Genomic DNA, 57,205 nt, shown 5'->3' on the forward strand with positions numbered 1-57,205 from the left:
CTTTAAAGGGTATTATATTTTATTGGTGGACCAGTTTTCAATTAATATGGTGGTACAGTTTTAAGTTAACACAAACATCATAAAAGTTATTTTATAGGATACTATATTATTCCTTTTAATTCAACTTTTGAATTTTTCCTTCAAGAAATAACAAATTACTTCAAAATAGAAGAGAAATGACAGAAAATGAGCATAGTAGCTAAATTAATTGTACTCTTATTATCGATTTGTTGTATAATCAAGGTGATATGATATCGTGCAAAATTTAGTTCATTGCAATAATCTATTAAAACCGGGAGGCGAAAATGAGAATAGTAAAGACCAATTTTGACAAAATCCAGGACATGATGGTTGAAAATATTGTTAGTAACAAGATTACAGTAGAATCATTCTGGGAAGAACATGTTATTGAAAGCAATCATTATGCTCTAATGAAAGAAGATAAAATGGTTGGTTACTTCACAATTCATGATGAAAGCACAATAACCTCCTTCTACATAATTGAAGAATATTCACATCTTGGACAGGAAATATTTGAAATAATAAAACGATATGAGAAGGTTACCAATGCAATGGTGACAACAGGAGATGAATACTTTTTAGCTCATTGTGTAGATAGTTTCCAAAGAATGGAAAAGCAGGCTTATTTTTCTCTGTTTGGAGAAAATGTACCAACTGATTTCATTAGAAAAAACATTCAATTTGAAAGGGTGCGGTCAACGGATGAAGCATCAATTATCAAACTGGCAGGAGATTTCTTCAGCGAGGATGAAGTGAATAGGGTTATAAACAATGTAGATTATTACAGAGTCTACAAAGTACTCCAGGATGAAGAATTGATTGGTTTTGGAATAGTTGAGACCGGTCGAGTTATCAAATCCATAGCCAGTGTAGGAATGTTTGTTATGGAAGATAAGAGACAACAGGGTTATGCGAAGAATATCTTGAGGCAGCTGAAGGAACTCGTTGAAAAAGAAGGCTATGAAGCCAGATCTGGCTGCTGGTATTACAACCATAATTCCCTGAAGAGTATGAAAAGTGCTGGAGCTTATCCAAAGAGCCGATTACTTAGATTTTATTTCTAATAGAGAATAAATTAACAAATTAAATTGTATTTTTAATGTAATTTTAATCTTGCTTAAATTGTGTTTAAAGGTTGTCTTGCTACAATTAAACCATACTAAACAATAGGAGGTTTGAAATATGGTAACTTTAGAACAAGTAGAAAAACTAAGAGAGTATGCAAACATTTCTTACGAGGAAGCAAAGGTGGCTCTTGAGGAAACAGATGGTGATATCCTGGAAGCTATTGTCAATCTTGAAAAGCGAAATCGGATCAATAGACCAGAAGGAGGAGGCACCTTCAATTCAAACGAAAGACAACAGGAGTCTCATGAGAAAAGCGGTGGAACAACAGGAAACAAAACTTATACCAGACCCGAAAGATCATCATTTGGTCAGATGATAGGAAAATTCTTCAGAAGCCTTGGAGATATAATCAGCAAGGGAAACAGAAATACATTTGAAGTTATGCAGGGTCAAGAAAAGGTAATGTCAATACCAGTGACCGTTATGGCGGTACTTCTACTCTTCACATTCTGGATAACAATACCACTGGTAATCCTTGGAATGTTCTTTGGATACAGGTATAGAATTGTTGGACCTGATCTTGGAAGAGAAGATGTTAACCGTGCAATGGATTCTGTAGCAGATGCAGCTGAGAATTTCAAAAATGAAGTAAAAGGTGATATGAAGGATGGAAAAAATTCTGATAATTGAAGATGAAGAAAAGATAGCTCGTTTCATAGAACTTGAGCTAAAGTATGAGGGTTATGAAGTAGAAAAGGCATTAAATGGAAGGGATGGGTTGGAGCTTGCGACAACCCAGCCCTTTGACCTTATTCTACTTGATATCATGCTGCCTGAATTGAATGGGATTGAAGTCCTGAGAAGAATCAGGAAGGACTCGGATGTACCCATTCTTTTGTTGACTGCCAGAGATGCTGTAGTGGATAAGGTGGCGGGACTGGATGGTGGAGCGGACGACTACATTACAAAACCATTTGCCATTGAGGAGCTTCTGGCAAGAATAAGAGTAGGGCTTAGAAAGAAGACAAATGATAGCACTGCAAAAGCATCAACAGAAGTAAGGGTAGGAAGATTAGCGCTAGATCCTGTAAAGAGGGAAGTCAGAGTAGATAAGAGTTATATCGAATTGACAAAGAAGGAATTCGATTTACTCCATTATCTCATGGAAAATAAGAACATAGTAATCAGCAGGGAAACGATACTCGAGCACATATGGGGATATTATTTTTCAGGGGAAACGAATGCTGTGGATGTTTATATTAGATATCTCCGCTCAAAGATTGAGGAACCCTTTAACTTGAAAATAATTCATACTGTTCGTGGAGTGGGGTATGTGATAAAAGATGAGAAGGACTAAGAACAAAGGGTCAACTACAATAAAAGACAGAATCCAATCATCACTTGTCTTGCGACTGAATGTAAGGATGATGGGGAGATTGCTTGCAGGATTTTTAGCCATAAACATAATTATAATCCTGATAAGTTTTTTTGTTGTTTTTTGGAATGTAGAAAATGGAATAGATAATATCATTGAATTATCTGGTAAGTATGATAATGAGTCTGATCTTTCATTCGGTGATTTGAATTTATCTCAAGAAGAAGAGACTTTGGAAGGGATTCAAATAAATGAGACAGTACTGGAATTCATTGACAGGAATGATACAGGGGGAACCAGAGAATTAGGTATATTAACAGCTGACCTGGAAAAAGATGTCATAGATAGACTGGAGTCATTAAAGTATGTTGCTTCAATCGAAATAAACGAGACAAACAATTATGTTTCATATGAAATAGGCAATGATTTTATGATATTTATTGGTTTGTTTCTTGTAATACTTGGATTTGAAGTGATTATCTTGACTACAGGTTTTGTAAAAGGTTCACGGATGATAAGAAGAACTCTAAAGCCTTTGAACGAGCTTGCTGAAGCTGCTAGAAGTCTGAATAGAGAAGTGACTTCCATGAGCTCAAAATCTCAGGATAGATATCTAAAGGATCTGGCTGGAGCAATAAGCAGTATAGATGCAAATAGGCTTGATGAGCAAATTTCTGTAGATAGTTCCCAGGAGGAGCTAAAAGGATTGGCATCGGCCATAAACCAAATGCTTAACAGAATCAACGACTCATATCAATCTCAGGTTCAGTTTGTATCAGATGCATCCCATGAGCTCAGGACTCCAATCTCGGTGATTCAAGGATATGTTAACTTGCTTGATCGTTGGGGAAAGAATGATGAAAAGACAATGCAGGAATCAATCGATGCTATCAAGGGAGAAACTGAGAATATGAAGGAACTGGTAGAACAGCTCTTGTTCCTTGCTCGTGGAGACAATGAGACAATCCAGTTACATGAGGAAACCTTTGATGTATGCGAAGTAATCCATGAAATTGCTCGAGAAGCTGAAATGATTGATACAAATCATAACTTTAAGATGGACTTGAAATGTCAGGCCTTTATTAGTGCAGACAAGCAGCTTATCAAACAAGCCATAAGAATACTTGTAGATAATAGTATCAAATATACTCCTGAAGGTGAACAGATTATTCTAAGGGTTTCTGGTGACGATAGCTCAGTCAGAATTACGGTTCAGGATAGTGGTATAGGTATTCCGCCTGAAAGCATTCCTCGTATATTTGACAGATTCTATAGATCAGATGAATCAAGGGCTAGAAAAACAGGAGGATCAGGACTTGGATTATCAATTGCCCAGTGGATAATTGAGCGTCATGGAGCCTATTTTGAGGTTTTAAGCAGGTTGGATATTGGTACACGAGTGACTGTTGTTATACCAAGAGTAAAGGATGAGTGATTTAATTAAGAGTGGTGATCCGAATTATTCGGATCACCACTCTTTTTTGAGAACTTTTTATCCTAGAGGACAATCTTCAATATTTAGAACTTTGTTTCTCTGATTATTTCCACCAAATCCATTTGATGATTTCCCGTAGTTTCCATCTACTCTTCCATTGCCTCTTGCCCCATTATCTGCTGAAGAAGAACCTCTTTCAACCTGCCTTTCAAAAGCATCCAGGTGATTCTCTGATGCCGTTTTCAGTCTCTCAAATGTCAGTCTTACATCATCAGGTAGATCCTGGTCCAGGAATTTTTCATACATGCTTATGTTTATGATTTCAGCATCAACACCTATTTCATATGCCTCTTCCAGACTTTCAGGTGTTACAACCAATAAACCCCAATCCATTGAAGGAATCTCTAGCTCATACTTTTCAAATAGAGGTTCCAAAAGACTTACGTGGGTCTCCTCAGCCTTAAGTATGTTTGTAAATGGTCTATTGACTTCAAATTTCTCAATTATGACCTTATACTCCTCAAGGGCAAGGTATTCATCTTCTATTGAAAAATTCAGCATTTCCTCAATTGTGAAGCTGTCTTGAGATAGAGCTCCACCTGCTCCAATATCACTGCTTTGTGCAAAGGCGGTTATTCCTGTGGAACTTGATAGTATTACTCCTAGAGCCATAATGGTTCCAATCGTTCTTTTTATTGATTTTTTCATTTTTAGCATCTCCTTTTTATAAGTTGTTTGTTATCTTGACTTAAGTATAGCTCGTTGTTGTGATGAAATAATGATGGAGATATTAAGGTTCCATGAATTAATTGTTGTTTAGCTATAAGGGTAGAAATTCCGAAGGATAATTGACATATGTTATATACAGAGTATAATTAAATTGTAAAGAATAGTTCATACTGTTGGCAGGAGGTGTAAATGATGCCTAGAGGAAATGGAACAGGTCCGGCAGGAACCGGCAGAGGTTCAGGATTAGGAAATCAATCAGGAACAGGTAGAGGTAGAATGGGAGGACCTTTTAGTGCAGGCCCCCAGGGTTACTGTATTTGTCCAGAATGTGGAACAGAAGCACCTCATGGAAGAGGTGAAGCATGCAATACTATAAAGTGCCCAAAATGTGGTGCCATGATGACCAGGAAGTAGTTGGACAAAAGATATGAGTTCCGGTTACTCCGTCCAATAGAATTGCAATTCAATTAAATATAACACAACATGACAATAAGTAACCGGGATTCCCAGTTGCTTATTGTTTTTGGAAGACCTAGAGGTATTTTATGGTAATAGTAAACTTAACCAAGGAGATGTTAATATGGGTAACAGTGGTACTTTTATTTGGGTTGCTGCTTTTGCAATAAGTGCAATGGTTGTGAATACAATTGGAATATATGCAATTTACAAGAATAAGAGTTGGGTAGAAAGAAACAAGGAATACTTCATGTGCTTTGCTGCAGGTGTTCTAATATCTTCGCCCCTAATAATAGCTTTTCCGCAAGCCATAGAAAAGAATAACAATGCTGGATTTGCAGCGTTGGCTGGGTTTGTTTTTATGTTTTTCAGCAACAAGATAATTAAGTACAAGACCAAGCAGGAGGCACTAGCCTTTGGAATAACGGCAATTGAAGGAATTGGGATACACTCATTCATAGACGGTATTACTTATGCGGTTACCTTTAGTGCCAGTATTTATACAGGTCTTCTTGCGGGGATTGGACTTGTCGTTCATGAATTCGCAGAGGGGGTCATAACTTTTTCGGTACTTGTAAGCGGAGGGGTCAGTGAGAAAAAGGCTATAATTTATGCTTTTCTGGTGGCAGGATTAACTACACCAATCGGTGCCTTTGTAGCGTTTCCATTTGTAAGCGGCTTAAGTAGTGAGATTCTTGGCCTTGCACTTGGTTTTGTTGTCGGAGTCTTAATTTTTATATCAGCATCTCATCTTCTTCCAGAAGCAACGGCTCATGAGAAGCAGCACTCCTACATTGCCTTGATATCCGGAATTTGTATTTCCCTTTTGATCATGTTTACAAAATAGCTTACAATAGGTATGATGGCATGAGGAATAGTCTTCTACATTTGCAAATTTTTTACCGAGAGGTTTTGGCAAAATTTAGTAGTTTTAAGTGAAAACTTGGCCTTGTTGCTTTATTATATATAAAGTAACAGGGCAGTTTTTTAAGCTGTTTTGAGACTACGTCTATTAAAATGGGTAAATGGTTATGGAAAGGGGGTTATTATGATGTATAAGATGTACTGTAGATTTTATCAATCTATCCTCAGACTGGTTTCAAATTTTCTTCCGTGGCGGTTGCCGGAATTGATTCAAGGGAAGGGAAGTATCAAGAAGTTGCATGCTCTTGTCAGGGACAGGCAGGTAGAGAAACTGTTGGTCATAACTGATAAGGGGATTATCAGTATTGGACTGATGGATGAAATGTTACAAGGATTTGATGAAGCAGATGTTGCATATACAATCTATGATGGTACAGTCCCCAATCCTACGATAGATAATATTGAAGAGGCTTTGGTAAGATACAAGGAGAACAATTGCAATGGAATAGTTGCTTTTGGGGGAGGATCCTCAATGGATTGTGCAAAGGGCGTAGCGGCTCGTTTGGCAAGACCGGAAAAGAAAATCCCACAGATGAGAGGTCTGCTAAAAGTTAGAAGAAGAACCCCCTTGTTATTTGCCGTTCCAACCACATCAGGTACGGGAAGTGAGGGAACCATAGCAGCAGTTATAACCGATAGCTCCACACACGAAAAATATGCTATTAACGATATGTCACTTATACCTCACTATGCTGTACTGGATCCAATGTTGACAGTTGGATTGCCTCCACATATAACAGCCACTACAGGGATGGATGCTCTTACACATGCAATTGAGGCCTACATAGGAAGAAGTAACACAAATGAGACAAGGGAATGGAGCAAAGAAGCTGTCAAACTAATATTTGAAAATATCTTTGAAGTCTATGAAAATGGGGATAATCTAGAAGCAAGGGAAAATATGCAGAAAGCTGCATACTTTGCAGGACTTGCATTTACAAGAGCTTATGTTGGATATGTTCATGCAGTGGCACATACACTTGGTGGATTTTATGGAACTCCACATGGATTGGCAAATGCAGTGATATTACCATATGTACTGGATTATTTCGGTGAAAGTGTGTACAAGCCTTTATCAGAGCTGGCTGATTTTGCTGGAATCTCTGAGATTATAGACAGTGAAATGGAAAAAGCTGAAAAGTTCATCCAGAAAATCAAGGAACTAAATAGAGACATGAATATCCCTGACAAGATTGAAGGAATTCGTGAGGAAGATATACAAGTCATGGTAGAAAGAGCCTTCAAGGAGTCGAATCCATTGTATCCAGTCCCAAGATTTCTTGGGAAAGAAGACTTGAGAAATATTTACAATCTTGTAAGAGCGTAAGAAAAAACAGTAGGGACGTTTTTTTTGTTTGGTTTTTGCAGTGGCTGAACACAAAGACAAGGAGGGTATATGGGAGAGAATAGAGTACTGAACAGTACACTGGAATTATTGGAAGAAAAAGGTGTAAAGGAAGCATATGAATATATTTTATACCATAAGAAAAGCATTCCTACTCCTAGCAGCCAGTTTTACAATTTTCTTTACTGCCTGGCTGCACTTAGTGACAAAGAGGATGAAGCGCTTGATTACCTTGAGGAGTCAATTGTTGGAAGGGGTTATTGGTATAGACCTGAGGTATTCCAAGATGAGGATCTGGATAGCATAAGACATACAGATAGATTCAGAAAATGTGAAGATGCATCGAGGATTAGGTACAAGGAGTCATTTGATAGGGTAAACACAATTATAACATGGAATCATAAGTCAAAAGAAAAGATACTCCTGGCATTGCATGGCAATCAACAAAATCTGAATCATAGCAGGGGACATTGGCAGTTCCTGGGAGAAATGGACTACCAGGTTGAATACATACAATCAGAGGAGATTGACTCCTGCGAACTTTTCAGATGGGAAGATGAAGGAACGGGACCAATGCAGCTAAAGGAAAGTATGCAGAAGATGCAATGGGATAGCTACGAAAAAAAAACAATTGGAGGTTTCTCTGCGGGATGTAATGTGATTTTGCGAGCCATTCTTGAGCAGGATATCAGTTGTTCTTCAATTATTCTTCAATCTCCCTGGATACCAGTAGTTGATAATGATATAGGTGGACTGGTTGATAAAATAAAGAGTAAAAATATTCAGGTGTTAATTATCTGCGGTACAAAAGACTTGGATTGTCTGGACAGGAGTAAGATTCTTTTCAATGAATTGATCAATAATGGAAATTCAGTTAAAGGCGTATGGGTGAATGATCTAGGGCATGATTTTCCAGAGGATTTTGAGGAGATTGTAGCGGAATTTTTGAATTTTTAAGTACCAGTAACTTTAGCAAGGAAAGTCAAGAAAATATGCTGCCTAAATGATATCTTTATCATCAGGAGGTTATTTCATGGAACGATGGGAAAAAATTGATGCAGTTCAAAGGATGCAGGATTACATCGAAGAAAATATCAACGAAGTAATCACACTTGCTGATTTGGCGAAGGCTGCAGGATATTCACAATGGCATTCTGCAAGGATTTTCAGGGAACTGACCGGCAAATCTCCTTTTGAGTACATCAGGGTCTTAAGGCTTAGTAAGGCTGCTATTAGGCTTAGGGACAACAAGATCAAGATTGTGGATGTTGCTTTGGATTTCATCTTTGATTCACATGAAGGCTTTACAAGGGCGTTTGCCAGGGAATTTGGAGTGGCACCTAAGTCCTACAGTATGGATCCAAATCCCATAAAGCTGTTTATTCCCCATAGAATTCGTGATTACTACCTTACATTCCAAAAGGGAGAGGATATTGTTATGGAAAAGAAAGGCACAAGTACTGTATTTGTTCAGGTGATTGAGAGACCTGCCAGAAAACTTATCTTAAAAAGGGGAACTTATGCAACCCAGTACTTTGAGTATTGTGAGGAAGTGGGTGATAATGTATGGGGGTTGCTTGTAAGCATTAAAGAAGCGCTGTATGAACCTGCAGGAATGTGGTTGCCGAAGAACATGATCAAGCCAGGGACATCAGAATATGTTCAAGCCGTAGAAGTAGCATCTGATTACAATGGAAAAGTACCTGAAGGATTTGACATGATCGATTTGCCTCCAGCCAAAATGATGGTCTTCCAGGGTGAACCATATGAGGATGAAAACTTTGGTGAAGCAATCGGAGATTTGTGGGAGGTTATTGAAAAATTTAATCCTGCAATATACGGGTTTGAATGGGCAGAAGAGGAAGCTCCACGTTTTCAATTGGAACCACAGGGATACAGAGGATATATTGAGGCGAGGCCAGTTCGACCATTAAATCAATAAGGTAATTTAATATCAGTATTATAATTGACAAAAAAATAACTTAATTATATTATGTGACTATACAGTAAATAAACTGAATAGTCACATAATTATTTGGGGACTTATAAATTCACTTTGCTGGATCAATAATAAGACCATGTTAGGAGGTTTTGATGAGGTACATAATTTTTAGCTTGTTATTTATAGTTATTCACACGGTATCTTATACTGTAGCAGGAATGATTGCACTAAAGGTTAGCAAGGACTTGTATGAGGAACAGAAAAGATTGATTGATTATACCAGAGATATGTCTATTGAGGAAGAAAGGAAGCATGTCGAGAAATGGTTCCTTCCAGCACAGTTCATTAGGGGATTAATTTTATCGGTAGTATTGTACCCCATCATTGGAGCACTAGGAGAAATAACGTTTGTTATGAGAGCTTTGTTTATGGGAAGCTTAATGTTTGTGTACACAGATATAGCCAGTGCTATACCATTTCCACACAATATTGAGGGACTTGTATATATGAAATCCAAGTATATTCAAAGAAAAGCAATGGGTAAACTTTATTTTGAAATGGTCTTATACAGCATTTTTTTTGGACTTGCATCCAGCTTGATTCTATTCTGATAAGAAGAGACGATAAGTAGCGAGGGATACGAAAAAGGTACAATAGAAGAATATGAGAATCTTTGGAAAGGATTAGGCATAGTAAATACAGGAGGCGGCTTGTAATGAGAGAAAATTTGATTGCTCCATGTGGTATGAACTGCAGACTGTGCGTTGCATATCAATTTAAGGAGCATGATATAAACAAAAGAGGCTTTCACAGAAAATACTGTCCAGGCTGCATTCCCAGAGAAAAGCATTGTCTCCATATGGCAGATAAATGTGAATTAATAGGAAAAGGCAAGGTAAGGTTTTGTTTTGAATGTGAAGATTTTCCATGTAAAAGGCTCAAATCATTGGATAAGCGGTACCGAACAAAATATCATATGAGCATGATTGATAACCTTCAACTTATTAAAGAACAAGGTATGGATAAATTTTTGGATAGTGAAAAAAAGAAGTGGAGATGTTCTAAGTGTGGAAGCGTAATCTGTTGTCATAACGGACTTTGCCTGAATTGTGATTTGGAAAAATTGATCAGTAATCGAAAATATAGGTGGGACGACGAAAAATAAATTATTAATTTGGACAACCAAAAAATGACGCCCCACTTTAACAGGGGTGTCATTTCAAAGGGAATATATTTACTCGTTTTGAAGACTTTCAACCTTTTCTAGATATCTATTCATATCAAACTTTCTTTCAAGTCCTTTGGCATTCATATACCGTACTTTCCCGAATACATCCCTTTCCTTCCAGCCCCTGTCATGCTTGCCAAAGCACCAGGCAACTCCAGCAAATCCGTTTGGATCTCTACCGTCGAGATTATATTTGTTGTTGAGAAACAGGGCTGTCTTAAAAGCCTCATCAGGTGTTTTGCTCCACTGGAGTATTTTTTTGCCCCAGTACATTCTCATATATCCGTGCATTTTACCTGTCAAGATCATTTCCTTCTGGGCTGCATTCCAATAGACATCATGGGTCTTTGCATTTTCAAACTCTTGCAGGGAGTATATATACTCCCTCTTATCATCCATATGCTCATTCAAGGTTGTCTTAGCCCATATATGCAAGGAATCCAAAGTATCGTAGTTGTCATTGTAATAGACAAAGTTTATTGCCAGTTCCCGTCTTACTATAAGCTCCTCAAGAAAATCTTCTTTGTTTTCATGGTCGACATGAAGGAATCTTCTATAGATATACAAGGGAGAGATTTGACCAAAATGAAGATATGGACTTAAGTTTGAAGAGTAATCTAGACCGGGTTCGTTTTTTAGTTGACTGTACTTATGGAGCTTGTCTTCAATAAAGTCTTCAAGATGTGAATTAGCATGTCTGGTACCTCCCATATAAGCTTCAACTGGCTTCACTGAACGGTCGATATCCATTTCTCCTAAAGCCTTTTCCAAATCATCAATATCAAACTCAATTAGATTTAAATCAATATCCAGGGATGAAATGAATATGGAATCATCAGTCAAGGTGGCTGTGAATTCATCTATAAGCCTGTTCATTTTACGTCTAAGAGTGGCAGCAGAGTACTCCTCCTTATTCGAGAGGGTCTCCACAGGAACCATCACATTGCTTTCTACCTGAACTACAGGACAAGCTGCGTTGCTGGCAAGATAATCCCTCCATGTTCTTTCGATTCTAAGATAGCCTTTATCTGTAACCATTAATGCAGCGTTTGAAGAAATCTTCAAAGCTCCTTTTTCAGGGGAAACTTTTTCAATTAACATTCCTATGTTTCTTTCCCTAAGGTCATCCCTGACTTCCTTCAACCCTTCAAGCATAAATCTGTAGTGTCTTTCATTGGCTTCTGGAAAACTATCAGTTACTCCGAAATAGACTAGAAGCGGTTTTTCCAATTCGTTTGCTTTCCTGATCGCGTACTGAAGGGCGTGGTTGTATTCAACCCTTTGTGAGCTTTGCATCCAGTAAATGATAAAAGGCTTGTCAGCTATTTTATTGTCATTCAAAGTCCTTGTTCTTTCTACCTGAATCATCTTAGTCCTCCATCTTTGTATTTACTGTATTTTACACTAAAAGACATGTTAAGAAAAGAAATATCTGGAAGATGGTTTTCTGGTGTCAAAACAGAGTACTCCTTGATGGATATAGTTGAAACTTTTGGGGTATATACCACTTCAAGAGGGCATAGGCCTTGAAGGAGGAATGCATGTATGAATAGAATAAATATTATTTGTCTTGGTGTAAGGGATATGGAGAGGTCAATAAGCTTCTACCGTGATGGGCTAGGTTTCAAAACAGATGAGAAAGACAATAATCCCGATGTAATTTTCTTTGACAACTCTGGTACGAAGCTAGAATTATATCCCCTGAAGTTACTGGCAGAGGATGTTGACAGTGAGAATCCTCCCCAAATTTGCGAGGGCTTTTCAGGGATAACACTTGCCTACAATGCAAAAACCAAGGAGGAGGTCCATCAGATAATTGAATTGGCGAGAAATGCTGGTGCAAAGATTCACAAGGAGCCTCAGGATGTGTTCTGGGGAGGATATCATGGATATTTCTCGGACCCGGATGGGTACTTCTGGGAAGTGGCATGGGGACCAAATTTCATATTTGATGATAACGATATGATTCAGGTTTAATATATTAATTAAGTTAGGAGAGGTATAGATGGAAAGAAAGATAAAAAAGAAGGTAACCGGGTTTCAAACTCAGGATGGGGCAGGTGTCAAGCTTGTAAGAGTGCTGGGGCATCAGACAGTGGAGGACTATGATCCCATACTTATGCTTGATTCATTTGACAGCAGAAATCCAAAGGATTACATAGCAGGTTTTCCACTGCATCCACACAGAGGAATTGAGACAATAAGCTATGTATACAAGGGCAAGATGATGCACAAGGATTCACTTGGAAATTCAGATACAATTGGCGATGGTGAGGTACAATGGATGACGGCAGGATCCGGAATACTTCATGAGGAAAAGCTTCCTGAAAGTGAAAGACTGCTGGGGGTACAGCTATGGCTTAATATGCCAGGTAATAGAAAGATGACTCCTCCAGCTTATCACAGCATTAGAAATTCGGAGATTAAGGAAGTCTCCCATGATGGAGGAAAAGTAAGGGTTCTTGCTGGAACCTACAAGGATATCAATGGATTCAAATCATCACACCTTCCATTGGATTATTATGATATCCATGTAAATGAGGGAGCATCAATTACCGTGGATACACCACATGAAAAATCTATAATGCTATTTACACTTCTGGGAGAAATAAAGGTTGGTGAAGAACCAGTCAAGGAGAAGACTGCTGTAAGACTTACTGAAGGAGACTCGGTCACCATATCAAACAATGGAAAATCTGTGGCTCAGGTTCTTTTTGTAAGCTCAGAAGCATTGAAGGAAGAAATAGCCTGGGGTGGACCAATTGTTATGACTAATCAGGAGGATTTAAGACAGGCATTTACAGACTTAAGGCAGGGTACGTTTTTACAGGATGGCATAGACTATAGCGATAAATAATAAGGAGAGTTGTCAATGAAGGCAGGTTTTAATATTGAAGATGCAGTAAGAAAAAGATACAGTGTCAGAAATTATAGTGATAGGGAGATTGGACTGGATACAAGAAAGGAAATTGAGGAATTTATCGGCACACTTGATAATCCATTTGGCAATAATATTGATTTTCACTTTCTTGACGGAGATGAAATGAAGGGTCAGCAAAAGCTTGGGACTTATGGGGTAATTAAAGGTGCGAAACAGTATATTGGAACAACAATAAAGCTTGATGATATGGCACTTCTAGCATTGGGCTATGAATTTGAGGCACTGGTATTATACCTTGCACACATGGATATCGGTACATGCTGGCTTGGTGGAACCTTTGACAGAAAGGGATTTGCTGAGGCCATGAATGTGAAGGAAGGTGAATTGTTTCCAGTAATTACACCTTATGGATATGCTGCAGAAAAGAAGCACATAAAGGAAAAGGCCATGAGAAAGGTCATTAATGCAGATAAGAGAAAAAGCTGGAAGGAGCTTTTCTTCAGTGATGATTTCAACACACCTTTGAAAGAAGAGGATGCAGGTGAGCTGGCTTTTCCACTGGAAATGGTGAGACAGGGACCTTCAGCATCAAACAAACAGCCATGGAGAATTGTTCTTAGTGATAAAGACGCACATTTTTATGAAGATAGAGAACCCGGTTACAGTGACAGATTCCCTTACGATATTCAAAGGGTAGATATGGGAATTGCAGCTGCACACTTTGATTTGGCAGCAAAAGAAAAAGGAATCACAGGACACTTTGATACTAAAGCAGACCCAGGGATTCAATTGCCGGAGAATATGGAGTATGTATTCTCATGGATTAGAGATTAGAGTAATAGAGATTTAAAACAGGGCCATTCCACAACATGGAATGGCCCTGTTTTATACTACAATATTCGCTTCATCGATGGTTAAATCTGAGTTGTTCAAGCCTGCCCATAAATCCTTGTCCTTTATCATATCTCTGGTTTCCTTCATCTCACACAGCTCCTTTGTTTAGCACTATACTTGTATTCTAAAACAGATTTCCTGTCATTTTTGCAAAGTATTCCCAAACAAAAGACTTTTTGACAATACCTTGCTATAATATTTAGTAGATAGGTTTTATGGAAGGCTTTTCATCTTGATGTAATGGGGGGAATATGAAGGCTTTAATAATATATTGTTCAGACTACAGAGGAAACACGGAAAAGATAGCCTATGAAATAGCAAGTAAAATTGATGCAGAGATTCTTAATATTAAGGATTTTAAGAATGATGCCATTGATATTGAGGAGTACACACTGATAGGCTTTGGGTCAGGAATTTACAGGGAAACAATATCCCATAAGCTATATGGAATAGTTGATGGGTTGGACCTGGGTGGCAAGGATACATTCGTGTTCTCTACCAGTGGAGTGGGTATGAAATTTTACAACATCAAGCTCACCAGGCTTCTCAAAAAGAAGGGGGCAATAGTATTGGGAAGCTTTGCATGCAAGGGAAGCTTTACAGCCTCAGAGTTCACCGACAAGAAAATATTCAATATCTTTGGCAATATGTCCCAGGGGCATCCTGATAAAAATGATATGGTAAATGCTGAAAGGTTTATAACAGATTTCATCAACAAAATTTAAAATAGGGATAGAATAAATAAGGAGGATCAATATGACCGAATACATTACACTTGCAAATGAAATAAACGAGGAAATAATTGAAAACAGAAGATTGCTTCATCGATTCCCTGAGACAGGTTTTCAGCTGGACAGAACGGTTGAATTTGTTGAGAAGAAATTAAAGGAATATGGAATTGAGCCTCTTAGGATTGGAAAAGCCGGAGTATCAGCCACAATAGGAAAACCTGGAAAAACAGTTCTTCTAAGAGCTGATATGGATGCGCTTCCAATGAAGGAGGAAACAGAGCTTCTATTTGCATCTGAGAATGAGTTTTGTCATTCATGTGGTCACGATGCACATACAGCAATGCTGCTGGGTGCTGCAAGGGTTTTAAAGGAGACTGAGGAGGAGATTGAAGGAACAGTGAAGCTAATGTTTCAGCCTGCCGAGGAGCTGCTTGCAGGAGCTCAGGATATGATAGAAGCTGGGATCCTACATAATCCAGAAGTGGATGCAGCAATTGCAATGCATATTTATGTGGGGAATGAAATTTCCAAAACTGGAACAATATCATATGCAAGAGGAGCAGCGCTTTTCTCTGGGGATGCCATAAAAATACATGTCAAGGGTAAAAATGCCCACGGGAGTACTCCAGACAAGGGTATAGATGCCATCAGCATAGCGGCACATATTGTTATTGCTCTTCAACAGATTATTGCAAGGGAAGTTCCAACTGAAGACCAGGCAGTTGTTATAGTCGGAAAGATAAGCGGTGGAGATACTGTCAATACACTGGCTGGTAATGCTGAGCTGGAGGTTTCAGTAAGGGCTACAACTGAAGAGAAGCGGGAGTACCTTAAGAACAGGGTAAGGGAAATATCTGAAAATGTTGCGAGAACATATAAAGGAGAAGCAAAGGTTGAGTTCTGGTACGGCATGGGCCCTCTTTATAACGATCCTGAGCTGACAGATCAGGTTGCAGGATATTGCGGAGAGATTATCGGCGAGGAGAATCTCAATATTATACCAATAGCTGTTGGGACAGAGGATTTTACATCTGTTGCAGCCGAGGTTCCAGGAGTCATGATAAATCTTGGTGTAGGTAGTGTGGATGAGGGGTACAATCTATCCATACACAATCCAGGGATGGTGTTGAATGAAGATGCTCTTCATATCGGTTCAGCTCTTTATGCACATTGTGCCACGAGATATCTTTCAAATAAAGGATAACAGCAAAAGCCATTCAAGACTGTGCGTAAACAAGTTATAAAAAATTATTTTACTTTTAGGGTTTACAAATCAAATGATACGTGTTATTCTTATAAATATTAATTTAATATGGTAATGCGATGACAGGAAAGAGTAATCAATGCGAAGGCTTAAAGAGAGTACATGGTTGGTGTGAATGTATGGCAGTCTTTTGATGAACACATCCTCGAGCTGGTTGATGAAAGCCGAAAGGCAAGTAGTTTTATTCGGATAACTGCACCCGTTAGCAATGCAGGGGTATAGAAGCTTGTACCTGATGAGGATGATGTCGCGAGGCATTGTCAAATTAAGGTGGGACCACGAGAATAACTCTCGTCCTTTAGTGTAGACTATTGGACGGGAGTTTTTTAATTGGAATTTTTTAAAAGGGAGATGTTGACAATGACAATGAAAAGAAGAAAAGGATTTATAACGTTACTAATGATGCTGGCAGTATCAGTGTTCGCTACGGGTTGTACGACAAGTGCTGGAAGCGAGCAGGAATCAACAAACAGACTTGAAGAAATCAAGGAAAGAGGTTATCTTGAAGTGGTAATGGAACCATATTTTGCACCCTATGAATTTATTGATCCCAGCAAAGAGGGAGTGGAGCAGTATGTTGGCAGTGACGTTGAGTTTGCCAAGGTCATAGCAGAAGAGCTGGGTGTTGAACTTAAAATAATACCTTTGGAGTTTTCTGCAGTACTTAGCAGTGTAACGGAAGGAAAATATGATATGGCAATTTCAGCCCTTTCATTTACACCTGCAAGAGCCGATGCAATGAATATGTCAAAAGGATATTACTTTCCAGAAGGTGGAGCGGGACACGGGCTGCTTATTAGAGCAGAAGATGTAGCATCAATAAAAGGACCTGAGGATATTGATGAAAAAGTCATAGTTGCCCAAAGCGGATCTTTGCAGGAGATGTTTGTAAATGATCAGGTTCCTGATTATAAGGAATTCAAGAGAGTATCTGCAACAACAGATGGATTCCTCATGGTCCAGGAGAATAAGGCTGATGTATGTGCAGCATCAATTCCTATGGCTCAGTTATATATCGATGCAAATCCTGGTGCAAATCTGATGGTGGTTGAAAACTTTGAGTTCTATATGGATGAATCAACGTCAGGGACCAGAATTGGAATGCCTAAGGGTGAGGATGAATTGACTGAAGAGATAAATAGAATAATTGACAAGGTTATGGAATCAGGAGAGTTTGATGAGTGGCACAAGGAGTACACAGAGTACGCAAAGAGTCTTGGACTGTAGATTTGAGGCAATTACTAGTATATGAGGAGATAAAAAATGATAGGCACAATAATTGAGCTTTGGACAAAATACGATTATGTATATCTGAATGGACTAATGGGAACACTTTGGCTTGCAGCTGTAACAGTTTTTGTCGCAACAATCCTTGGAACCTTCATAGCGATTATGAAGCTTTCAAAGATAAAGCTGCTTGACAAACTGACCAATTTATACATTGGTGTCCTAAGAGGTACACCAATCCTCTTGCAGCTTTATTTCTTCTGGCTTCTTTTGCCGAAGGTATCACCAATTTCTCTTTCAGATACTGCCTGTATAGTGATTGCCTTAATTGTAAATGCAAGCTCGTATGTGGCAGAGATAATAAGAGCCGGCATACAGGCTGTTGACAAGGGTCAGACTGAGGCGGCAAAAAGTCTTGGGATGAGTAACAGAAACACCATGAGAAGGATTATACTGCCACAGGCAGTAAAGAATATTCTACCTGCGCTTGGAAACGAGTATATAACAATGGTAAAACAGACATCTCTCGCATCGGTCTTTTTTGTTCAGGAGCTTATGACATCCTACAGAACCGTACAGTCTGCAACATTTTTAGCCATACCATCCTTGGTGATAGTTGGGGTTATCTATCTGGTTGTGACTTCAATATTGTCAAAGGGACTGGATATATTCGAAAGGAGATTGCAGGCAAATGAGTAGAAAAGAACTTATAAGAGTTGAAAACTTGTGTAAATCCTTTGGAGAGCTGAAGGTCCTTAAAGACATAAACGAGAGCATCTACGAAGGCGAGGTCATATCAATAATCGGTCCTTCGGGAAGTGGTAAGAGTACATTTCTCAGATGCTTGAATCTACTGGAAAAACCAACAGAAGGCAAGGTGATTTTCAAGGGAGTAGACCTGGCTAATAAGAATGTCAATGTGGATCTTCACCGTCAGAGCATTGGGATGGTTTTTCAACTATTCAATGTATTTCCACATCTTACAGTGCTTGAAAACATAACCCTGGCTCCTGTACTTGAGAAGGGTATTCTAAAAGTAGAAGCTGAAAAAACAGCCATGGAACTTCTCATTAGAGTAGGACTTGCTGATAAAAAGGATGAGTACCCAACAAGGCTATCCGGTGGTCAGAAGCAAAGACTTGCTATTGTAAGAGCTTTAGCCATGGGCCCGGAAGTAATGTTGTTTGACGAACCTACCAGCGCACTGGACCCAGAGATGGTAAAGGAGGTTCTGGATGTAATCAAGAGCCTTGTGCAGACCGGGATGACCATTGTAATAGTAACCCATGAGATGGGTTTTGCAAAAGAAGTAAGCGACAGAGTCTTGTTTATGGATGATGGGATAATACAAGAGCAGGGAAGTCCCTCTGATATCTTTAATAACCCCCAAAATCCAAGGACGATTGAATTTCTAAGTAAAATTCTTTAGGGAGGCGTTTAATTGGACAAGCTTGAATTCATAGAGAAAGTCATAGGCGAAAAGGAAGAGCTTCTAAAGGAAGCCAGCAGGAAAATCTGGGAAGCTGCAGAGCTGCCATATATGGAAAAAGAATCAGCGGAAATTCTGATGGATATACTTAAAAACGAAGGGTTTGTTGTGGAAGAAGGTGTAGCAGATATGCCAACCGCATTTATTGCAAGGTATGGACAGGGGAAACCGGTAGCTGGATTTTTGGGAGAATACGACGCACTGGATGCCTTAAGCCAGAAACCAGGCATCCCACGGAAGGATCCGCTGGTAAAGGATGGACCAGGACATGGATGTGGTCACAATCTTCTTGGAACAGGATCCCTTGGAGCTGCAATAGCCCTTAAGGAGTATCTAACTAGCACGGGTGAAGAAGGAACTGTCATTTACTACGGAACACCTGCTGAAGAAGGAGCAGGTTCAAAGCAGTTTATGGCCAGGGAAGGCATATTCGATGAAGCTGATTTTGTATATACATGGCACCCGGCTACAAAAAATGGTGTTCAGTCAGACAGGACTGTAGCCATAATGGGAGCCAACTTCAGATTCAAGGGATTGACTTCTCACGCTGGAGGAAGTCCTCATCTTGGGAGAAGTGCGCTGGATGCTGCAGAGCTAATGAGTGTTGGGGTCAACTACTTGCGTGAGCATATGATTGATCAGGCAAGAATTCATTATGCATATATGGACGCAGGTGGAGTCTCTCCGAATGTGGTACAGGACAGAAGCCTTGTGAAATATGAAGTTAGAGCTCCCAAGGTTTCACAGATGAGAGATTTGTTTGACAGGGTCGTGGATGTTGCCAAGGGAGCATCACTTATGACAGGAACCACAGTTGAGCATGATATTACCATGGCATTTTCAGATTATATTTCCAATGGCGTTCTTGCTGAGATTGGAAACAAGTGCTTGATGGAGGTTGGCCCCCCAAAATGGAATGATGAGGACTACAAGCTGGCAGCTGAGTTTCTGGGGACCTATGATAAATCAACACAAAAAGCCATAAGAGAGGATCTGGAGGAAATATACGGATTTGATAAAGTCGATGAGATTCTTAAAAAGCCTCTGGATTCGATGGTTCACCCCTGGAAGAAAGACAACAGAAAATACAGTTCCGGATCAACGGATGTTGGGGATGTAAGCTATGTTGTCCCGACGCTTAATTTTCAAATAGCTACGGCTTGTGTTGGCAATGTTGGCCATACCTGGCAAATGACAGCCCAATCTGGCAGTAGAATCGGTGAAAAGGGAATGCTTACTGCAGCCAAGGTAATGGCACTATCAGCAATCAGGACAATGGAAGATAGGGATGCCATAAAGAGAGCCAAGGATTTTGTAAAAATACAAAACGGTGGGAAATATATATGCCCACTTCCAGAGAAGCTTAAGCCACCGGTAGGGACATACTAGGCTGAAAATAATAGGTAAACGAAGCAAATATGATTTTGCTTCGTTATTTTTTTGTACTGAAAGTACAAATATTGTTATAATGTGTATGTGAGAATAAAATGGATTTCAAATAGAAACAGGGGTTGGTGTATATGATAATTGCCGAAACCAATAGATTAAGATTAAGACTTCTGAAAAGAGAGGATATTGATGACCTGATGGGAATATGGGGAGATCCTGAAACCATGAAATACTGTGGAGGAGCTGGATCGAGAGATCGGGAGATAAGATCTCTTGAATTTTATATCAAGCAGCAGGAGAAAATGGGATTTTCACCATTTGCAGTTGAGCTTAAGGAAGATGGAGAATTTATTGGTGTCTGTGGATTAAACCCTCCTTCAGATGATTGTGATGCCGAGTTTATGTATCACTTCAAGAAATCGAGCTGGGGCAATGGCTACGCTACTGAGGCTACTGAAGAATGCCTCAGGTATGCAAAGGACAATACATCCATAAGAGTGATTGGTGCACTTGTGGATAAGGATAACCCAGCATCAGCAAAGGTTCTGTTAAATGCTGGATTCCAATTTATTGGAATGAAATGGTGCGATGATACAGAACAGGAGGAAGAGCAGTACAGGAAGTTTTTGAGATAGGCTGGATGAAGAATTGATGATCAGCTATTTATATAGGGGGGAGTCGGTGTGAAAAAATTTATAATTGAAGACGATTTCTGGGATATCTTCCCGGATGCAAAAATAGGTGTAATTCTATGTAAAGGCATAGACAACAGCATCAAGGAAGAAACGCAGTATCTCGATATGCTAGAGAGTGCAGAAAAGCAAGCCTTAAAGCATTTGCCTGATGAGAATTTCAGCGATAACAAGGTTATAAAGGTATGGAGAGAGGCTTTTCAGGAGTTTAAGACAAAAAAGGGAGCACGGTCATCGATAGAAGCACTTCTTAAGAGAGCACATAATGGAAAGGGAATAGGGGCAATCAATCCACTAGTTGATATGTATAATTCAATTTCCTTAAGGTATGCTCTTCCCTGTGGTGGAGAGGATATGGATAAATTTGCAGGAGATATAAGGCTGACCAGGGCTCTTGGGGATGAGGATTTTATTACCCTTGGGTCAGAAAAGAGCGAGCCACCTTATGATGGGGAAGTGGTATATAAGGATGATGAAGGAGCAATTTGCAGATGCTGGAACTGGCGCGAATCAGTAAGGACAATGCTCAGAGAGGAAACAAGCAATGCATTTTTATGTATTGAATCTGTTGATCCAACAAGGGCGGAAGATCTTGAAAAGGCCATAAATGAGCTTGCAGAGCTGGCAGAAAAAAATCTTGGTGGTGAATGTAGGATTGCCATTATGGACAACAATAAGAGGAAATTGGAAATCGAATAGACAATAAATTGAAAGCATTCAGAATAGGTCTGAATGCTTTTTACTTGCATTGATAGCAAACGATTAAAATAAATATTGACTTCTATAACAAACAAAACTATAATATGTTTATGCATATAGTAAACGAAAGGAGAAAGAATATGGAACTTGAGAAGCTCACAATAGAAGAGTTGAAGAATGGATATAAATATGAAAAGGAATCAGGGAGATATGTCTGCAATAACTGCAAGAAATTCTATGAAGCAGGAGAAATATATAAATTTGGTGATAGGTTATTCGAAGCATCCAAGGCTGTGGAAATCCATATTGAAGATGAACATGATGGAAGCCTTAAGGACATTCTGTTTAGCGATTCCAAGTACAACTCATTAACTGCAAATCAAAAGGACTTGGTTTGGAAGATTTACACTGGGATGTCAGATAAGGAAATTTCGCAGGAACTCGGATTGTCCCCCTCCACTGTAAGAAACCAAAGATTTACACTAAGGGAAAAAGCCAAGCAGGCAAAGCTGTTCCTGGCAATATATGAACAGGCAATAGAGAAAAAATCAAATCCTGAAGATGTAATTGTCCCGGTTCATGGTAGTGCAACAATGGTTGATGATCGATATGTGATAACGGAGAAGGAAAAGGACAAGATTTTGGAAGCTGAATTTGAAAGCCTTAATCCACTTAAACTTAAGCGATTTCCAGGCAAAGAAAAAAAGAAGATAGTCATCCTTGGTAGAATAGCTGGTCAATTTGACCATGGGGAAAAGTATACAGAGCTGGAGATGAATGAAATAATCAAGGAAATTTTCCATGACTATGCTGTCATCAGAAGGTATCTGATTGAGTATGGGTTTATGGATAGAACTGCTGATGGAAAGGCATACTGGCTAAAGTAGGGAATATTGAAAGAAAGGAGTAGTAATAGATGGATAGAAGGAAAGAACTAAAGGAAGCCTATAAAAAAACAATACCCGATATGGGTGTGTATATTATAAAATCAAGTGATGGCAGGAAGTGTCTGCTTGAAGCCACAAGAAACATCAAAAGTGGAATCAACAGATCAAAATTCACTCTGGATTTTGGAAGCCATCCAAATCAGGAACTTCAGACGGAATGGAAAATCAAAGGGCAGTCAGAGTTTCAAATGGATGTTCTTGAGATTCTTGAGTATGGTAGGGATGAGTCACAGACCGATTACACGGAAGAGCTGGAATTGTTGAAATCCATGTGGGAGAGAAGGCTTAAGAATGAGGGGATGGAGTTTTTTGGGGAATAGAGGGTATATACGATGATATACAAAAACCAATTATTTCCCAAGAGAGGATGAATTAAATGGCAAGTGTTGAAGTAAATAAAAAAGCACCGGATTTTGAAATCAATGACTTCAAGGGAGAAAAATTCAAGCTATCAGAATTCAAGGGAAGCAAGAACGTTCTGATTGTACTTAACAGAGGTTTTGTTTGACCATTCTGCAGAAAGCATATGATGCAGTTGCATCAAGACCATGATGAGTTCAAGAAAAGAAACACGGAAATAGTTGCAATCGGGCCAGAAAATGCCGAAAGCTTTAAAAAGTACTGGGAAGAGAACAAGCTGGAATTTCACGGAATACCAGATGAAAAACACTCGGTGCTAAAGCTTTACGGGCAGGAAGTGAACCTTTTCAAGCTTGGAAGAATGCCGGCACAAATGCTGGTGGACAAGGAAGGAATTCTCAGATATGTCCATTTTGGACACTCAATGAAGGATATACCGGAAAACAAGGAGATAATTGAGCTGATAGACTCTCTTTAATAATTACGAAAGAATGGATGCTGAATTAAGTCAGTGTCCATTCTTTTTAGTATAATATAGAATATGGGAAAAAGTGTAATGGAGGTTAAGTATGGAAATTAGAAAATATCAGAAAGATCAGGACGAAGCAGGGCTTATGAAAATGATAAGGGATGAAGGTGAGGATTGGTATTGCTACTGGGCAGATGAAGTGAATGAAATGTACAGACAGGCACTTGAGAACTCAATAACCTATGTTGCTTATGAAGGTGGGGAGATATGCGGATATTCAAGATCAATCAATGACAATGGATTCTACATCTATGTGTGCGATCTCCTGGTCAGGAAGTCATGTAGGGGTGTAGGTATCGGGAAATCGCTTATGGAGTCCATATATTCCGACTATCCTCCAATGACTGTGTATGTGATGTCAGATGTGGATGGTTACTATGATACCCTTGGGTATAGGAGAGAAGGTTCAGTATTTGAAGTGTCAAGACCAGAGTAGGGTATGAAGGAGATGAATCCGGGATAATATATTATTGGGGAGATGATCTGATGCCATTGGAAATAATCCGAAATGACATAACAAAGGTTCATGTTGATGCAATTGTAAGTGCAGCAAACAAGTCACTTCTAGGTGGGGGTGGTGTCGATGGTGCCATTCACAGAGCAGCAGGTCCTATGCTTCTTGAAGAATGCAAAACGCTTGGAGGCTGCGAGGTTGGTCAAGCCAAGATTACAAGGGGATATGATTTGCATGCAAAATATGTAATACATACTGTTGGTCCTGTCTGGAATGGCGGAGATGATAACGAGGAAGAACAATTGAGAGACTGCTACACAAATTCACTATTACTAGCTAAAAAGAATAATCTGGAAACCATTGCATTTCCGCTTATATCATCAGGTGTCTTCGGATATCCAAAGACTAAGGCATTGGGTACTGCCATATCAGCCATTGGAAATTTTCTTCTGGAAAATGAGATGACAGTATACTTGGTTGTCTATGACAAGAAAGCTTTTCAGCTGTCAGAAAGACTGTTTTTATCAATAGAAGAATACATTGACGATAGATATATAGAAGAAAGTCGCATCTATAGACCTGATTCACGTGCAGAAAGGTTGAATCAGGAGTATTACCTTGAGGAAGCAATATCATTTGATGCACCTGTCAAAGAATCAAGGCGGAGTCTTGATGAAGTTCTAAAGAACAGAGACCAGACTTTCTCACAGATGCTTTTAAGACTGATTGATGAAAAGGGAATGACTGATGCAGATGTGTATAAAAGAGCGAATATTGACAGAAGACACTTCTCCAAGATAAGAAATGACATTAACTACAAACCAAGCAAGTCCACTGCAATTGCATTTGCAATAGCGCTTATGCTAAATCTTGACGAGTCAAGAGATTTATTGCTAAGTGCAGGTTTTGCTTTATCACACAGCCATAAGTTCGATCTTATTGTTGAATACTTTATTGAGGAAGAGAATTATAATATATTTGAAATTAACGAAGCTCTGTTTGCTTTTGACCAGACTACCCTTGGATCTTAAAAAGTTTATTAATATATTTGTCGCCTCTTATGCGACCACTCCATATTTCATAGATGATATTCTTAGATCAAAGGAAAGAGGAGGGAATCATCATGAAAAAAGGATTAACAGAAATGGTATTTATTCTAGACAGAAGCGGTTCCATGAGTGGCCTTGAAAGTGACACAATTGGGGGTTTCAATTCATTGCTGAAAAAACAGAGGGAAGAGCAAGGTGAAGCCCTTGTAACAACTGTACTGTTTGATGACACCTATCAGTTGCTCCATGACCGAATAAACATTAAGGGAATGGAGGCAATAACTTCCAGAGAGTATTATGTAAGGGGTACAACAGCATTGCTGGATGCTTTGGGAAAAACCATCCAGAAAATCGTAAACGTTCAAAAACATACTGCAAAAGAAGAGCAGGCTGAAAATGTAATGTTTGTCATCATAACAGATGGAATGGAAAATTCAAGCAGGGAGTACAGCTACGAGAAGATCAAGAGAATGATTGATCATCAGAAAGAAAAATATGATTGGGAATTTCTGTTTCTCGGAGCAAATATTGATGCAGCTGAAACAGCCGAGAGATTTGGGATTGGAAGAGACAGGGCCGTCAATTATCACGCAGACAGTGAAGGGACTCAGCTAAACTACGAGGTGCTAAGTGAAACAGTGAGCATGAAAAGGGCAACGAAGGTAATTGATAAGGACTGGAAGGAAAGAATTGAAAAAGACTACAAGGAACGCAAGAAGAAGAATTAAGTTTAGGATGAGGATAAGTCGCAGTTGGGCTTTCCTTTTTTTTGAGGATAAGAATATGCCAAATGGGTAACAATAAAGGTGAAGGAAGGAGGATGCAAAATGAGAGGATACATGGGAAAGGTATTGTTTGTGGACTTGTCTACAGGAGATATACATAGTGAAGAGGTACCTGATAGGATATATGAAAACTTTCTTTCAGGAGTAGGACTGGGAGCATATTATTTACACAAGACCATACCTCAAGGAGCCGATCCACTGGGTAAGGATAATGTGCTTGGTTTTGTAAGCGGTCTTCTTACAGGAACGGGAAGTGTTGTAACTGGAAGGTGGATGGCTGTTGGAAAATCTCCTATTACAGGTGGGTGGGGAGATTCAAATTGCGGTGGCAACTTGTCCCCTGCAATAAAGAGAAGTGGCTATGATGGAATATTTTTTAGAGGAATCTCTGAAAAACCAGCATATCTATATATTGATGATGATGGTCCTAAACTTATGGATGCATCTGAACTTTGGGGTAAGGATGCAGTTGAAGCTGAGGAGTTGCTTCTCCACTTACACGGTAAAGACAGGAAATGTGCCGTGGCAACAATCGGGCAAGCCGGAGAGAAGATGTCCCTAATAGCTGGAATATCAAATGACAAGGGCAGAATGGCAGCTAGATCAGGTCTCGGTGCAGTGATGGGTTCAAAAAAATTGAAGGCAATAGTCCTAACCGGCACAGGTAAGATTGAAGCATATGACAAAGAAATGATTATGGAAATCACTAGGGAGTACAGTGACAAGGTAAAGAACGTTAAGTTGCCTGGAATGCTAAAGGGAAGCATGCTGCCGATGCTGAACAGAATCATGGAAAAGGCTGGCGGTTTAATGCCCCAGGATGGAATGATGAGTGTCCCTATGATGAAAAGATGGGGAACGATATTTTCAAACACCTTCGGCTTGCCCAGTGGAGACTGCCCAGTTAAAAACTGGGATGGATCCATACTTGATTATCACTTTTCATCCTATAAAAACATGAATCCAGATAGAATAATTGAGCGAGAGGAGAAGAAATATTATTGTTATTCCTGCGTAATCGGCTGTGGAGGTGTCTGCAATATTTCTGATGTGACAAAGGGAAGATTCGAGCATACACACAAGCCTGAATATGAGACTGTAAATTCCTTTGGGGCTCTCTTGCTTAATGAGAGTCTGGAATCAATATACTATATAAATGAGATTATGAATAGGGCAGGTATGGACACAATATCGGCAGGTAATACTATAGCTTTTGCAATTGAGTGCTATGAGAATGGACTAATCACCAAGGAAGATACAGATGGTCTTGAACTTACTTGGGGAAACTCGGAAGCGATAGTGGCTCTTTCTGAAAAAATGGTGAGCAGAAAGGGTATAGGAGATGTTCTAGCTGATGGTGTCAGGATGGCTGCTGCAAGAATAGGAAAGGATTCAGAAAGATACGCCATAAATGCCGGTGGACAGGAACCAGGAATGCATGATCCAAGGCTGGATCCAATACTTGGAATACATTTTTCTGCTGACCCTACTCCCGGAAGACACACAATTGGAGCAGGCTTATACTACAATTACATGAGGTTGTGGGATTTTGTAACCTGGGCACCAAAGATAACCAATAAATCATCAAAAGTCAGCAAGTATAAGGTGACGGATGAAGTTGCCTTGAAATCTGTCGCAAACAGCTGTATCAAACAAGTTCTGGACGGATCGGGTGGTTGTCTTTTTGCAATGATTTCCGGACTGGGTAACTGGAGACTGTTTGATTATTTGAATGGTGCAACGGGCTGGAACAAAACCCCAGATGAGTATATGGAGATTGGGAAAAGGATGCAGACCTTAAGACAGATGTTCAATATCCGAGAGGGTATAGATCCAATTAGTTTCAAGATGCACGACCGTATTGCTGGGAATCCCCCAATGAAGGAAGGCCCATTAAAAGGTAGAAAAGTACCGATCGAGGATATGATGAAAGGTCACTGGAAGCATTTTGGATGGGATGAAAACACAGGGATTCCTCTTGAGGAAACAATTGAAGAACTAGGTATCCTAGCCCTGCTCGAAGCAGAATAGTGGTGACTGTGATGATAAGAATTAGAGTTTTTCCCGGTCCCTTTGGCAAGAAAGACCTCTTGGATGAGGATGAAGTGATAGTTTTACCTGATGATAGCACAGTTGGAGATCTGCTTAAAGCTATTGGCATTCCCAAAATAGTTTATAAGATGGGATTCTATAGTCTGAATTACAAACAAGAACCCCTGGGAAAAAAGCTTTCAGACGGAGATACACTAAGCTTCCTTGCGCCTTTGGCAGGTGGATAGAATTGGGATCAAATGTTGTAAACAAGTCATGATAAACTCCAAATCGAATACATTTTACGATAAAGGGTATGTAATAATTGAGACTGTTAATTATTGAAGAGAGGTGAAATGTTATGAAGAACTATCTTAGATTTGGTGGGATGATTATGACATCCACTGTTGTAATGTTTGGTCTAATGTACTTGAATACTTATGCCATTGAGCATGCTACTTTTAGTGAAACGAGACTATATATGGCAATATTGATGGGAGCTGTAATGGCTATAATAATGATGACATTTATGCTCCATATGCTAACCAACCGCAAGGCAAATATTGCAATTCTTTTAGGCAGTTTAGTTGTAGTTGGACTTACATTGTTTTTGGTTAGAAGCCAGACTACAGTAGCGGACGTTTCTTATATGAAGGCAATGATACCACACCACTCAATTGCAATTATGACCAGTGAGCGAGCGAATCTATCTGACCCAAGAGTAAGGGAATTGGCAGATGCAATTATTGAAGCACAGAAAAGAGAAATAGATGAAATGAAAACGCTTATTGAAGATATTGAAAGTGAATAAACCAAACTGAATAGAAAACTTAAGAACCCCATTACCTTTGAATATCGAGGTAATGGGGTTCTTAAGACGCTGTTAAGACGCTGGGGACGGTCCTTTTTGTCCCAAACACAAACATCCGGGACGGTTCTTTTTGTTTTTTGATTACATTACTTCTTAGGCACTTCCAAAATTGCTCCTCTATTACCAGATGTAACCATAGATGCGTATCTTGCAAGGTAACCTGTTGTGATATTAGGTTCCCTCGGGATCCAATTATCTTTTCTGTTCTGAAGTTCCTCATCAGTAATATCAAAACTTATTGTATTTGCATCAATGTCAATTCTTATAATGTCACCATCATTTACAAGCGCAATATTTCCACCTATTGCAGCTTCCGGTGAAACGTGACCTATTGATGCACCTCTTGAAGCGCCGCTGAAGCGGCCATCCGTAATCAAAGCTACAGTACGGTCAAGGCCCATTCCCGCTATTGCAGAGGTTGGATTGAGCATTTCCCTCATACCAGGACCACCCTTTGGTCCTTCGTATCTTATGACCACGACATCCCCTGACACAATTTTACCTCCCTTTATGGCGGTTATTGCATCCTCTTCGCAGTCATATACCCTTGCAGGACCTTCATGCTTCATCATCTCAGGCAGGACCGCAGAGCGTTTGACAACACAGGAATCAGGTGCCAGGTTACCTTTAAGTACCGCTATGCCACCGGTCTTACTGTATGGATTATCAATTGGTCTTATAACATCAGGGTTCATATTGTGGCAGACCTCGATGTTTTCCTCTAAGGTTTTTCCAGTGCAGGTTAGCACCTCTGTTTTCAAGAGGTTCTTTTTCATCAGTTCGTTCATCACTGCATAAACTCCACCGGCTTCGTCAAGATCCTCAATATATGTATTTCCAGCTGGTGCCAGGTGACAAAGGTTAGGTGTTTTTGAGCTTATTTCATTGGCAATCTCAAGATTTAAATCTACTCCAACTTCATGTGCAATTGCAGGAAGATGCAGCATGCTGTTTGTACTGCAGCCTAGAGCCATATCCACTGTAAGTGCATTCATAAAAGCATCTTCAGTCATGATATCCCTCGGCTTGATGTTATCTCTAACAAGGTTCATAATCTGTACTCCAGCTCTCTTAGCCAACTGAATTCTGGCGGAGTAGACTGCGGGAATTGTACCATTCCCCTTTAATCCCATACCCAGAACTTCGGTAAGACAATTCATACTGTTAGCAGTATACATTCCTGAGCAAGATCCACAGGTTGGACAGGCTTTCTTTTCAAACTCCTCAAGCATTTCCAAGCTCATATCACCTGATGCATAAGAACCAACAGCTTCAAATACAGATGAAAGACTTGTTTTCTTACCACCAACCTTGCCAGCAAGCATGGGTCCGCCACTTACAAAAATGGTTGGAACATTTATTCTGGCAGCAGCCATCAATAATCCCGGAACATTCTTGTCACAGTTTGGAACCATTACCAGAGCATCAAATCCGTGTGCCATAGCCATAGCTTCTGTAGAATCCGCTATAAGGTCACGAGTGACGAGGGAGTACTTCATTCCTTGATGTCCCATTGCTATTCCATCGCAAACTGCGATTGCAGGAAATACCATCGGTGTTCCTCCTGCGGATGCAACACCAAGCTTCACAGCATCTACAATTTTATCCAGGTTCATATGACCCGGTACGATTTCATTGTAGGAACTTACAATGCCTACGAGGGGTTTTTTCATTTCTTCTTCGGTCATTCCAAGGGCGTTGAACAGGGATCTGTGTGGAGACTGCTGTATGCCTTTCTTTACTGAATCGCTTCTCATCTAATCAATCCTTTCTATCAAATTATAAGGTGGAATAAATCATCATTAATTTTCTGAAAATTAATATATTTAATACACAGTATACAACTTATATAGTGCTAAGGACAAGTAAAATTTGAAGAAACGCAATGGATGAGTTCAAATGATTACTTTAAGCCCCAATTTGACATCAGTTTTTCTTTTAAAGCATAAAGACCATCTACACCTATTTCTTTGGCTATATCCTGTTCCAGCTCCTTTTTTAGCAACAAATTCTTTTCATAACAATCCACTCCAAGCTCCGTCAACATAAGACACTTGTCTCTGTTATTGTGTCTGGAATCAGTTATTTCAACAAGTCCTTTTGACTGAAGACTTTTGGCAAGCTTGTGAACTGCCTGTCTAGACATATCTACACGTCTGGTGACCTGGGAAACGGATGGGCTTTTCTTATATATTCTAGCTAAGATAAACCACTCAGAATTGGAAATGTGGATATCTCCTTTTTCATTCCATTCTCTTTCAGCAATATTTCTAAGCTGTAGATGTCGTTCGCTTATAAGGTCTATCAAGTCAAGATTTTCGAGATTTGAGTTCAAGATTACACCTCCATAAATTTTCAATACTTAGTATATAGCGGTGCAAGCGAAATGTCAACTTAGTTGACATTTTTGACTTTAAAGTATAAACTTATATAGTCAACTAAGTTGACATTTTAGACGTGAGTAACGGGTATAAAATTCGACATAATGTGATAAACACCTTAATGGAGGGAAATTGATGACCATGACTACAAATGAAAAAAGAGATATAGCATTGGAAGATGCCATACGGCAAATAGAAAAACAATTTGGAAAAGGTTCAATTATGAGACTTGGAACAAATGAAGTAGTTAACATAGAGGTAATTCCAACTGGATCTCTTGCTTTGGATGTGGCGCTTGGAGTTGGAGGATTTCCAAAGGGTAGAGTTATAGAAGTCTATGGTCCTGAATCATCAGGAAAGACTACCCTCGCTCTTCATGCAATCGTTCAATCACAGAAAAGAGGGGGAACGGCAGCATTTATAGATGCTGAGCATTCCCTGGACCCATCATATGCAAAAAAACTTGGAGTCAATACAGATGAATTGATAATTTCGCAGCCTGATTCAGGTGAGCAAGCCTTGGAAATCACTGAAGCACTGGTACGATCAGGTGCTGTAGATATTGTTGTGGTTGATTCAGTTGCAGCCCTTGTTCCAAGAGCAGAGCTGGAAGGAGAAATGGGTGCATCACATATTGGACTTCAGGCAAGGTTGATGTCTCAGGCTCTCAGAAAGCTTGCAGGTGCAATAAGCAAGTCTAGATGTGTGGTAATATTTATAAATCAGTTAAGAGAAAAAATCGGAGTAATGTTTGGTAGTCCAGAAACAACAACAGGTGGAAGGGCCTTAAAATTTTATGCCTCCGTAAGACTGGACATAAGAAGAATTGATTCCATTAAATCAGGAGATAGTATAGTAGGGAATCGTACCAGGGTTAAGGTAAAGAAGAATAAGGTAGCACCACCTTTTAAAGAGGCTGAGTTCGACATAATGTATAATGAAGGGATTTCAAGAGAGGGAGATTTGCTGGATCTTGGGGTCAAGGAGGATTTGGTCAAAAAGACAGGCTCTTGGTTCTCCTACAATGATGAAAAACTTGGTCAGGGAAGAGAAAACTCAAAGCAATTCCTTAGGGAGAATACAAAAATTACAAATGAAATAGAAAGAAGAATTAGGGAGAAGTATGACTTGACTATTGAAGATGTCAAAGAAGCTGAGTAGAAGATCAGGAGATTTGAGTAATGGTGTCAGGAAGGATTAAGGAGGCAGTAAAATGAAATTTGTTAATAAAAAGGTTGAACACATCAAGTTTGGAACAGGAACAATTGTAGAAGCTGACAAGAAGAACATTTCGGTAGTTTTTGATGATGTCGAAGGAGAAAAACTTTTTCAGTATCCGGAAGCATTCGGCAAGTTTTTGAAAACAACCCATCCAAAGCTTAAAGAAGTAATAAAAAAAGACTATGACAATGCAGTAGATCTCCAGAATCTTGAATCAGAGAAAATGGAACAAGCTCGACTGGATGCAAAAGAGAAGGTTAAAGAGGAAGCTGTAAAACCTAAAAAGCCTGCTAAGAAAGCCAAGAAAGCAAAGTAAAAATAACGTCAACCACTCATTTTGGTTGACGTTATTTTATTATTTTCCATAAAAAATGTTAATTCTTTGATTCGTGACTATCAATATTATATTTGATGCTGCGAACATTTAGAGTAATGTAAGTAAATTCACCATCATCATAATGCCAAACCGCTTCACCATACTTTGGCAAGTTCAGTCCGTTAATATGCTGATATTCAGATATGGGCGTTGACCAGGGAACAGGTGAGTTTAAACCATCGTTCTCCAATGCCAATCGATCTTCTGATATGAAATTGATTAACTTGCCTTCTTCATCAAAGAAAAGCATAGCATCAATGGTTATGCCATTATGAGTGAAAGTAGCCTTTACACTTGATTCATTAATATCTTCCCAACTGATCTTCTTGCTTATCAAGGTTTGAGGAGCAAAGATAACCATATCATTGAAGAATGTAACAGTTTCTGCCCTTCGCATATTTTCACCATATTCATCGACCACGGTAAAGATATCCAGGACTTTGATTTTCATCCGAGCATCATCATTGTCAAAATGATGTAAACCAGATATTTTTATTCCATTCATATATAAATCCATATAAAACAAACGAATGCCCTGATCAATAAAACTAGTCTGTTGAGCGCTGTGAGAGGAGAATTTTGCATCACGTTTCATCTTCATTTCACCATCCAGTACAATTCTGAAATTATGTACTTTTTCAGTGCCAACAACTCCAACATAATTAAGATATTTTCTCACAAGCTCAGGCACTTCGGTCAGATCATCACTGTTTATAAGTTCAATTTCCTCTTTGGATTCACTTCCTAGCCCATCTTCTACGAGCTTCTGATACTTTCGATTGGTTAGATTAAGAGATGAAATTATCCCCATAACTACAATTACTACCAATATAATAAGTCCAATAGTTTTAATTATCATCTTCATCCTCATCCTCCTGACTTTTACTAAATGAATCAATACTTGCATCAATTTGTCTCATTGTATCTCTCAATTGTTTCATTTGTTCAATTGATTCTGAACCAAACAACTTGTTCAACATAAGCATATCCATTTCATCACGCTTTTTCCAATAATCGGTAGCTTTATTCGTGAATCTGATGCGTTTGAACCTGGAATCCTTTTCGTCTGTATAAATCTCAACATAACCATTCTTTTCAAGCTTTAATGCTATCTGCTTGACATTTTGTCTGCTGGTGCCAAATCTATCGCTGATTTCAGAGAATCCAGGATCTGAATCAAATGAACCAATAACAATCATAAGAAACATCTGTTTTGTTGTAAGTTGATCCTCCTTAAGCTGTTGATCCAAGTAGGTTTGGAGTTTGTTTGATAATTGAAAAAAACGTGCAAGCAATTCTCCTGTGATTTCATTACGAGCTGCATTCATCATAAACCTCCTTAAAAAAACACGTAACATATTACCCTTACAATAGGTAATATATTACGCATAAAAGGAAATGTCAAGTTTTTTAAGAAAAAAATAAGCCATTTCAGAATTATGGCTTTCAACTGATAGTATCATTCAAGAAGTAGCTATCCTTGGGACAAAAAGTCGTAGAATTCCGATATTAAAAATACTGACAAAAATTCCCTCAATAACTAGTATCAAAGAATATGACAGGAAGTTATTCCCCGAAATCCTTAGCATCATGGTATGAAGAGGAACAAGGAACACCAGCTCGGTAAGTCTTATGCCGACAAATAGGACCAAGGAAACAATCAATATATAACCAATTACTCCTAGTAGGCTTATATTTACTTTAAAAGTAGAAGTTATAAAGAAGACCTTAAGTAAAGCGGATAATAGCATATAAGTAGCTACAAAAATTATCTGTGTGGGGAAAAACAATAGAGTAGTTGTAAAAAGCCCTGCGTAAACAAGAAGATAAGATTTCAACTGACCTCTTGAAAAAAGAACGATTATTACTGGAATCAAAAATGTTGAAGCTATACTTATAGGACCGCGAAATAACAGAAGACTAAACACTGATAATGCCAGAGCAAAGGCTGACATTGTCAGTGTTTTAATATTTTTATTGTTATTATATATCATTTGGCAAGTCTCCTTTTCCAACTGCCATCTAAAGAATAGATGTTTCTTTGTTTTTATATCGCTCCATACTGAACTCGCTATAGGAATTCTTCCCGGAGTTTTTTGCCTCATACATGGCAAAATCAGCATACTCGATCAGATCATAAATTTCATTGGTATCTCTTCCATAAACAGCCATACCAGCACTGCAAAATACATCTTTTTCTATGGACTCAAGAACAATCGGCTCCTTGAGAACCAATTTTTTGATCTGGGACCAGATTTCCTTGATATCTTCACTGGATACATCATCGTAGCCGTGTATATAAAGTCCGAACTCATCTCCGGCAATTCTCATACAGATAATATTTTTATAGGGTAGTTGGGTCAATCGCTGCGCGAATACCTTAAGGTACTCGTCCCCGGCTCTATGACCAAGAGTATCATTGATACTCTTGAAATCATCTAAATCAATGAATGTGAATATCCCGAGTTTTTCAGGAGCTTTGCTTATTGTGAGCTCAATTTCCTCTCTGTATTGGTATCTGCTTATCAGACCTGTCAGAGCGTCCTTAACTAGTCTGTTGCTAAGGTCATTATTAAGTTGATTCAATTTTGAATTTGCTCTCTTTAGTTGTCTTTGGGTATTAATTAGCGAGTTGTTAAGCTTTTGTATCTGTTCAAATTGATATCGGATCATGGTTTCATTCTCTGACATTAGACTGGTATCAGAATCCTTAATTATCTGCATGAATTTATGAACGATATCTTTAACGGCAGTGGCCGTATTTTCAGAGTCAAATACAGAGGAATCTATACCATGAACCAATAGTTTTTCACCCGCTGACATCATACAAAGTGAGATCCTTGTTTCTGGACTGGTTAGCTTAAACAATCCCCCGCAAGAGAGAATTTCATCCTGGGCAAATGCCTTTTGAACAAGTTGATTAACCCTTTCTTTATCGCCTTCAGCAAAAATATCATCGAGTTTTCTCTGATAAGGTGAAATCAGATATACTGGTTTGTACCAGAAAGCATTGATTATATTCATTTGTCTATCGCATTGCAATAAGAATGATGTATAGTCTTTATCCATTCTGGTCTCCTTATCCTAAATATTGTAATTATCCTTAAATAGCAGTATCAGCCCAGTGTATAAGATCTTTTGATGATTCAGAGTAAAAATCCACATCCCACTTTTTCCAAAGCTCATCTGTATAATAGAAAGCTTGTCCACCTACTGCAATCTTAACATTAGGCTGATGTTCTCTGATTGCTTTAACGATGCTTTCGCAAACAGGAAGGTAAGGAGGCATGGTTACTGAAAGGGCAATGAGATCCGGCTTGTATTCATCTATCGCATGTAACAAAGCAGATTCTGGCAATGCCGCTCCCAGATAGAAAGTATTCCATCCATTATACTCAAATACATCAGATAGCATCCTTATGCCCATTTCATGGAGCTCACTGCCAACTGAACATGATACCAGTGTACGGTTCCTTTTAGGGCGGTCAAAAATTTCATCGTAAAATCTGGACATTACAGTTTGCGTCACAGATGTTGCATAGTGTTCCTTGTCCACAGTTATTATATTCTGATGCCATAGCGAACCTATCTCATACATTACTTTTGTAAGGATTTCTTCATATATATCTGTTAGTGGCAATCCGGAATTTTTAGCATTATTAATAACTTCATAAGCCTGCTTCGACTGATTTGTAATTAGGGCATCCAGATAAGCTTTTCTTACTTCGAAATGCTCACCCTCCATAAAGAATTTTGAAAGAGGGATCTCAGTAACCGATTTTTTTGTTGCTTCGACTGCAACTTCAAGATACTTTGTGACTTTTTTTAACTCATCCTCTGTGAGGAGCTCCTTGCCATGGCTGTTTAGAATCTCGGACATAATACTGTAATGGTCCGTCATAAACTGCATTATTCTGTCTCGGTCAAGGTCTTTCATTATATTGCAAAGAAGTTCGTAAATCCAAAGAGCGTAGCCCTCGAATATTTTACTGTCACTGAAATGGACTGCAGTCATCAGATAACTTATGTTGTATATGACATCGTCATACATAAGTCTCTTTCTTCGATCATCCATTTCCTCTTCAAGTTTGGGGTCTCTTCTAAACTGCTCTTCAAAAATGAATTGTGCGATTTTGATAAATCTTTGGTCATTGTAATTCATCAATAGACTCATATAGCATTCTCCTATCTGGACACGGTTCAAAGTATTGATAATAAGCTAATCATATCAGATAACAATGGATGTGTAAATAAAGGGTAATACCGTACAATTAGAGCCTAATGTTGATAATCAAGGAAAAGAGATGTAACATTAAATGGACAACTCAATCATACATATAGTGGAACAGGGGGGGGTACATTGTTTAGGGATGTTGAGGTCAAAATAAAAAAGAAGAACAAGATACTGTTTAGCAGAGAGAGTAAATCTCTTGAGCAGCTTGTCAACTTAATGGACAAGCAGAGTCACAGAACCCTTGTCTTATGGGCTCTTGACTGCGGCCAAAACACTCTACGGGACTTCGAGTCTGCTCATCCTGAAGAGAAGAGGCCAAGAAAATGTCTTGAGTCATGTGAAGAGTGGGCAAAAGGTAAAATAAAGATGCAGGAAGCAAAACGAGCAATTCTGGATGCTCATGCTGTAGCCAAGGAAATTGATGACGAATATTGCAAAGCACTTTGCCACGGGATTGGGCATGCTGGTGCAACGGTCCATGTAGGCAGCCATGCAATAGGTCTTCCCATGTATGAGCTAACGGCTATTGTACTTTCACATAATATGAAGGGGTATGAGACATCGGTAAATAAAAAAATTGAATCTTACATCGAACGATTAATGTATTGGCAGGAGAATGCTGATAAGATTAATATTGAATGGGCTGATTTTATTAAGATAGATTAGTTGATTGGATGACAAAAGGCATGCTCATTTTTTAAAAATAAAAATGTAGAAATATTCTTTAATTGCCTAACAAGTATTATATAATAATGGTAATTGGACGATTTATGATACATGTACATATAATACATGCAGGAGGCGAAAATATGCTAAAGATAACAAGACTCACTGATCCAGAGTTGGCGGGTTTGGTGGATGAAGAACTATATAGGCAGGAACATAATATTGAAATGATAGCGTCAGAATCAACCGTGCCAGTACCGGTTATGGAGTTAAGTGGAAGCGTGTTTACCAATAAGACCCTTGAGGGCTACCCAGGAGCACGTTATCAGGCAGGCTCTCTTGTTGCTGACAAGGTGGAAATATTGGCAAACGAAAGGGCTAGGAAGCTTTTCGATGCAGAGCATGTAAACATTCAGTCATACTCAGGATCAACTGCAAATTACAGTGTATTTGCTTCAATACTTAAACCAGGAGACAAAATACTCAGCATGAGGCTGGACCAGGGAGGACACCTTACCCACGGAAGTCCCGCTAACTGGGTCAGCAAAATATACAGTCACTCCTTTTATGGTGTTGACCCTGAAACTGAACAAATAGATTATAATGACCTGAAAGAAAAAGCAATGGAAGATAAACCTAAGCTTATTATTGCAGGAGGGAGCTCATATCCAAGGTTGATTGATTATGAGAGAATTTCTAAGATAGCAAAAGAAGTTGGAGCATATTTTATGGTGGATATGGCACATGTTGCCGGATTGGTTGCAGCGGGTGTAATTCCGAGTCCAATACCTCATGCTGACTTTGTATCCTCATCCACAACCAAGACTTTTTGCTCTGCAAGAAGCGGCATGGTATTTTGCAAAAAAGAACATGCAAGGCTCCTGGATAAGGGAACATTCCCTGGTTCCTTGGGATCTCTTCATTTAACAACCATGGCAGCAAAGGCTTGGTCTTTTAAGTATGCTGCGACTGATGAATTCAAAGAGATCATGGAGCAGGTGGTTGTAAACGCAAGAAAGCTGGCAGATGAGCTTCAGGGACATGGCTTTAGAATAGTAAGCGGTGGAACTGACAATCACCTTTTGGTGATTGATTTAAGAGAAAAAGGCATTACAGGTGATAAATTTCAAACTGCTCTTGACTCAGTGGGTATAACTGTAAATAAGAACTTGATTCCCTTCGATCCCGAAAAGCCATCTGTTACAAGTGGTGTACGAATTGGACTTACAGCAATTACGCAAAGGGGACTAAGAGAGAGTGAAGTGATTAAGATTGCAGAGATAATGAACCTTATCGCAAGTGCACCTGATGACAAGAAGGTACTGGAAGATTGCAAAGCAAGTGCACAAGAGCTTATTTCAAACTTTCCACTTTATCCTGAGGGAACATTTGTTGATTAAAGAAGATACGGAGGAGATAATATGACAATACTCGAAAGAGGATCATACAAGCATCAGATGCCAACACAGAATCCATTTGTTGCATCCATGCACCACCTGGACCATTTCCCAGCAGGCAATGGGAAACTGGGACCAAACGAAATGAAGAAGTATAATGAAGGATTTGACCTCAGTGCCGATTGGAGAATGTATTACGGCAAGAAAGTACCTGGCTTCCCTGCTCATCCTCACAGAGGCTTTGAGACAATAACAATAGTTACGGAAGGTTTTGTAGATCATACGGACGGATTGGGCTCAAGAGGAAGATATGGCCAGGGAGATGTTCAGTGGATGACTGCTGGAAAGGGACTTCAACACTGCGAGATGTTTCCTTTGATAAACGATGATAAACCGAATACCATGGAGCTTTTTCAGGTTTGGTTAAGTCTGGACCATGCTCATAGAATGGTTGAACCTGACTACAAGATGCTATGGAACGAGGATATCCCAAGGATATCAATTGGTGAAAAGGGTAAGGAAGCAAGAGTCACACTTATTGCAGGAAAATTAAATGGAATAAAAGCTGTTAGACCAACAAAGGATTCCTGGGCTAATAATCCTGATAATAGACTTTCCATTCAATTGATTGAGTTGGATCCAGATGTCGAGTACAAGCTTCCAGTAGAGAGTCCGACGATGAACCGGTCGATCTACAACTACTTTGATGGAGTTGTTTTGGTTGAAGGAAAGGAACTAAGGAAGAAGATGTACATGTTTCTTTCAACAGATGAAGAGACCAAGATTAAGAATATGTCAGATTCAGTTGTTAAGCTGCTTCTGCTGGAATCCGAACCAATTGATGAGCCGATCCTTGCATATGGTCCCTTTGTGATGACAACAAAGGAGGAAATTCGGCAGGCATATGATGACTACCAGAGAACACAGTTTGGAGGCTGGCCATTCCCTGAGCAGGAGGTTGCCCACGACAAATCCTTGAAGAGATTTGCAGAATACCCGGATGGTAGTGTTGAAAAACCATAATACTCAAGGTGGGTTACCCACCTTGTTTTTTGAATCCAAATGACAAATCATGAGAACAAAGGTGCTCACATCTCTTTATGGGTATATACTCATTACCACATAAATGGAGGTGAGCACATAATGAATCTAAAGAAATTGGTTAGTTCGTGCAAAACAATTGCCACGCAAGGAAGTCTGGATATTGATATTGAGGGGGTCTGCTATGATTCAAAAAAGTGCTCTCAAAATTTTGTTTTTGTTGCCATAAGAGGTTTAAGTGAGGATGGTAATAAATACATATCAAATGCTGTTAATAAGGGAGCAGTGGCAATTGTATCAGATAGACCGGTGGAGGAGTCTTTTAAAGGGAGAGTCTATGTAAGAGTCGATGATACCAGAAAAGCTCTGTCGATTATTTCAAATGAGTTTTACAAATGGCCATCAGAACGGATAAGAGTGATTGGCGTTACAGGAACTAATGGCAAGACAAGCACCACATATTTTTTGAAGCAGATATTTGAGAATTCAGGAAAGAGAATCGGTCTAATAGGAACACTCGGAGCCCAATTTGAGAACATGAACAGGAAACTAGTAAACACTACTCCAGAATCTCTTGATATTCAGATGCTTTTAAGTGAGATGGATTATCTTGGAGCAGAGTATGTTGTCATGGAAGTATCCTCCCAGGGAGTGGATATGGGAAGGATAGATCATATAACCTTTAGAGAAGGAATATTCACAAATCTTACACAGGACCACTTGGATTATCATAAAACCATGGAAAAATATTATACTGCCAAAAAGAAATTTCTACAGATGCCCACGGATTTTCTTGTGGTTAATAGAGACAATATCTATGGTGAACGCTTTTTATCTGAAGCTGGTGACCAAGCAGCCAGGATTATCAGCTATGGAAGCGGGGATGAAGTAGAAGTAAAGCTAAGAAATATAGTATATAATTCTGACAGCGTGGAGTTTTCACTTCTTATAGAGGATAAGCAACTTGACTTTATTACAAATCTGGCAGGAGAGTTCAATATATATAATGTCTCAGGAGCAATACTGGTTGCCCTCCAAGAGGGGATTGAATTTGAATCCATATATGAGTCTGTGAAGAAGTTAAATAATGTTCCAGGAAGAATGCAGAAGGTGGATACAAGAGGTCAGTTCCAGGTTGTAATTGACTACGCCCATACTCCTGATGGGCTATATAATGTTCTTTCGGCACTTAGAAAATCCTGTAAGGGAAGGCTCATCACTGTTTTTGGAGCAGGAGGAGACAGGGACAGGGATAAACGATCCATTATGGGAGAAATTGTTTCGAAAATGAGTGACATATGCATTGTTACGTCGGATAATCCAAGGTGGGAGAATCCAGATAGAATAATAGAAGATATATTGAAGGGAGTTAGCAAAACAAACAAGGAATATAAAGTAATTTCTGATAGGTATGAAGCAATAAGAGAAGGAATAAGCTTAGCCCAGAAAAATGATATTATACTCGTTGCAGGAAAGGGTCATGAGATTTGGCAGTCAATCAAGGGAGTAAACCATCCATTTGATGAAAAAGAAATTGTCATTCATCTCGCAGAGGAAAAGTTTGGAATCAATAAGTAGACTTTAAGTGTCTCTAACATTTGAGTTGGGTATCTATAGTATATAACAAACTGAAAGGGCAATAAGCTTAGGAAGGATAAGGTAAGAGATTCCTGGATTATGACAAGTATGGAAGTATCGTGGTTTTAATCAACAAAAGGAGGCAACCATGGAAGAAAAACTAATAACAAATGAACAATTATCAATGGAGCTTTATGAATCATTTAAAAAAAGAAAAACAATGAAACCATTGAGCCTGACAAACACAAATCTTTCAGTAGATGATGCATATGATATTCAGATGAAGAATGTAAAGAGAGCACAGGAAGAGGGCGAAGTATTATCTGGGAAGAAAATTGGATTGACATCAAAGGGAATGCAGCAACTATTGAATATAACTGAACCTGATTTTGGACATCTTTTCAAAAGCATGGAAATTGAAAACGGTGGCACGGTATCCTTGGATATGACTATACAACCAAAGGTAGAAGGTGAAATAGCCTTTGTATTAAAGGAAGATCTGGAAGGACCAGGTGTGACCATTGAGGATGTGTTTGAAGCAACTGATTATGTTTGTGCTGCAATTGAGATCGTTGACAGTAGAATAGAGGACTGGCAGATAAAGCTTGTAGATACAATTGCTGATAATGGATCAAGCGCTTTCTATGTTTTGGGGGATAACAAGGTGGATATTAACGACGTATCCTTGCCTGATATAGAAATGACACTATATAAAAATGGAGAAGTGGCAAACAAGGGAAGTGGTAAAGAAGTTCTTGAAAATCCTGCAATGGGTGCTGCATGGCTTGCAAACAAACTTCATGATTTGGGAGATTCCTTAAAGAAGGGAGAAGTAATCCTCTCGGGTGCATTCACTGCATCACCGGATGCAGCTGCAGGCGATCAATTCAGATGTGAGTTCAGCGAGCTGGGAACAGTTGAAGTAAAATTCAAGTAAGATTTTTATTGGCATCCGAAAGGGTGCCTTTTTCAATGGAAAGTTTTAACAACAACTGACTCGAAGACCTTTGTTATGGTAATATAATGATATGGACAAAAAATTGATGGATGTGAATTATTCAGGAGGGATATTGTGGCTATAAAGATTTTCCATACTGCAGATATACATATTGGCATGAGATTTAACAGTTACCCTGATGGAGTTAAAGAGCTTTTAAAGGATGCCAGGGTAGAATCAATTGAAAGAATGGTCAAAATTGCAAACATTGAGGGTTGCGACCTTTTCGTCATTGCAGGGGACCTGTTTGATAAAACAACCGGCATTGACAAAAAGACCCAGACAGCAGTGGCAAAGAATCTTTCAAGATTTGAAGGAAGCTGTGTTGCAATACTCCCAGGTAACCATGACTATCATACAGAGATGGTCGATCTTTGGAAAAGCTTTCTTTCTCTTGTTGATGACAAGGTTCTATTCCTTGGAGATGAAAAGCCATACTCTCTTCAGGAGTTTGGACTGGATGCAACAATATATCCAGCAGGGTGTCATTCAAAACACTCAGACCAGAATAACCTTGGATGGATTCGGGAGGAGGATATAAATTCTGATTTGATAAATATAGGAGTTGGTCATGGAGCGCTGTCGGGAATTTCTCCAGACCTTGATAATCAGTACTTTAACATGAGTATTGAGGAGCTTGAGAGCATCCCTGTGGATGTATGGCTTATGGGACATACCCATATAAGCTACCCGGAGAATGATAAGGTTAACAATTGGAAGACATATAATCCAGGCACACCAGAACCTGATGGGCTTGACTGCAGACACAATGGAAACGGTTGGGTTATCAATGTATATGACAAGAATGATATCCAGGCAAGTAGGATTACAACTGGAAAGTACAAATTCAAAGATGAGGAATTTCATATGGAATCAATGGAGGATTACAGGAAAATCGATGATTTTTTCAAGGAGTATAAGGATGATACCATAGCCAGAATAAGACTTGAAGGCACACTCGATGAGGATGCCTACAAGCATAGACTTCAAGTGATAAATAAACTAGAGGATCAGATATTGTTCCTTGTTCTTGAAGACTCAGACCTAAAGATAAGAATAAATTCAGATAAGATCAAGAAGGAGTTTACAAAGGGATCATTTCCAGAGCAATTGCTGCTTTCTCTTCAGGACGATGAAGAAGCACTGCAGATGGCATATGAAATCATTTCGGAGGTGAGGAAATGATAATCAAGGGATACTCAACCAGACAATTTGCAGGACTTAAGAATATGGATATACAGTTTGATGAGAACCTCAATGTGGTTCTTGGGCCAAACGAGGCAGGAAAGAGCACCATTGTAAATGGAATTGTTCACACACTTTTCAATAGTGTCAAGGTGGGTGACAGATCAACACATGACAAGGAATTCAAGAAAAGATTTATGCCCCATCCGGGAGGGGACTACATTGACGGGAAAATTAATATAAACATAGACGGGGAAGATTACACTCTCGAAAAGGAATGGGGAATATCCCCTTCCATTAAATTCATACTTCCTGATGGAACGGTAATGAAGGATGAGAAGGCAATAGACAGTTTCCTAAGGAAAGCAATTATTTTCGGTGAAGAAACCTACAAAAGAATTATTTTCTCTAAACAGGAGGATTTAAAGGATGCAATTCGGTTTATGACATCCCACGATGACACTAATGTAGAGGTTGGGGATTTTCTGAGGCGAACAGTTATGGAGCTGGATGGAGTTTCAATGGATGAACTTGAAGCCAGGATTGATGCTCAATTGGATGAAATGTACAAAAGATGGGATATTGATAAGGAATATCCAGAAAACAACAGAGGAATCAACAATCCATACAAAGTTGGAATCGGCAAGATAGTAGAGGGATTCTATAAAAAGGAAGACCTCCAGCAAAAGCTTAGGGATGCAAGAAAACGCGAAAAGGAGCTTGAAGATGCCTACACCACCTTTAAAGATCTGGAGACAAACCTTGCCAGCATAAGGAAGAGAAAAGCTGAACTGGAAGAAATTGAAGCTGATATAAGAAAAAGGATACAGCTGGAGCCTGGAATTAAAGAGACTGAGAAGGAAATTGAAGTACTTAAGGAAATCAACAAGAACTGGCCAGGTAAAAGGCAAAGACTTACAGAATTATTAGAAGAGATAGATAGCTTAAGTGGAAAACTTAAGGATTTGGATAAGGAAAAGGAACTTGCAGGTAAAGCGGGGGAAAGAGACAGGCTAGTGAAGAAAATTCAAGATGTTGAAGATGCAGAAAAAGAACTTAAGGGTATTGAAAAAGAAATCATTGACCAACTGGAAGTTACTAGTGAAGACATTGAATTTCTTGATGATAAGAACCTTCAGTTGAAGGAGGCCCTTATGGTTATAAACACTGTAAATATTAAGGGTAAAGTTATAAGGGTGCCTGATGAGACAGATATCTCAGTATCGGAAGGACTCGAAGAACAGAAGAGAGTAGCTGAAGGGGACGAGTTTTTAGCCAAGGGGATTCTCACCATAAAAAGCAGCAATGGTCTTGAAATCAAAATTTCTGCAGGTGAGCAGGACATGGAAAAGACTGTTGAAGATGTTGAGTTGTTTAGGAAGCAAATATCGGAAAGACTGGAAAAGCTAGGAGTAGAGTCCATCCAGGAGGCCAAGAGCATAAGAACCGGACAGATAAACCTTGAAGACAAGGCGGAAAAGATCCGAACAAGAATTGAGATTATCCTTGGTGATGAAACACTTGAGGATATTAAAAAATTGCTATCTGAGTTGCAGGGATTGGAAAATGCCAGGAATCTCGAAGATATTACAAAGGAAATAGAAATTGTAGGTGAGCAGCTACTTCAAAAGAGAATTGAGAAGAGACAGGTTATGGATGCACTGACCTTATGGGAAGAGAAATATAGTTCAGAGGATGACCTTCTAGATACCATGGTGGATAAAAGAGCTGAGCTCAAACTTAAGGCAATGGAGCTAGAGCCATTAAAAAGACTACCTGAAGAATTTGAAACAACAGATGATTTCTTCCATACACTAAAGATCTCAAGAAATGAACTGGATAGTCTTAATACTGAATACTTCAGTGCAAAGGAAAGATATGCAGAGTGCGAAAGAAACCTTCCTGAGACATCATTTGAGGAGATGCAGACTGAGTTTAAGACAGCTCAGGGAGAGTTCAACAGACTAGTAAGAAAAGGAGAGGCTTTGCTCAGAATCAAGAAGGCTTTTGTCCATACCAAGGTAAGGATGGATCAGGATACAGATAAGCCCTTGGTCGAATCAATGTCAAAATACATGAAAATCCTTACGAGTAATAACTACGACATAAGGGAAATCGGGGAATCCATGAAAATCATATTGGAGAACAAGAGCTCTGTTAAAATTCCAACTGAACTGCTTTCCACAGGAACAAGAGATTCTGTAGGACTGGCAATAAGGCTCGCACTTGCAGAGAACCTTCTAAGGGACAGAAAGGGCATGCTTGTTTTGGATGACTGTCTAGTGGATATGGATCCTGAGAGAAAAGAAAAGGCAGTAAAGATGATAATAGAATTCGCTAAGGACCATCAGGTGATATTTACAACATGTAGTCCACAAACAGCTGAACAGCTTAATGGGAATACAATAGAGCTCCAATAGGACGGTGTTTAATGAAGGAGATAATTTTAAATAATATTAGAATCCAGCTGACCAGAAAGAATATTAAGACCTTGAGACTTTCTGTACATCCTCCGGATGGAGAAGTAAGACTTTCTGTTCCGCATAGAATAAGTGATCAGGCTGTTAAAGAGTTTATTGATTCAAGGGAAGAATGGATTATTAGGCAAATTAGAAAAGTAAATAGCACACCAAGAGAAACTGCAAAAGAGTATATATCAGGCGAGAATCATATGTTTTTGGGGACAGAGTATAGACTAAGTCTTCAAGAGACTTCTGGTAAACAGGGTGCAGAGATAGAAGACGGGGAACTGGTTCTCTTTGTAAAAGATGGACATACAAAGGAAAATCGTGAAAAGCTCTTAAAGGAGTGGTACAGGGAGCAACTAAAAATAGTTATACCAGGATTTATAGCAAAATGGGAACCTATTCTGAAAGTTGAAGTAAAGGACTGGGGAGTCAAGGATATGAAGACTCGCTGGGGAACCTGCAATACTAGAGATAAAAGAATTTGGATTAATCTGCAGCTGGCAAAAAAGGATGAAAGGTACCTCGAATATATCATTGTTCACGAAATGAATCATCTTCTGGAAAGGCTACATAATGATAAATTCAAGGAACATATGACAAAATTTCTCCCTGGTTGGGAGGAGCTTAAAAGGGGACTTAATTATAAGGAGTAACATAGTTGATAAGAGCAATCACTATCGAAATATAGAAAATCATAAATGCGTTATGATATAATCTATTATCAAAGAGTAATACTATAAACGATAGACGAGGTTGATTAGGATGAAGATTATGGACAAATTATTCAATGGCAAGGGATATATAGATGGTATAACAATCATAAATTTGCATGGAGAAATTTTATTCACAGCTAAATTTAATAATAAGTTAAATGAAAATCCAGAAGTTGATTATGAAGTGGTAGGAGAAAATTTCCTTGAAATATATGAGAATTTGACTGAAGAAACAAGCAGTACTTACAAGGCAATGACTATGGGAATTCCAATTTATAAAGAACAACAAATGTTGAAATCTAAAGGAAGAGATGAGATTGTAATAACATCTTTATCAATCCCAATCAAATCAGGAAATACCATTGTGGGAGGTATTGATTTATCTGTTAGTGAAGATGGAGATAGTTCACTGAATGAAAATCAGAGTAATGATAATAATAGAATATCAAATGAGAAAGAAGTGTTTAAAGTTGACTCATTTAAATACAATAAAGTTGAAACACTTCATAGACAAGGACATTATGCTAAATATACTTTGGATAATATCATAACAAACAACAAAAAAATGCTAGAGCTAAAAGAATACGTAAAAGTAGCATCTAAATGTAATTTGCCGACGCTGATCTATGGAGAAACTGGGACAGGGAAGGAATTATTTGCCCAAGCTATTCATAACTATAGTCCACGAAAAAGTAAACCCTTCATTTCACAAAACTGTGCAGCAATACCTGAGAATTTACTGGAAAGCATATTGTTTGGTACATCCAAAGGGGCATTTACAGGGGCGGTTGATAACATAGGATTAATAGAAATGGCTAATGGAGGGACTTTGTTTCTAGATGAAATAAATTCAATGCCACTTCACCTGCAGCCAAAACTTCTTAGAGTCCTTGAAGAAGGCACTTTACGAAGGATAGGGTCATTGGAAAACATCAAGATTGATGTAAAGATTATTGCTGCTATGAATGAAGAGCCTTTAAGAGCAATTGAAAACAAGGAATTAAGGAGAGATATTTATTATAGACTTAATGCGATTAATTTCAATATCCCACCTTTAAGAGATAGAAAGGATGATATCCCTATATTATTGGATTTTATGGTCTCGAAGTATAACAGTATGTTTAAAAAGAACATACAATATATTACAAAGAATGTCTTAGAGGAGATATCAAAGTATGACTGGCCAGGAAACATACGTGAATTAGAAAACATAATGGTATATGCCATGAGTTTGGTCGACGAAACAAAAACAAATCTTGAGTTTTCAGATATAGAATCAAAATTGGATGAACTGCTTATGCCTGATGTCACTAGACAGATAGAACTTGATGTTGACACAAAATCACTAAAGGAATCAGTTAAAGAATATGAACGTAGAATGATTGATAGAGCTTTGAGAAGTACTGAATATAATATTGCAAAGGCAGCTAAAATGCTATCAATTCCAAGGCAGACTCTTCAAAGGAAGGTAAAGGATTATAATCTAATATAACAAAAGCTTAAAAACGGTCACCTTAAAGCCCATTAATGGGCTTTTTTATTTTTTGAATAACTATTGTTTTCTGTCAATACAGCTAGATGAACCAGATAAAGAAATTGAATGCGGAAAGTAAACATGGCATCAAAATTGCAATATATAATCAGTAATAAATATAAGGAGGGGTAGTATGAACTTTGGTGTTCTTAAAGACATTAAGGATGGAGAGTATAGGGTAATTGCAACACCAGTTGAAGTCTCCGCGATAGTCGATGATGGGCATAATGTATATGTTCAGAAAAGCGCTGGTGAATTGGCTGGATTTCAAGACCAGGAGTATATTTCTGCAGGAGCAAAGATTCTCGACACAATGGAGGAAATTTACCATACATGTGACCTGGTAGCAAAAGTTAAGGAAATTGAATCGGTGGAGTATGATTTACTTAGAGAAGAGCAGATTGTTTTTACTTGTATTCATCCAGCGGGTCATCCGGAAGAGGTAAAGGCTTTGCTTGATAAGAAAGTTACTGCATTTACTGCAGAGGATTCCCATAGATATGGATCGCCAAATGCTGAAGCCGCAGGAAAGCAAGGAGCTCTATTTGGATTGGAATCACTCCTGTCAATCAATGGAGGAAGTGGAAAATTTGTTAGTGGTTTGGCTGGTGCACCAGGAATTAAAGTTGTAATTCTAGGTGGTGGTATAGTTGGGAAAAGTGCACTACAGGTTCTTCAATCTCTTGGAGCATGGGTAACATTAATGGATATAAATATCTTAACTTTAAGAGAAGTTGGTAAACTATACAATGAAAAAGTTAATACAGCCATATCCTCAAGGTACAACATCAAGAAACTATTACCAGAAACTGATCTCTTAATCAATTGCGTAAAGTGGCCAAAAGGAAGCAAGGAGTTCTTGATTGACAGAGAAATGGTTAAGTCTATGCCTAAAGGTTCTGTTATTGTAGACATAAGTAATGACTACGGTTGCATAGAAACATTCAGAGAGACCACACATGCAGAACCTCGATATGTTGAAGAAGGGGTCGTCCATTATTGTGTAGGTAATATCCCAGGGGCTATTTCCAACTCAACATCTATTGCATATGCTGCTTCAGTGCTTCCACATCTAAGGAACATACTGAACCTGGGAGTAGAAGAAGCGTGCATAAGAGATGGATTTCTAAGAAGGAGTTTGACAGCTCACAAAGGATACCTAACTCATGAAGAAACAAGTGCACTTCAAAATAGGCCATGGATTAAACCAGAAGATTTATTGGAAATCTCAGATAAGAATCTGGACAAAGCACCACCAGCTACAGTTACCAGATCAAATAATTTTATTAAAAAATAAAAAGGAGTGGTAAAATGGAAGCAATGGATCTTGGCATATTATCATTGGTACCAGCTGTAATAGCAATTGTACTATCATTCGTAACCAAGAATACAGTCATAGCATTGATGGTGGCTTGTATCACTGGTACACTCATGGCAGGGGAAGGTTTACTGGGATTTCCGAATCTCTTAAAGGCTAGTCTTGGAAGTTCAAGCTTTGCATGGGTTATGCTATTGAACACATTTATTGGAGTATTGGTAGCATTCTTTCGTAAAACTGGAGCAATACAGGGATTCGCAGAATACATACAGAACAAGCATCTGAGTAGAAGAGCTATTCAGCTTGTAGCATGGTTCTTAGGTATGTTTGTTTATTTCAGTGATTCATTTAGTCCACTTTTCGTAGGTACTACAATGAGAGGCATCTCAGACAAAGCAAAGATTTCAAGAGAGAAATTAGCTTACATAGCTGACTCAGGAGCTGCACCGGTAAGTGTAATAGTTCCAATAACTGGATGGGCAGCTTATTTGAGCGGCTTGGCAATAGGTGTTGGTGCAGTAGTAACGCAGGAAGATGCAATGAACTTATTTGTAAGGGCGATACCCTATAATTTCTACGCTCTATTTACAATTGCATTTGTAGGTCTAATTGCGGGTGGAGTTATTAAAGACTTCGGACCTATGAAAAAGGCGGAGAGTAGAGCTATAAATGAAGGGAAAGTATTAAGGGATGGAGCAATACCTCTTATAGGTAGAGAGCTGACAGAGATGGAAGCACATCCTGGTCTGAAACCAAGAGTTTTCCTTAACTTCCTATTGCCTGTATTGATGATTATTACTATTGCAATGGGAACATATTTGACAATTAAATCCGCTAAGACAATGGAAGCATTTCTATTTGTACTTATTTTCATGGGGATTAGTATGTTTTTCCAAGGTATTCCGTTCAATGAAATTATGGATACAGCAACAAATGGTATTAAAGGAGCTGTTCCAGCAGTTGTAATATTAGGTTTAGCTTATTCCATAAATACACTATCAAGAAATATTGGAACAGCTAATTATATAGTTTCTGTTACAGAAGATTTCTTGACACCACAACTGTTACCGGCAATAATATTTATAATTGCTGCTATCGTTGCATTTTCAACTGGTTCATCATGGGGTACATTTGCAATAACAATGCCTATTGCTCTTCCACTGGCATTTGCTTTTACAGGTGGAGCAGTTACACCTCTTGTTATGGCATCATTTGCTGCAGTAGCTGGAGGAGGAGTATTTGGAGACCACTGTTCACCTCTTTCTGATACGACAATACTTGCATCAACAGGTGCAGCGGCTGACCATATTGACCACGTTAAGACACAGCTACCATATGCATTGATATGTGGAGGAGTTGCAGTGGCTGGATATCTTGCAATTGGTTTTATCAGCCTGTAGTTCAAAACAAGATATAAACAATTAATTAATAAATACCTCCCAAAGAATCAAGCTTCGATATATGTGGAAGCTTGATTCTTTATTTTTACTCATTAAATTCTATTGTTTACCAGTAATTATAAAATGGTAGGGTATAATATTAGTTATAAGTATGCGCAGGCATACAATTAATATGGTGGGATTCATAATTAGAAATTGGAGGAAATAAAATGAAAAAAGTTAAACCAAAATACAAAGCGGAAAACAAGGGACATTATTCACCAGGGGTTATTTCAAATGGAATGTTATATGTATCGGGACAGCTTTCAATCGACCCTGATACGAGAGAACTTCCAAAAGGTGGCGTAAGGGAACATGCTCAGCAAGCCTTGCAGAATCTGGACAGAGTTCTAAAGGAAGCTGGTATCAATAGGGACAATGTGGTTCAGTGCAGAGTCTATGTTATTGATGTCCAGAATTGGGATGCAGTAAATGAGATTTATGGAGAGTTTTTTGGAGACCACAAGCCTGCCAGGATTGTAGTTCCAGTACCTGAGCTTCATGGAGGGTGCCTGGTTGAGATCGAGGCAATGGCAGAGATGGAATAGTTGAAGCTTAAGAAGGATGGGAGATGGATTTGATGATTACTCGTAGAATGAAAATTTCTTTAATAACCGGCATACTACTGGGAATAGTCTGTATAGTTGGTGCATCTATCAGATCAGGCTTTGAAAGGGAAACATACTGGCTGTTTGCTTTGTGGTACAATCGCCTTTTAATGGGCTTCATAATTGGTGCTCCATGGAAAACCGCTGGACTTAAGATGGCTCTTACAAGAGGGGCAGTAATAGGATTTCTGGTTTCCTTTGCATTCTACAGCTCGATAGGTTTTGAGGATACAACCAGTTTTTTGGCAGGGGTAATCTATGGAATTATAATTGAGTTTGCAGCATATAAGTTCGACACAAGGACAGAATAGATAACTCTGTAAAGTTAATGAATACCAAATGGGATACTGTTGATAAGCCGGCAATGGTATTCTTTGTTTCTTAAGCTCATTAGAAATAGTACTAATGGGTAATATATAAGAAACAAATTGGTAGGAGGATTACAATGAAAAAGTCGGCGATGATAATAATAAACCCATCCTCGGGAAGTGAAAAAGCAGCAGAATATGAAGAGAAGATAAAAGCTGCTCTGGAGAGAAACTACAAAAAAATAGAAATCATTCACACAGAGGGGAAAGGTGATGCAACCAGGTTTGCTTCTGATGCAGCAGACAAAGGCTTTGATCTTGTAGTATCTCTGGGAGGAGACGGAACGGTCAATGAGACTGTAAATGGTCTTGCTGATCATGATGAGCCTCCGGTTCTTGGTATAATTCCAATGGGCACAGTGAATGATTTGGCAAGGGCGCTCAATATCCCATTGGATCCTGAGGAGGCAATAGAGCTACTCCAGACAGGAAGAATAAGAAAAATCGATGTTGCAAAGGCAAATGACAGGCACTACACTAACATATTGGCAGTTGGGAAAATACCCACTGCAATCCACAATGTTGACAGTGAGGAGAAGTCCAGGCTTGGTCCACTTGCGTACCTGATTGCATCTGCCAAGGAACTTGCAGAGGACAAATCATTTAAGGTTAATCTTTCAATGGACGAGGAGTCATGGGAAGGTGAGGTTGAAGTTCTGGCAGTCTGCCTTATAGATACCCTGGGAGGCTTCAGAAAAGCACTTTCCAAGGTGGAGATTGGTGATGGGTTTCTCCACATTCTAGCCTTTAAGAAGCTGGATATTCTTGAGACAATAAAAATTAGCCCGTCAATAATAACGGGCGATTTTGATAGCATGGAAAATATTGAGTATTTCAAGTCCAAAGGACTTAAAGTATCAAATCCTGAGGGTGAAAAGATAGAAAGTGATGTGGACGGAGAAAAGGGTCCCGAGCTTCCTTTGGACATAGAGGTTCTGGCAGGAAAACTAAAAGTCATAGCAGGCTCGATGGAAGACTAGTTATCCATTTGAATAAGCTGGTCCTGGTGGTTGAAAAAGGTTCTGTAGCCCAGAATTACAAATAGTATTACTGAAAGAGCAACACTTCCAACGATACCAAGCATAATGGCAATCTGATACTTTGTTGCAATCAGTGGTGATGTACCGGAAAGGATTTGACCTGTCATCATGCCAGGCAGTGATACAATTCCCATTCCAACCATTGAATTGATGGTGGGAAGTATTGCCGAGTCAAAGGCGCTGTTTACAATTTCTCTTGAAGCTCTGGCGGGAGTCGCACCCAGCATAAGGGACGACTCCACCAGGGCTCTTTGATTTCTCATGCCTTCTGCGATTCCCTTTACTCCGAGGGTTATCCCCGTCATTGAATTACCTATTATCATACCTGCAATGGGAATAAAATACTGTGGATTAAACCAAGGGTATATCCTTATAACCACGAACAGAAAATAGAGTATGCTTGTAAGTGTGCCTGTCAGCATGGAGAATGCTATGATTTTCTTAATCTTACCTGTAAGCTTTTCCTTTGTTCGCTTGAATATGTTGTCAATTGCAAATGCCTCCATAACCCCCACTGCAAGGATGGTCATCAGAGGATTTGTGCTTTCAAAAATATATACCAGAACATACCCAACCAGCACAAGCTGAAGGGTCATTCTGATCGAGGCGATAAGGATTTCCCTTTCCCTTCCTATTCCTCTTTTTCTGACAATAACAAGAAGAATTGCGATAAAAACATAGGCTGCCCCAATCTGCCACAGCTGAAGATTCATTATATCGTTGTTCATCTTGAGACCTCCCTTACCTGTACTGGTTCATCTGGGGATATTCGTATTATCTGGTCTGAAAAATCCTCCGCAATTCTGTTTGAGTGGGTTACCATCACCAGGGTTCTGTTATTCCTTCTTGTATAATCCACAACCTCCTCAATGATCATCAACTCGGTTTTATCATCAAGGGCTGATGAAGGCTCGTCAAGAAGCAGAACCTCCGGGTTCATAAGCAAAACCCTGCCAAGTGCAAGCCGTTGCTTTTCCCCTCCGGAAAGAAGCTCTGCATCATCCTGGAGGTCCTTCCTTAGCTTTACTGACTTCAACATTTCCAACAATACTTCATCGGGTACAGGATCCCTTTCTGAATAAAGAAGACCTGTTAGCAGATTATCCTTAACAGTTCCGGAATATATTGCCGGCTGCTGGGGAAGCATCACAACCTTTCTTCTAAGCTCAACTGAATCCCATTCCATCAGGGGCTTGTCCTTGTAGGTGATTTCACCTTCATCAGGACTGATCAGCTTGTTCAAAAGACGAATAAAGGTGGTCTTTCCACTGCCGCTTTGTCCCACAATGGAGGTTACAAGGTGTTCCTGTATCGTAAGCTTGTCTATATTTATAATGTCCTTATAGCGGACATCTTTGAATCTGTACATAATACTCCTCCATTCCAATTAGGATTCGATTTCCTTAAATAGTTCCCTTGCTCTTTCTATTGCCTCATAAAGGACCTTGTCTCCTTTTTCGGTAATACTGTAATATTTCCGAACCCTTCCTTCTACATTTCTTTCATCTCTGGTTAGTAGTCCGTCGCTTTCCATCCCACTCAGCAAAGGGTAGAGGGTACCCGGACTCATGCTGTATCCATGCTCCTGGAGTTCATGGATCATCCATGAGCCATAAAAGGGCTCCTCTTTAGCATGATGTAGAATATGAATATGAATAAATCCAAGAAAAACCTTTCGTAGAACCTTGTCTGGCATCTAATCACCTCCTGCATATAACGAATTACGATATCGAATAACGATATAATAACACAAGACTCTACAAAAAACAAGGAAATCCCCTGTGTAAAAGGGATCTTACCTAGACTGATTTTCTATGCTATTTCCATTATCACTATCTTATGAGCATTCCTTGCCAGCTTGGACATATCAGCCAATCTATACATCATTTTATAGTAGGGTGATAGTCTAGAGATGGAAGGATTTTCTGTCATGTATATGGTATTAAAATACTTTGCTCCACCCACGTACTCCTCCATCTTCTCCGGATCATCAATTCCCCATAGGAGGTGAGCTCCGGTCCGTTTGATTGAGGGGTGATGCCTTGAGTATTTTACGGTCAACTTTGAAACAACATCAAAAATCATGGTGTAGCTGTGGAATTTTTCTTTGAGTACCTTCATCAACTCTCTGATTTCATCTTCGGTTAGGTACATAAGAAGTCCTTCAGCTACAACAAGAACTGCTTCTCCACACCAGGAAACAGCCTCGAGCCAGCTATGATCGTTTACGGATGAAGGTATGTAGGTGTAGCCTTCCTGGGCTGGATAAAGCTTCTCCTTTATTGATATTACCTCTGGAAAGTCCAGTTCATACCAGGATGATTCGGGCTTGCCAAGCCTGAAATACCTTGAATCCAAACCACATCCAAGGTGAAGAACAATCGACTTACCGTTATTGGAAAGAAACTCTCTGGTGAAATTGTCCATATACTCAGCCCTAAAGGCCAGCATCACCTGTGTCTTTTTCTGGATTTTCAACGTGGAAAAATCAAAATTCAATTTTATTACTGATTTTTCTGCAAAAGAATCCTCAAATATTCCTTCCTCGGACATTTTAGCTTTTCCATACAATGGTATAAGCAGGGTCTCCATTTCACCTTCAAGATTAATCTTCATTGGATATCACAATCCTTTGCACCAATAGGTTTATTTATTATAATATTACCCGATTTGTCTCAATCCAAAATGCAATAGAGATAATGTTTTCAGGATTAAAGGCATATAAAAGAATAATTATTTATTGTAATACGATAAATAATTTGTTAAAATCAATACAAACGATTAAATTGTGAGGTGTTTGATAATGAACAAGGGAACAACTCTTCTACTAAGGGGTGCATTGATACTCATGAGTTTGCCTATTCTTGCAATATGCATATTTTGGTTGCCAGGATCGGTTGGTTTCTTTCCAATACCGATGATAGGAGGGGCCTATCTGACAGCATTTGCATACTTCTATGCACTGTCTCAGGCATGGAAGCTACTAGGGCTTATTGACAATAACAACGCCTTTTCCCAGGAAGCGGTACATGGCTTGGGAAGAATCAAGCTGGCGGCAATTTCAATTGCAGGTATATATATCGTGATGCTACCCTTTATCTACCCCATAGCAGATATGGATGATGCACCGGGACTTGTTGGCTTTCCAATTATAATAGTATCTGCATCAATAGTGATTGCAACCTTCGCAGCGGTACTCCAAAAGCTTCTTGATCAGGCCATAAGGATCAAGGAAGATAATGACCTTACGATTTGAGGTGAAATAGATGGCAATTATTATAAATATAGATGTTATGCTGGCAAAGAGAAAAATGAGTGTTACTGAGCTTTCCGAAAGGGTGGGTATCACCATGGCCAATATTTCAATCCTCAAGAATGGCAAGGCAAAGGCCATCAGGCTTTCCACACTGGATTCAATCTGCAGGGCTTTGGATTGTCAGCCAGGGGATATTCTTGAATATAGAGATGATGACGGGGAAGGTGAGTCTTGATGTATGATGTTGTAATCGTTGGAGGCGGACCAGCCGGAGCTACGCTTGCAAGGCTGATTGGAAAGAGTAGGAAGGTCTTGGTTATTGAAAGACGGAATATGTATAGAGCATCAGAGAAGGAAGACTATCAGAAATGCTGCGGTGGCCTTATTGCTCCGGATGCCCAAAAGATGCTGGCTGAATTCGGCTTGGGGATTCCACAGCATATTCTCGATGGACCTCAGCTTTTCACTGTAAGGACAATAGATAAAAAAAGCAATCTCGAGAGGTATTACCAGCGTCATTACATAAATGTTGACAGGGAAAGATTTGACAGATGGCTGTTCTCATTAATC

63 protein-coding genes and 1 other annotated feature (1 of these 64 cut by a window edge) are annotated in these 57,205 nt (G+C 39.1%); of the genes, 50 read left to right on the forward strand and 13 right to left on the reverse strand.

What is annotated here, in order from left to right; translation table 11 throughout:
• The first annotated feature begins 305 nt into the window (after positions 1-305).
• The 4 genes from ACOEN1_RS06555 to ACOEN1_RS06570 all read left to right on the forward strand — a co-directional run bounded on the left by ACOEN1_RS06555 (position 306) and on the right by ACOEN1_RS06570 (position 3,899).
• A complete protein-coding gene (locus ACOEN1_RS06555) occupies positions 306-1,085 on the forward strand; it encodes a GNAT family N-acetyltransferase (protein ID WP_422485800.1) in 780 nt (259 codons plus the stop codon).
• Positions 1,086-1,203: 118 nt separating this feature from the next.
• Positions 1,204-1,779, forward strand: coding sequence for a DUF4342 domain-containing protein (locus ACOEN1_RS06560; protein WP_422485802.1), 576 nt, complete (start codon positions 1,204-1,206; stop codon positions 1,777-1,779).
• Positions 1,757-2,446, forward strand: coding sequence for a response regulator transcription factor (locus ACOEN1_RS06565; RefSeq protein WP_422485804.1), 690 nt, complete (start codon positions 1,757-1,759; stop codon positions 2,444-2,446). Before ACOEN1_RS06560 ends, ACOEN1_RS06565 begins: the two co-directional genes overlap by 23 nt.
• Positions 2,433-3,899 (forward strand): sensor histidine kinase, encoded by a 1,467-nt coding sequence (locus ACOEN1_RS06570; protein ID WP_422485806.1) that lies wholly within the window; start codon positions 2,433-2,435, stop codon positions 3,897-3,899. The genes ACOEN1_RS06565 and ACOEN1_RS06570 overlap by 14 nt, the downstream gene beginning before the upstream one ends.
• A 57-nt stretch (positions 3,900-3,956) precedes the next feature.
• Here the strand turns inward: ACOEN1_RS06570 and ACOEN1_RS06575 are convergent, their stop codons facing one another.
• Positions 3,957-4,607: a DUF2202 domain-containing protein gene (locus ACOEN1_RS06575; RefSeq protein WP_422485808.1), complete on the reverse strand. Its 651-nt coding sequence runs from the start codon at positions 4,605-4,607 to the stop codon at positions 3,957-3,959.
• Positions 4,608-4,820: 213 nt separating this feature from the next.
• Here ACOEN1_RS06575 and ACOEN1_RS06580 point away from each other — a divergent pair, with 213 nt between their 5' ends.
• From ACOEN1_RS06580 to ACOEN1_RS06610, 7 genes are all read left to right on the forward strand, one after another.
• Positions 4,821-5,042 (forward strand): hypothetical protein, encoded by a 222-nt coding sequence (locus tag ACOEN1_RS06580; protein WP_422485810.1) that lies wholly within the window; start codon positions 4,821-4,823, stop codon positions 5,040-5,042.
• Positions 5,043-5,208: 166 nt separating this feature from the next.
• Complete coding sequence (locus ACOEN1_RS06585) at positions 5,209-5,931, forward strand: ZIP family metal transporter (protein ID WP_422485812.1); 723 nt, start codon at positions 5,209-5,211, stop codon at positions 5,929-5,931.
• 201 nt (positions 5,932-6,132) lie between these two features.
• The gene (locus ACOEN1_RS06590) at positions 6,133-7,335 is read left to right on the forward strand and encodes an iron-containing alcohol dehydrogenase (RefSeq protein WP_422485814.1); all 1,203 of its coding nucleotides are present in this window, start codon (positions 6,133-6,135) and stop codon (positions 7,333-7,335) included.
• 69 nt (positions 7,336-7,404) lie between these two features.
• The gene (locus ACOEN1_RS06595) at positions 7,405-8,310 is read left to right on the forward strand and encodes a TPR end-of-group domain-containing protein (protein ID WP_422485816.1); all 906 of its coding nucleotides are present in this window, start codon (positions 7,405-7,407) and stop codon (positions 8,308-8,310) included.
• A 76-nt stretch (positions 8,311-8,386) separates the two neighbouring features.
• Positions 8,387-9,295 carry a helix-turn-helix domain-containing protein gene (locus ACOEN1_RS06600; protein ID WP_422485818.1) on the forward strand — a complete coding sequence of 303 codons (909 nt, stop codon included), beginning with the start codon at positions 8,387-8,389 and terminating at the stop codon, positions 9,293-9,295.
• Positions 9,296-9,447: 152 nt separating this feature from the next.
• Entirely contained in the window at positions 9,448-9,906 is a 459-nt protein-coding gene (locus ACOEN1_RS06605) for a hypothetical protein (RefSeq protein ID WP_422485820.1), read from the forward strand.
• A gap of 104 nt (positions 9,907-10,010) precedes the next feature.
• The gene (locus tag ACOEN1_RS06610; RefSeq protein WP_422485822.1) at positions 10,011-10,460 is read left to right on the forward strand and encodes a DUF3795 domain-containing protein; all 450 of its coding nucleotides are present in this window, start codon (positions 10,011-10,013) and stop codon (positions 10,458-10,460) included.
• Positions 10,461-10,529: 69 nt separating this feature from the next.
• Here the strand turns inward: ACOEN1_RS06610 and ACOEN1_RS06615 are convergent, their stop codons facing one another.
• Positions 10,530-11,891, reverse strand: coding sequence for a deoxyribodipyrimidine photo-lyase (locus ACOEN1_RS06615; protein WP_422485824.1), 1,362 nt, complete (start codon positions 11,889-11,891; stop codon positions 10,530-10,532).
• A gap of 177 nt (positions 11,892-12,068) precedes the next feature.
• Between ACOEN1_RS06615 and ACOEN1_RS06620 the strand changes: the two genes are divergently transcribed.
• The 20 genes from ACOEN1_RS06620 to ACOEN1_RS06715 all read left to right on the forward strand — a co-directional run bounded on the left by ACOEN1_RS06620 (position 12,069) and on the right by ACOEN1_RS06715 (position 28,755).
• Positions 12,069-12,500, forward strand: a complete 432-nt coding sequence (locus tag ACOEN1_RS06620; RefSeq protein WP_422485826.1) for a VOC family protein — start codon at positions 12,069-12,071, stop codon at positions 12,498-12,500.
• A 28-nt stretch (positions 12,501-12,528) separates the two neighbouring features.
• A complete protein-coding gene (locus tag ACOEN1_RS06625; protein WP_422485828.1) occupies positions 12,529-13,380 on the forward strand; it encodes a pirin family protein in 852 nt (283 codons plus the stop codon).
• 15 nt (positions 13,381-13,395) lie between these two features.
• Positions 13,396-14,238 carry a nitroreductase family protein gene (locus ACOEN1_RS06630; RefSeq protein ID WP_422485830.1) on the forward strand — a complete coding sequence of 281 codons (843 nt, stop codon included), beginning with the start codon at positions 13,396-13,398 and terminating at the stop codon, positions 14,236-14,238.
• 311 nt (positions 14,239-14,549) lie between these two features.
• Entirely contained in the window at positions 14,550-15,023 is a 474-nt protein-coding gene (locus ACOEN1_RS06635) for a flavodoxin family protein (RefSeq protein ID WP_422485832.1), read from the forward strand.
• A 31-nt stretch (positions 15,024-15,054) separates the two neighbouring features.
• On the forward strand, positions 15,055-16,233 hold the full coding sequence (locus tag ACOEN1_RS06640) for a M20 metallopeptidase family protein (RefSeq protein WP_422485834.1): 1,179 nt from the start codon (positions 15,055-15,057) through the stop codon (positions 16,231-16,233).
• A 110-nt stretch (positions 16,234-16,343) separates the two neighbouring features.
• Positions 16,344-16,595: a binding site (T-box leader), on the forward strand.
• A 28-nt stretch (positions 16,596-16,623) separates the two neighbouring features.
• Positions 16,624-17,520, forward strand: a complete 897-nt coding sequence (locus ACOEN1_RS06645) for a transporter substrate-binding domain-containing protein (protein WP_422485835.1) — start codon at positions 16,624-16,626, stop codon at positions 17,518-17,520.
• A gap of 36 nt (positions 17,521-17,556) precedes the next feature.
• Positions 17,557-18,219 (forward strand): amino acid ABC transporter permease, encoded by a 663-nt coding sequence (locus tag ACOEN1_RS06650; protein ID WP_422485837.1) that lies wholly within the window; start codon positions 17,557-17,559, stop codon positions 18,217-18,219.
• Complete coding sequence (locus ACOEN1_RS06655; RefSeq protein WP_422485839.1) at positions 18,212-18,949, forward strand: amino acid ABC transporter ATP-binding protein; 738 nt, start codon at positions 18,212-18,214, stop codon at positions 18,947-18,949. The genes ACOEN1_RS06650 and ACOEN1_RS06655 overlap by 8 nt, the downstream gene beginning before the upstream one ends.
• 12 nt (positions 18,950-18,961) lie before the next feature.
• The gene (locus ACOEN1_RS06660; protein ID WP_422485841.1) at positions 18,962-20,398 is read left to right on the forward strand and encodes an amidohydrolase; all 1,437 of its coding nucleotides are present in this window, start codon (positions 18,962-18,964) and stop codon (positions 20,396-20,398) included.
• Between the two features lie 131 nt (positions 20,399-20,529).
• A complete protein-coding gene (locus tag ACOEN1_RS06665) occupies positions 20,530-21,033 on the forward strand; it encodes a GNAT family N-acetyltransferase (RefSeq protein ID WP_422485843.1) in 504 nt (167 codons plus the stop codon).
• Positions 21,034-21,081: 48 nt separating this feature from the next.
• Positions 21,082-21,789 (forward strand): B3/4 domain-containing protein, encoded by a 708-nt coding sequence (locus tag ACOEN1_RS06670; protein ID WP_422485845.1) that lies wholly within the window; start codon positions 21,082-21,084, stop codon positions 21,787-21,789.
• Between the two features lie 140 nt (positions 21,790-21,929).
• A complete protein-coding gene (locus tag ACOEN1_RS06675; RefSeq protein WP_422485846.1) occupies positions 21,930-22,676 on the forward strand; it encodes a DUF2087 domain-containing protein in 747 nt (248 codons plus the stop codon).
• 29 nt (positions 22,677-22,705) lie between these two features.
• A complete protein-coding gene (locus ACOEN1_RS06680) occupies positions 22,706-23,056 on the forward strand; it encodes a GIY-YIG nuclease family protein (protein ID WP_422485848.1) in 351 nt (116 codons plus the stop codon).
• Positions 23,057-23,112: 56 nt separating this feature from the next.
• The gene (locus tag ACOEN1_RS06685; protein ID WP_422485850.1) at positions 23,113-23,574 is read left to right on the forward strand and encodes a peroxiredoxin family protein; all 462 of its coding nucleotides are present in this window, start codon (positions 23,113-23,115) and stop codon (positions 23,572-23,574) included.
• Positions 23,575-23,665: 91 nt separating this feature from the next.
• Positions 23,666-24,061, forward strand: coding sequence for a GNAT family N-acetyltransferase (locus ACOEN1_RS06690; RefSeq protein WP_422485852.1), 396 nt, complete (start codon positions 23,666-23,668; stop codon positions 24,059-24,061).
• A gap of 50 nt (positions 24,062-24,111) precedes the next feature.
• Entirely contained in the window at positions 24,112-25,110 is a 999-nt protein-coding gene (locus ACOEN1_RS06695; RefSeq protein ID WP_422485854.1) for a macro domain-containing protein, read from the forward strand.
• A gap of 92 nt (positions 25,111-25,202) precedes the next feature.
• Complete coding sequence (locus ACOEN1_RS06700; RefSeq protein WP_422485856.1) at positions 25,203-25,856, forward strand: vWA domain-containing protein; 654 nt, start codon at positions 25,203-25,205, stop codon at positions 25,854-25,856.
• Between the two features lie 99 nt (positions 25,857-25,955).
• On the forward strand, positions 25,956-27,944 hold the full coding sequence (locus tag ACOEN1_RS06705) for an aldehyde ferredoxin oxidoreductase family protein (RefSeq protein WP_422485858.1): 1,989 nt from the start codon (positions 25,956-25,958) through the stop codon (positions 27,942-27,944).
• An 11-nt stretch (positions 27,945-27,955) separates the two neighbouring features.
• Positions 27,956-28,192 (forward strand): MoaD/ThiS family protein, encoded by a 237-nt coding sequence (locus tag ACOEN1_RS06710; protein ID WP_422485860.1) that lies wholly within the window; start codon positions 27,956-27,958, stop codon positions 28,190-28,192.
• 113 nt (positions 28,193-28,305) lie between these two features.
• Complete coding sequence (locus ACOEN1_RS06715; RefSeq protein ID WP_422485862.1) at positions 28,306-28,755, forward strand: DUF305 domain-containing protein; 450 nt, start codon at positions 28,306-28,308, stop codon at positions 28,753-28,755.
• 146 nt (positions 28,756-28,901) lie between these two features.
• On the opposite strand, the gene ilvD is transcribed toward ACOEN1_RS06715, so the two are convergent.
• Positions 28,902-30,572, reverse strand: a complete 1,671-nt coding sequence (ilvD, locus tag ACOEN1_RS06720) for a dihydroxy-acid dehydratase (RefSeq protein WP_422485864.1) — start codon at positions 30,570-30,572, stop codon at positions 28,902-28,904.
• 146 nt (positions 30,573-30,718) lie between these two features.
• Positions 30,719-31,150, reverse strand: coding sequence for a MarR family winged helix-turn-helix transcriptional regulator (locus ACOEN1_RS06725; protein ID WP_422485866.1), 432 nt, complete (start codon positions 31,148-31,150; stop codon positions 30,719-30,721).
• Between the two features lie 187 nt (positions 31,151-31,337).
• On the opposite strand from ACOEN1_RS06725, the gene recA reads away from it, so the two are divergent.
• Entirely contained in the window at positions 31,338-32,357 is a 1,020-nt protein-coding gene (gene recA / locus ACOEN1_RS06730) for a recombinase RecA (RefSeq protein ID WP_422485941.1), read from the forward strand.
• A 52-nt stretch (positions 32,358-32,409) separates the two neighbouring features.
• The gene (locus tag ACOEN1_RS06735; protein ID WP_422485868.1) at positions 32,410-32,733 is read left to right on the forward strand and encodes a hypothetical protein; all 324 of its coding nucleotides are present in this window, start codon (positions 32,410-32,412) and stop codon (positions 32,731-32,733) included.
• 58 nt (positions 32,734-32,791) lie between these two features.
• Here the strand turns inward: ACOEN1_RS06735 and ACOEN1_RS06740 are convergent, their stop codons facing one another.
• From ACOEN1_RS06740 to ACOEN1_RS06760, 5 genes are all read right to left on the reverse strand, one after another.
• The gene (locus tag ACOEN1_RS06740; RefSeq protein WP_422485870.1) at positions 32,792-33,658 is read right to left on the reverse strand and encodes a DUF6544 family protein; all 867 of its coding nucleotides are present in this window, start codon (positions 33,656-33,658) and stop codon (positions 32,792-32,794) included.
• On the reverse strand, positions 33,642-34,121 hold the full coding sequence (locus tag ACOEN1_RS06745) for a MarR family winged helix-turn-helix transcriptional regulator (RefSeq protein ID WP_422485872.1): 480 nt from the start codon (positions 34,119-34,121) through the stop codon (positions 33,642-33,644). The genes ACOEN1_RS06740 and ACOEN1_RS06745 overlap by 17 nt, the downstream gene beginning before the upstream one ends.
• A gap of 135 nt (positions 34,122-34,256) precedes the next feature.
• Positions 34,257-34,787, reverse strand: coding sequence for a hypothetical protein (locus ACOEN1_RS06750; RefSeq protein WP_422485874.1), 531 nt, complete (start codon positions 34,785-34,787; stop codon positions 34,257-34,259).
• A gap of 28 nt (positions 34,788-34,815) precedes the next feature.
• Positions 34,816-35,862, reverse strand: a complete 1,047-nt coding sequence (locus tag ACOEN1_RS06755; protein ID WP_422485876.1) for a GGDEF domain-containing protein — start codon at positions 35,860-35,862, stop codon at positions 34,816-34,818.
• Between the two features lie 34 nt (positions 35,863-35,896).
• Positions 35,897-36,967 carry a cobalamin B12-binding domain-containing protein gene (locus ACOEN1_RS06760; RefSeq protein ID WP_422485878.1) on the reverse strand — a complete coding sequence of 357 codons (1,071 nt, stop codon included), beginning with the start codon at positions 36,965-36,967 and terminating at the stop codon, positions 35,897-35,899.
• A gap of 186 nt (positions 36,968-37,153) precedes the next feature.
• On the opposite strand from ACOEN1_RS06760, the gene ACOEN1_RS06765 reads away from it, so the two are divergent.
• The 14 genes from ACOEN1_RS06765 (at position 37,154) to ACOEN1_RS06830 (ending at position 53,319) form a co-directional block, all read left to right on the forward strand.
• Positions 37,154-37,693, forward strand: a complete 540-nt coding sequence (locus ACOEN1_RS06765; RefSeq protein WP_422485880.1) for a putative immunity protein — start codon at positions 37,154-37,156, stop codon at positions 37,691-37,693.
• Between the two features lie 143 nt (positions 37,694-37,836).
• Entirely contained in the window at positions 37,837-39,093 is a 1,257-nt protein-coding gene (gene glyA / locus ACOEN1_RS06770) for a serine hydroxymethyltransferase (RefSeq protein WP_422485882.1), read from the forward strand.
• Between the two features lie 21 nt (positions 39,094-39,114).
• On the forward strand, positions 39,115-40,113 hold the full coding sequence (locus tag ACOEN1_RS06775; RefSeq protein WP_422485884.1) for a pirin family protein: 999 nt from the start codon (positions 39,115-39,117) through the stop codon (positions 40,111-40,113).
• 120 nt (positions 40,114-40,233) lie between these two features.
• Positions 40,234-41,709, forward strand: a complete 1,476-nt coding sequence (locus tag ACOEN1_RS06780; RefSeq protein WP_422485886.1) for a UDP-N-acetylmuramoyl-L-alanyl-D-glutamate--2,6-diaminopimelate ligase — start codon at positions 40,234-40,236, stop codon at positions 41,707-41,709.
• A 148-nt stretch (positions 41,710-41,857) separates the two neighbouring features.
• On the forward strand, positions 41,858-42,646 hold the full coding sequence (locus ACOEN1_RS06785) for a 2-keto-4-pentenoate hydratase (protein WP_422485888.1): 789 nt from the start codon (positions 41,858-41,860) through the stop codon (positions 42,644-42,646).
• 135 nt (positions 42,647-42,781) lie between these two features.
• Positions 42,782-43,891 (forward strand): metallophosphoesterase family protein, encoded by a 1,110-nt coding sequence (locus ACOEN1_RS06790; RefSeq protein ID WP_422485890.1) that lies wholly within the window; start codon positions 42,782-42,784, stop codon positions 43,889-43,891.
• Positions 43,888-46,311: an AAA family ATPase gene (locus ACOEN1_RS06795; RefSeq protein ID WP_422485892.1), complete on the forward strand. Its 2,424-nt coding sequence runs from the start codon at positions 43,888-43,890 to the stop codon at positions 46,309-46,311. The genes ACOEN1_RS06790 and ACOEN1_RS06795 overlap by 4 nt, the downstream gene beginning before the upstream one ends.
• 11 nt (positions 46,312-46,322) lie before the next feature.
• Positions 46,323-47,012: a M48 family metallopeptidase gene (locus ACOEN1_RS06800; protein ID WP_422485894.1), complete on the forward strand. Its 690-nt coding sequence runs from the start codon at positions 46,323-46,325 to the stop codon at positions 47,010-47,012.
• A gap of 118 nt (positions 47,013-47,130) precedes the next feature.
• Positions 47,131-48,564, forward strand: coding sequence for a sigma-54 interaction domain-containing protein (locus ACOEN1_RS06805; protein WP_422485896.1), 1,434 nt, complete (start codon positions 47,131-47,133; stop codon positions 48,562-48,564).
• A 175-nt stretch (positions 48,565-48,739) separates the two neighbouring features.
• Positions 48,740-49,903: an alanine dehydrogenase gene (locus ACOEN1_RS06810; RefSeq protein ID WP_422485898.1), complete on the forward strand. Its 1,164-nt coding sequence runs from the start codon at positions 48,740-48,742 to the stop codon at positions 49,901-49,903.
• Positions 49,904-49,917: 14 nt separating this feature from the next.
• Complete coding sequence (locus tag ACOEN1_RS06815) at positions 49,918-51,324, forward strand: Na+/H+ antiporter NhaC family protein (protein WP_422485900.1); 1,407 nt, start codon at positions 49,918-49,920, stop codon at positions 51,322-51,324.
• A gap of 209 nt (positions 51,325-51,533) precedes the next feature.
• Positions 51,534-51,911 (forward strand): RidA family protein, encoded by a 378-nt coding sequence (locus ACOEN1_RS06820; protein ID WP_422485902.1) that lies wholly within the window; start codon positions 51,534-51,536, stop codon positions 51,909-51,911.
• A 47-nt stretch (positions 51,912-51,958) separates the two neighbouring features.
• Positions 51,959-52,282: a hypothetical protein gene (locus tag ACOEN1_RS06825; RefSeq protein ID WP_422485904.1), complete on the forward strand. Its 324-nt coding sequence runs from the start codon at positions 51,959-51,961 to the stop codon at positions 52,280-52,282.
• A 134-nt stretch (positions 52,283-52,416) separates the two neighbouring features.
• Positions 52,417-53,319: a diacylglycerol/lipid kinase family protein gene (locus tag ACOEN1_RS06830; protein ID WP_422485906.1), complete on the forward strand. Its 903-nt coding sequence runs from the start codon at positions 52,417-52,419 to the stop codon at positions 53,317-53,319.
• Here ACOEN1_RS06830 and ACOEN1_RS06835 read toward each other — a convergent pair.
• From ACOEN1_RS06835 to ACOEN1_RS06850, 4 genes are all read right to left on the reverse strand, one after another.
• Positions 53,316-54,107, reverse strand: coding sequence for an ABC transporter permease (locus tag ACOEN1_RS06835; protein ID WP_422485908.1), 792 nt, complete (start codon positions 54,105-54,107; stop codon positions 53,316-53,318). The genes ACOEN1_RS06830 and ACOEN1_RS06835 overlap by 4 nt on opposite strands.
• Complete coding sequence (locus ACOEN1_RS06840; RefSeq protein WP_422485910.1) at positions 54,104-54,748, reverse strand: ABC transporter ATP-binding protein; 645 nt, start codon at positions 54,746-54,748, stop codon at positions 54,104-54,106. Before ACOEN1_RS06840 ends, ACOEN1_RS06835 begins: the two co-directional genes overlap by 4 nt.
• A gap of 18 nt (positions 54,749-54,766) precedes the next feature.
• Positions 54,767-55,075, reverse strand: coding sequence for a PadR family transcriptional regulator (locus tag ACOEN1_RS06845; protein WP_422485911.1), 309 nt, complete (start codon positions 55,073-55,075; stop codon positions 54,767-54,769).
• A 116-nt stretch (positions 55,076-55,191) separates the two neighbouring features.
• Positions 55,192-55,995 carry a class I SAM-dependent methyltransferase gene (locus ACOEN1_RS06850; RefSeq protein ID WP_422485913.1) on the reverse strand — a complete coding sequence of 268 codons (804 nt, stop codon included), beginning with the start codon at positions 55,993-55,995 and terminating at the stop codon, positions 55,192-55,194.
• A 187-nt stretch (positions 55,996-56,182) separates the two neighbouring features.
• On the opposite strand from ACOEN1_RS06850, the gene ACOEN1_RS06855 reads away from it, so the two are divergent.
• The 3 genes in view from ACOEN1_RS06855 to ACOEN1_RS06865 are tightly spaced (at most 10 nt apart) and all read left to right on the forward strand, a layout consistent with a single transcriptional unit that may run on beyond the window.
• Positions 56,183-56,635: a DUF2975 domain-containing protein gene (locus ACOEN1_RS06855; protein ID WP_422485915.1), complete on the forward strand. Its 453-nt coding sequence runs from the start codon at positions 56,183-56,185 to the stop codon at positions 56,633-56,635.
• A gap of 10 nt (positions 56,636-56,645) precedes the next feature.
• Positions 56,646-56,870, forward strand: coding sequence for a helix-turn-helix domain-containing protein (locus tag ACOEN1_RS06860; protein ID WP_422485917.1), 225 nt, complete (start codon positions 56,646-56,648; stop codon positions 56,868-56,870).
• Positions 56,870-57,205, forward strand: partial view of an FAD-binding protein gene (locus ACOEN1_RS06865; protein ID WP_422485919.1) — the start only. It continues 762 nt past the right edge of the window; only the first 336 of its 1,098 coding nucleotides appear in the window; the start codon lies at positions 56,870-56,872; the stop codon falls past the right edge of the window. The genes ACOEN1_RS06860 and ACOEN1_RS06865 overlap by 1 nt, the downstream gene beginning before the upstream one ends.

It is taken from the genome of Gudongella sp. DL1XJH-153 (assembly GCF_049310905.1).
In the GTDB taxonomy this organism is placed as follows: Bacteria; Bacillota; Clostridia; order Tissierellales; family Tissierellaceae; genus Gudongella.

Excerpts from the sequence above, each read along its gene's own strand:
- ACOEN1_RS06555 (WP_422485800.1), top strand. The coding sequence starts at position 306 with ATGAGAATAGTAAAGACCAATTTTGACAAAATCCAGGACATGATGGTT.
- ACOEN1_RS06560 (WP_422485802.1), top strand. The coding sequence starts at position 1,204 with ATGGTAACTTTAGAACAAGTAGAAAAACTAAGAGAGTATGCAAACATT.
- ACOEN1_RS06565 (WP_422485804.1), top strand. The coding sequence starts at position 1,757 with ATGGAAAAAATTCTGATAATTGAAGATGAAGAAAAGATAGCTCGTTTC.
- ACOEN1_RS06570 (WP_422485806.1), top strand. The coding sequence starts at position 2,433 with ATGAGAAGGACTAAGAACAAAGGGTCAACTACAATAAAAGACAGAATC.
- ACOEN1_RS06575 (WP_422485808.1), bottom strand. The coding sequence starts at position 4,607 with ATGAAAAAATCAATAAAAAGAACGATTGGAACCATTATGGCTCTAGGA.
- ACOEN1_RS06580 (WP_422485810.1), top strand. The coding sequence starts at position 4,821 with ATGCCTAGAGGAAATGGAACAGGTCCGGCAGGAACCGGCAGAGGTTCA.
- ACOEN1_RS06585 (WP_422485812.1), top strand. The coding sequence starts at position 5,209 with ATGGGTAACAGTGGTACTTTTATTTGGGTTGCTGCTTTTGCAATAAGT.
- ACOEN1_RS06590 (WP_422485814.1), top strand. The coding sequence starts at position 6,133 with ATGATGTATAAGATGTACTGTAGATTTTATCAATCTATCCTCAGACTG.
- ACOEN1_RS06595 (WP_422485816.1), top strand. The coding sequence starts at position 7,405 with ATGGGAGAGAATAGAGTACTGAACAGTACACTGGAATTATTGGAAGAA.
- ACOEN1_RS06600 (WP_422485818.1), top strand. The coding sequence starts at position 8,387 with ATGGAACGATGGGAAAAAATTGATGCAGTTCAAAGGATGCAGGATTAC.
- ACOEN1_RS06605 (WP_422485820.1), top strand. The coding sequence starts at position 9,448 with ATGAGGTACATAATTTTTAGCTTGTTATTTATAGTTATTCACACGGTA.
- ACOEN1_RS06610 (WP_422485822.1), top strand. The coding sequence starts at position 10,011 with ATGAGAGAAAATTTGATTGCTCCATGTGGTATGAACTGCAGACTGTGC.
- ACOEN1_RS06615 (WP_422485824.1), bottom strand. The coding sequence starts at position 11,891 with ATGATTCAGGTAGAAAGAACAAGGACTTTGAATGACAATAAAATAGCT.
- ACOEN1_RS06620 (WP_422485826.1), top strand. The coding sequence starts at position 12,069 with ATGAATAGAATAAATATTATTTGTCTTGGTGTAAGGGATATGGAGAGG.
- ACOEN1_RS06625 (WP_422485828.1), top strand. The coding sequence starts at position 12,529 with ATGGAAAGAAAGATAAAAAAGAAGGTAACCGGGTTTCAAACTCAGGAT.
- ACOEN1_RS06630 (WP_422485830.1), top strand. The coding sequence starts at position 13,396 with ATGAAGGCAGGTTTTAATATTGAAGATGCAGTAAGAAAAAGATACAGT.
- ACOEN1_RS06635 (WP_422485832.1), top strand. The coding sequence starts at position 14,550 with ATGAAGGCTTTAATAATATATTGTTCAGACTACAGAGGAAACACGGAA.
- ACOEN1_RS06640 (WP_422485834.1), top strand. The coding sequence starts at position 15,055 with ATGACCGAATACATTACACTTGCAAATGAAATAAACGAGGAAATAATT.
- ACOEN1_RS06650 (WP_422485837.1), top strand. The coding sequence starts at position 17,557 with ATGATAGGCACAATAATTGAGCTTTGGACAAAATACGATTATGTATAT.
- ACOEN1_RS06655 (WP_422485839.1), top strand. The coding sequence starts at position 18,212 with ATGAGTAGAAAAGAACTTATAAGAGTTGAAAACTTGTGTAAATCCTTT.
- ACOEN1_RS06665 (WP_422485843.1), top strand. The coding sequence starts at position 20,530 with ATGATAATTGCCGAAACCAATAGATTAAGATTAAGACTTCTGAAAAGA.
- ACOEN1_RS06675 (WP_422485846.1), top strand. The coding sequence starts at position 21,930 with ATGGAACTTGAGAAGCTCACAATAGAAGAGTTGAAGAATGGATATAAA.
- ACOEN1_RS06680 (WP_422485848.1), top strand. The coding sequence starts at position 22,706 with ATGGATAGAAGGAAAGAACTAAAGGAAGCCTATAAAAAAACAATACCC.
- ACOEN1_RS06690 (WP_422485852.1), top strand. The coding sequence starts at position 23,666 with ATGGAAATTAGAAAATATCAGAAAGATCAGGACGAAGCAGGGCTTATG.
- ACOEN1_RS06695 (WP_422485854.1), top strand. The coding sequence starts at position 24,112 with ATGCCATTGGAAATAATCCGAAATGACATAACAAAGGTTCATGTTGAT.
- ACOEN1_RS06700 (WP_422485856.1), top strand. The coding sequence starts at position 25,203 with ATGAAAAAAGGATTAACAGAAATGGTATTTATTCTAGACAGAAGCGGT.
- ACOEN1_RS06705 (WP_422485858.1), top strand. The coding sequence starts at position 25,956 with ATGAGAGGATACATGGGAAAGGTATTGTTTGTGGACTTGTCTACAGGA.
- ACOEN1_RS06710 (WP_422485860.1), top strand. The coding sequence starts at position 27,956 with ATGATAAGAATTAGAGTTTTTCCCGGTCCCTTTGGCAAGAAAGACCTC.
- ACOEN1_RS06715 (WP_422485862.1), top strand. The coding sequence starts at position 28,306 with ATGAAGAACTATCTTAGATTTGGTGGGATGATTATGACATCCACTGTT.
- ilvD (WP_422485864.1), bottom strand. The coding sequence starts at position 30,572 with ATGAGAAGCGATTCAGTAAAGAAAGGCATACAGCAGTCTCCACACAGA.
- recA (WP_422485941.1), top strand. The coding sequence starts at position 31,338 with ATGACTACAAATGAAAAAAGAGATATAGCATTGGAAGATGCCATACGG.
- ACOEN1_RS06735 (WP_422485868.1), top strand. The coding sequence starts at position 32,410 with ATGAAATTTGTTAATAAAAAGGTTGAACACATCAAGTTTGGAACAGGA.
- ACOEN1_RS06740 (WP_422485870.1), bottom strand. The coding sequence starts at position 33,658 with ATGAAGATGATAATTAAAACTATTGGACTTATTATATTGGTAGTAATT.
- ACOEN1_RS06745 (WP_422485872.1), bottom strand. The coding sequence starts at position 34,121 with ATGAATGCAGCTCGTAATGAAATCACAGGAGAATTGCTTGCACGTTTT.
- ACOEN1_RS06750 (WP_422485874.1), bottom strand. The coding sequence starts at position 34,787 with ATGATATATAATAACAATAAAAATATTAAAACACTGACAATGTCAGCC.
- ACOEN1_RS06755 (WP_422485876.1), bottom strand. The coding sequence starts at position 35,862 with ATGGATAAAGACTATACATCATTCTTATTGCAATGCGATAGACAAATG.
- ACOEN1_RS06760 (WP_422485878.1), bottom strand. The coding sequence starts at position 36,967 with ATGAGTCTATTGATGAATTACAATGACCAAAGATTTATCAAAATCGCA.
- glyA (WP_422485882.1), top strand. The coding sequence starts at position 37,837 with ATGCTAAAGATAACAAGACTCACTGATCCAGAGTTGGCGGGTTTGGTG.
- ACOEN1_RS06775 (WP_422485884.1), top strand. The coding sequence starts at position 39,115 with ATGACAATACTCGAAAGAGGATCATACAAGCATCAGATGCCAACACAG.
- ACOEN1_RS06780 (WP_422485886.1), top strand. The coding sequence starts at position 40,234 with ATGAATCTAAAGAAATTGGTTAGTTCGTGCAAAACAATTGCCACGCAA.
- ACOEN1_RS06785 (WP_422485888.1), top strand. The coding sequence starts at position 41,858 with ATGGAAGAAAAACTAATAACAAATGAACAATTATCAATGGAGCTTTAT.
- ACOEN1_RS06795 (WP_422485892.1), top strand. The coding sequence starts at position 43,888 with ATGATAATCAAGGGATACTCAACCAGACAATTTGCAGGACTTAAGAAT.
- ACOEN1_RS06800 (WP_422485894.1), top strand. The coding sequence starts at position 46,323 with ATGAAGGAGATAATTTTAAATAATATTAGAATCCAGCTGACCAGAAAG.
- ACOEN1_RS06805 (WP_422485896.1), top strand. The coding sequence starts at position 47,131 with ATGGACAAATTATTCAATGGCAAGGGATATATAGATGGTATAACAATC.
- ACOEN1_RS06810 (WP_422485898.1), top strand. The coding sequence starts at position 48,740 with ATGAACTTTGGTGTTCTTAAAGACATTAAGGATGGAGAGTATAGGGTA.
- ACOEN1_RS06815 (WP_422485900.1), top strand. The coding sequence starts at position 49,918 with ATGGAAGCAATGGATCTTGGCATATTATCATTGGTACCAGCTGTAATA.
- ACOEN1_RS06820 (WP_422485902.1), top strand. The coding sequence starts at position 51,534 with ATGAAAAAAGTTAAACCAAAATACAAAGCGGAAAACAAGGGACATTAT.
- ACOEN1_RS06825 (WP_422485904.1), top strand. The coding sequence starts at position 51,959 with ATGAAAATTTCTTTAATAACCGGCATACTACTGGGAATAGTCTGTATA.
- ACOEN1_RS06830 (WP_422485906.1), top strand. The coding sequence starts at position 52,417 with ATGAAAAAGTCGGCGATGATAATAATAAACCCATCCTCGGGAAGTGAA.
- ACOEN1_RS06835 (WP_422485908.1), bottom strand. The coding sequence starts at position 54,107 with ATGAACAACGATATAATGAATCTTCAGCTGTGGCAGATTGGGGCAGCC.
- ACOEN1_RS06840 (WP_422485910.1), bottom strand. The coding sequence starts at position 54,748 with ATGTACAGATTCAAAGATGTCCGCTATAAGGACATTATAAATATAGAC.
- ACOEN1_RS06845 (WP_422485911.1), bottom strand. The coding sequence starts at position 55,075 with ATGCCAGACAAGGTTCTACGAAAGGTTTTTCTTGGATTTATTCATATT.
- ACOEN1_RS06850 (WP_422485913.1), bottom strand. The coding sequence starts at position 55,995 with ATGAAGATTAATCTTGAAGGTGAAATGGAGACCCTGCTTATACCATTG.
- ACOEN1_RS06855 (WP_422485915.1), top strand. The coding sequence starts at position 56,183 with ATGAACAAGGGAACAACTCTTCTACTAAGGGGTGCATTGATACTCATG.
- ACOEN1_RS06860 (WP_422485917.1), top strand. The coding sequence starts at position 56,646 with ATGGCAATTATTATAAATATAGATGTTATGCTGGCAAAGAGAAAAATG.